At 70.6% G+C, this 57,671-nt stretch carries 41 protein-coding genes and 1 other RNA gene (1 of these 42 running past the window's edge); 12 read left to right on the top strand and 30 right to left on the bottom strand.

The genetic code is table 11. The features are described from left to right. Both EV139_RS03165 and EV139_RS03170 read left to right on the top strand, forming a co-directional pair. On the top strand, window positions 1–1,665 hold a 1,665-nt coding region (locus EV139_RS03165), incomplete at its 5' end, for a PASTA domain-containing protein (protein ID WP_130452902.1). Between the two features lie 5 nt (window positions 1,666–1,670). Next, the gene (locus tag EV139_RS03170) at window positions 1,671–2,591 is read left to right on the top strand and encodes a metallophosphoesterase (RefSeq protein ID WP_130452903.1); all 921 of its coding nucleotides are present in this window, start codon (window positions 1,671–1,673) and stop codon (window positions 2,589–2,591) included. 65 nt (window positions 2,592–2,656) lie between these two features. Here EV139_RS03170 and EV139_RS03175 read toward each other — a convergent pair whose 3' ends face one another. The 7 genes from EV139_RS03175 to EV139_RS03205 form a co-directional block, all read right to left on the bottom strand. Next, window positions 2,657–3,721 (bottom strand): aspartate-semialdehyde dehydrogenase, encoded by a 1,065-nt coding sequence (locus tag EV139_RS03175; protein WP_130452904.1) that lies wholly within the window; start codon window positions 3,719–3,721, stop codon window positions 2,657–2,659. 40 nt (window positions 3,722–3,761) lie between these two features. Then, on the bottom strand, window positions 3,762–5,039 hold the full coding sequence (locus EV139_RS03180) for an aspartate kinase (RefSeq protein ID WP_130452905.1): 1,278 nt from the start codon (window positions 5,037–5,039) through the stop codon (window positions 3,762–3,764). A gap of 162 nt (window positions 5,040–5,201) precedes the next feature. After that, the gene (gene recR / locus EV139_RS03185; protein WP_130452906.1) at window positions 5,202–5,798 is read right to left on the bottom strand and encodes a recombination mediator RecR; all 597 of its coding nucleotides are present in this window, start codon (window positions 5,796–5,798) and stop codon (window positions 5,202–5,204) included. Window positions 5,799–5,871: 73 nt separating this feature from the next. Next, a complete protein-coding gene (locus EV139_RS03190) occupies window positions 5,872–8,871 on the bottom strand; it encodes a DNA polymerase III subunit gamma and tau (protein WP_420029114.1) in 3,000 nt (999 codons plus the stop codon). Window positions 8,872–9,063: 192 nt separating this feature from the next. After that, window positions 9,064–10,248, bottom strand: coding sequence for an acetate/propionate family kinase (locus EV139_RS03195; protein WP_130452907.1), 1,185 nt, complete (start codon window positions 10,246–10,248; stop codon window positions 9,064–9,066). Beyond that, window positions 10,245–12,368, bottom strand: a complete 2,124-nt coding sequence (gene pta / locus EV139_RS03200) for a phosphate acetyltransferase (RefSeq protein ID WP_130452908.1) — start codon at window positions 12,366–12,368, stop codon at window positions 10,245–10,247. Before pta ends, EV139_RS03195 begins: the two co-directional genes overlap by 4 nt. Window positions 12,369–12,467: 99 nt before the next feature. Further along, window positions 12,468–13,328: a MarR family winged helix-turn-helix transcriptional regulator gene (locus EV139_RS03205; RefSeq protein WP_130452909.1), complete on the bottom strand. Its 861-nt coding sequence runs from the start codon at window positions 13,326–13,328 to the stop codon at window positions 12,468–12,470. Window positions 13,329–13,441: 113 nt separating this feature from the next. On the opposite strand from EV139_RS03205, the gene EV139_RS16065 reads away from it, so the two are divergent. Further along, on the top strand, window positions 13,442–14,101 hold the full coding sequence (locus EV139_RS16065) for a MarR family winged helix-turn-helix transcriptional regulator (RefSeq protein WP_237464520.1): 660 nt from the start codon (window positions 13,442–13,444) through the stop codon (window positions 14,099–14,101). A gap of 29 nt (window positions 14,102–14,130) precedes the next feature. Here the strand turns inward: EV139_RS16065 and ffs are convergent. The 5 genes from ffs to EV139_RS03235 all read right to left on the bottom strand — a co-directional run bounded on the left by ffs (window position 14,131) and on the right by EV139_RS03235 (window position 22,545). Then, an RNA gene (gene ffs, locus EV139_RS03215) (signal recognition particle sRNA small type) lies at window positions 14,131–14,227 on the bottom strand. A 13-nt stretch (window positions 14,228–14,240) separates the two neighbouring features. Further along, window positions 14,241–16,832 (bottom strand): S8 family serine peptidase, encoded by a 2,592-nt coding sequence (locus EV139_RS15800; RefSeq protein ID WP_157992974.1) that lies wholly within the window; start codon window positions 16,830–16,832, stop codon window positions 14,241–14,243. Between the two features lie 153 nt (window positions 16,833–16,985). Next, window positions 16,986–19,073, bottom strand: a complete 2,088-nt coding sequence (locus EV139_RS03225; protein ID WP_130452910.1) for an ABC transporter ATP-binding protein — start codon at window positions 19,071–19,073, stop codon at window positions 16,986–16,988. Then, window positions 19,073–20,809, bottom strand: a complete 1,737-nt coding sequence (locus EV139_RS03230) for an ABC transporter ATP-binding protein (RefSeq protein ID WP_130452911.1) — start codon at window positions 20,807–20,809, stop codon at window positions 19,073–19,075. Before EV139_RS03230 ends, EV139_RS03225 begins: the two co-directional genes overlap by 1 nt. Before the next feature lie 185 nt (window positions 20,810–20,994). After that, window positions 20,995–22,545, bottom strand: a complete 1,551-nt coding sequence (locus tag EV139_RS03235) for a chitinase (protein ID WP_130452912.1) — start codon at window positions 22,543–22,545, stop codon at window positions 20,995–20,997. A 155-nt stretch (window positions 22,546–22,700) separates the two neighbouring features. On the opposite strand from EV139_RS03235, the gene EV139_RS03240 reads away from it, so the two are divergent. Together EV139_RS03240 and EV139_RS03245 are read left to right on the top strand one after the other, a co-directional pair. Beyond that, entirely contained in the window at window positions 22,701–25,109 is a 2,409-nt protein-coding gene (locus EV139_RS03240; RefSeq protein WP_337248744.1) for a glycosyltransferase family 2 protein, read from the top strand. A 181-nt stretch (window positions 25,110–25,290) separates the two neighbouring features. Further along, window positions 25,291–26,400: a baeRF11 domain-containing protein gene (locus tag EV139_RS03245; RefSeq protein WP_130452914.1), complete on the top strand. Its 1,110-nt coding sequence runs from the start codon at window positions 25,291–25,293 to the stop codon at window positions 26,398–26,400. Between the two features lie 220 nt (window positions 26,401–26,620). Here EV139_RS03245 and rplL read toward each other — a convergent pair whose 3' ends face one another. Together rplL and rplJ are read right to left on the bottom strand one after the other, a co-directional pair. After that, window positions 26,621–26,998, bottom strand: coding sequence for a 50S ribosomal protein L7/L12 (gene rplL / locus EV139_RS03250; protein ID WP_130452915.1), 378 nt, complete (start codon window positions 26,996–26,998; stop codon window positions 26,621–26,623). A gap of 80 nt (window positions 26,999–27,078) precedes the next feature. Then, the gene (rplJ, locus tag EV139_RS03255) at window positions 27,079–27,588 is read right to left on the bottom strand and encodes a 50S ribosomal protein L10 (protein ID WP_130452916.1); all 510 of its coding nucleotides are present in this window, start codon (window positions 27,586–27,588) and stop codon (window positions 27,079–27,081) included. Between the two features lie 334 nt (window positions 27,589–27,922). Here rplJ and EV139_RS03260 point away from each other — a divergent pair, with 334 nt between their 5' ends. Then, window positions 27,923–28,561, top strand: coding sequence for a GyrI-like domain-containing protein (locus tag EV139_RS03260; RefSeq protein ID WP_130452917.1), 639 nt, complete (start codon window positions 27,923–27,925; stop codon window positions 28,559–28,561). Window positions 28,562–28,651: 90 nt separating this feature from the next. On the opposite strand, the gene EV139_RS03265 is transcribed toward EV139_RS03260, so the two are convergent. Both EV139_RS03265 and EV139_RS03270 read right to left on the bottom strand, forming a co-directional pair. Continuing rightward, on the bottom strand, window positions 28,652–31,111 hold the full coding sequence (locus tag EV139_RS03265; protein ID WP_130452918.1) for an HAD-IC family P-type ATPase: 2,460 nt from the start codon (window positions 31,109–31,111) through the stop codon (window positions 28,652–28,654). A gap of 109 nt (window positions 31,112–31,220) precedes the next feature. Then, window positions 31,221–31,955: a response regulator transcription factor gene (locus tag EV139_RS03270; RefSeq protein ID WP_130452919.1), complete on the bottom strand. Its 735-nt coding sequence runs from the start codon at window positions 31,953–31,955 to the stop codon at window positions 31,221–31,223. A 395-nt stretch (window positions 31,956–32,350) separates the two neighbouring features. On the opposite strand from EV139_RS03270, the gene EV139_RS03275 reads away from it, so the two are divergent. Then, window positions 32,351–32,905 carry a YqaJ viral recombinase family protein gene (locus EV139_RS03275; RefSeq protein ID WP_130453464.1) on the top strand — a complete coding sequence of 185 codons (555 nt, stop codon included), beginning with the start codon at window positions 32,351–32,353 and terminating at the stop codon, window positions 32,903–32,905. Between the two features lie 866 nt (window positions 32,906–33,771). Here EV139_RS03275 and EV139_RS03280 read toward each other — a convergent pair. The 7 genes from EV139_RS03280 to EV139_RS03310 form a co-directional block, all read right to left on the bottom strand. Further along, the gene (locus EV139_RS03280; protein ID WP_237464524.1) at window positions 33,772–34,356 is read right to left on the bottom strand and encodes a PH domain-containing protein; all 585 of its coding nucleotides are present in this window, start codon (window positions 34,354–34,356) and stop codon (window positions 33,772–33,774) included. A 4-nt stretch (window positions 34,357–34,360) separates the two neighbouring features. Next, entirely contained in the window at window positions 34,361–35,971 is a 1,611-nt protein-coding gene (locus EV139_RS03285; protein WP_130452920.1) for an SPFH domain-containing protein, read from the bottom strand. 16 nt (window positions 35,972–35,987) lie between these two features. After that, entirely contained in the window at window positions 35,988–36,599 is a 612-nt protein-coding gene (locus tag EV139_RS03290; protein ID WP_241988955.1) for a hypothetical protein, read from the bottom strand. Between the two features lie 144 nt (window positions 36,600–36,743). Next, window positions 36,744–39,515, bottom strand: coding sequence for an ABC transporter ATP-binding protein/permease (locus EV139_RS03295; RefSeq protein ID WP_237464536.1), 2,772 nt, complete (start codon window positions 39,513–39,515; stop codon window positions 36,744–36,746). Further along, the gene (locus EV139_RS03300; RefSeq protein WP_241988956.1) at window positions 39,512–40,525 is read right to left on the bottom strand and encodes an ABC transporter permease; all 1,014 of its coding nucleotides are present in this window, start codon (window positions 40,523–40,525) and stop codon (window positions 39,512–39,514) included. The genes EV139_RS03295 and EV139_RS03300 overlap by 4 nt, the downstream gene beginning before the upstream one ends. Before the next feature lie 46 nt (window positions 40,526–40,571). Beyond that, window positions 40,572–42,149, bottom strand: a complete 1,578-nt coding sequence (locus EV139_RS03305; protein ID WP_130452921.1) for an ABC transporter substrate-binding protein — start codon at window positions 42,147–42,149, stop codon at window positions 40,572–40,574. Window positions 42,150–42,243: 94 nt separating this feature from the next. Beyond that, the gene (locus EV139_RS03310) at window positions 42,244–43,749 is read right to left on the bottom strand and encodes an amidohydrolase family protein (protein WP_130452922.1); all 1,506 of its coding nucleotides are present in this window, start codon (window positions 43,747–43,749) and stop codon (window positions 42,244–42,246) included. Window positions 43,750–43,859: 110 nt separating this feature from the next. Here EV139_RS03310 and EV139_RS03315 point away from each other — a divergent pair, with 110 nt between their 5' ends. Together EV139_RS03315 and EV139_RS03320 are read left to right on the top strand one after the other, a co-directional pair. Then, complete coding sequence (locus tag EV139_RS03315; RefSeq protein ID WP_157992975.1) at window positions 43,860–44,225, top strand: DUF2568 domain-containing protein; 366 nt, start codon at window positions 43,860–43,862, stop codon at window positions 44,223–44,225. A gap of 640 nt (window positions 44,226–44,865) precedes the next feature. Next, window positions 44,866–45,942 (top strand): LLM class flavin-dependent oxidoreductase, encoded by a 1,077-nt coding sequence (locus EV139_RS03320; protein WP_130452924.1) that lies wholly within the window; start codon window positions 44,866–44,868, stop codon window positions 45,940–45,942. Between the two features lie 146 nt (window positions 45,943–46,088). Here the strand turns inward: EV139_RS03320 and EV139_RS03325 are convergent, their stop codons facing one another. After that, window positions 46,089–47,045 carry a LacI family DNA-binding transcriptional regulator gene (locus EV139_RS03325; RefSeq protein ID WP_130452925.1) on the bottom strand — a complete coding sequence of 319 codons (957 nt, stop codon included), beginning with the start codon at window positions 47,043–47,045 and terminating at the stop codon, window positions 46,089–46,091. A 252-nt stretch (window positions 47,046–47,297) separates the two neighbouring features. Here EV139_RS03325 and EV139_RS03330 point away from each other — a divergent pair, with 252 nt between their 5' ends. Further along, window positions 47,298–48,566: an MFS transporter gene (locus tag EV139_RS03330; RefSeq protein WP_241988957.1), complete on the top strand. Its 1,269-nt coding sequence runs from the start codon at window positions 47,298–47,300 to the stop codon at window positions 48,564–48,566. Between the two features lie 33 nt (window positions 48,567–48,599). Beyond that, complete coding sequence (locus EV139_RS03335) at window positions 48,600–50,216, top strand: amidohydrolase (protein WP_130452926.1); 1,617 nt, start codon at window positions 48,600–48,602, stop codon at window positions 50,214–50,216. A 198-nt stretch (window positions 50,217–50,414) separates the two neighbouring features. Here the strand turns inward: EV139_RS03335 and EV139_RS03340 are convergent, their stop codons facing one another. From EV139_RS03340 to EV139_RS03365, 6 genes are read right to left on the bottom strand one after another with little or no spacing between them, the layout of a single operon-like run. Continuing rightward, window positions 50,415–51,479, bottom strand: a complete 1,065-nt coding sequence (locus EV139_RS03340; protein ID WP_130452927.1) for a C45 family autoproteolytic acyltransferase/hydrolase — start codon at window positions 51,477–51,479, stop codon at window positions 50,415–50,417. A 57-nt stretch (window positions 51,480–51,536) separates the two neighbouring features. Beyond that, a complete protein-coding gene (locus tag EV139_RS03345) occupies window positions 51,537–52,367 on the bottom strand; it encodes an ABC transporter ATP-binding protein (protein ID WP_130452928.1) in 831 nt (276 codons plus the stop codon). Beyond that, window positions 52,364–53,215: an ABC transporter ATP-binding protein gene (locus EV139_RS03350; RefSeq protein WP_130452929.1), complete on the bottom strand. Its 852-nt coding sequence runs from the start codon at window positions 53,213–53,215 to the stop codon at window positions 52,364–52,366. Before EV139_RS03350 ends, EV139_RS03345 begins: the two co-directional genes overlap by 4 nt. Beyond that, window positions 53,215–54,150 carry an ABC transporter permease gene (locus EV139_RS03355; RefSeq protein ID WP_130452930.1) on the bottom strand — a complete coding sequence of 312 codons (936 nt, stop codon included), beginning with the start codon at window positions 54,148–54,150 and terminating at the stop codon, window positions 53,215–53,217. The genes EV139_RS03350 and EV139_RS03355 overlap by 1 nt, the downstream gene beginning before the upstream one ends. Beyond that, a complete protein-coding gene (locus EV139_RS03360) occupies window positions 54,147–55,097 on the bottom strand; it encodes an ABC transporter permease (RefSeq protein ID WP_130452931.1) in 951 nt (316 codons plus the stop codon). The genes EV139_RS03355 and EV139_RS03360 overlap by 4 nt, the downstream gene beginning before the upstream one ends. Before the next feature lie 41 nt (window positions 55,098–55,138). Continuing rightward, window positions 55,139–56,827, bottom strand: coding sequence for an ABC transporter substrate-binding protein (locus EV139_RS03365; protein ID WP_237464538.1), 1,689 nt, complete (start codon window positions 56,825–56,827; stop codon window positions 55,139–55,141). A gap of 178 nt (window positions 56,828–57,005) precedes the next feature. Between EV139_RS03365 and EV139_RS03370 the strand changes: the two genes are divergently transcribed. Beyond that, window positions 57,006–57,671 carry the 5' portion of a LacI family DNA-binding transcriptional regulator gene (locus EV139_RS03370; RefSeq protein WP_241988958.1) on the top strand. Its footprint extends 348 nt past the window's final position, so the window shows 666 of its 1,014 coding nt (coding positions 1–666); its start codon is at window positions 57,006–57,008; the stop codon falls past the right edge of the window.

Here is a 57,671-nt window from a genome sequence, read left to right on the forward strand (position 1 = left end):
GGCCACTTCTGCGACTACGTGCAGCGCTACATCAAGCAGGATCCAAACTTCGGCGAGACCGCCGCCGAGCGCGAGTTCAACTTCAGCCGCGGCGGGTACCAGATCTACACCACCATCGACCTCGACATGCAGGCCGCCGGCAACGAGGCAACCCGCAACAACGTCCCGGCAGCGATGGACGGCATCGACGTGGGCTCCGCGTCGAGCAGCGTCGAGGTGGGCACCGGCCGCGTACTCACCATGGTGCAGAACAAGCCGTTCAGCAATGTGCCCGAGGTGCTTGAGTCTGATCCCGGGTACTCCGCGATCAACTACAACACCGACTACGATCTCGGTGGGTCCGGCGGGTTCCAGGTCGGCTCCACATTCAAGGCAGTGACCCTCGCCGAGTGGATCCGCACCGGGCACTCCGTGCGCGACATCGTCGACGTGAACAGCCGCACGGTGCAGGAGAGCTCAATTAAGGCCTCGTGCATGCCCGACGGCGTCTACGGCTTCGGCTCGTTCCCGTTCACGAACGACAACGAGGGCACCCGCGGCAACCAGACCGTGCTCACCGCCATGGCGAAGTCGATCAACGGCGGCCTCGTGTCGATGCAGCAGAAGATGGACCTCTGCGAGACGTTCGACACCGCGAAGAAGCTCGGTATCCACCGCGCCGCAAACCAGACCAACGAGGAACTGCCCACGTACGGCACCCAGGAGCTGTCGATGGTGCCCTCGAACGTGTACGGCGGCATCGACGAGATCGCCCCGATCACCATGGCCGCCGCGTACGCCGCGTTCGCGGGCGACGGCACCGTGTGCACGCCCGTGCCGATCGACAGCATCACCGGGCCTGATGGCAAGGAAGTACCGTTCACCAAGAGCAAGTGCACGGAGGCGCTCGCCCCAGAGGTGGCCGCGGGCGTCGCGTACGCCCTGCAGTACGCCGTGACCAACGGGCTCGCGGACCACGCGGCCTCCGCCTACGGCACACCGCACCTCGCGAAGACCGGCACCACCGACGACGTCGTGGACAACTGGACGGTGGGCGCGAGCACCCGTGTCGCGACCGCGACCTGGGTGGGCAACGCCGGCCCCGTGCAGCTCTGGGACGGCTCCTGGGGCCGCGTCTCCACCCAGGGGTTCGGCGGGCTCATGTACGCCGACCAGTCGATCTGGCCCGCGATCATGAACACGGCCGACGCCAAGTACGGCGGCGACGCGTTCCCCGAGCCCTCGGCCGCGTCCGTGCAGCAGACCATGGTGGCCGTGCCGGACGTCAAGGGCAAGGCGTTCGACGAGGCCGTCTCGATGCTCACGCAGCTCGGCTTCAACGTGAGCGACGGCGGCGAGATCGATTCGTCCGTGGCGAAGGGGCTCGTGGCGGCCTCCGACCCGGCCGCCGGATCGTCGATCGGCCAGGGCTCCGGCGTCACCGTGTACCGCAGCAACGGCGAGGCCTCGCCGATCCCCGACGGCCTGGTCGGCGCCACGGGCAACGCCGCAAAGTCCACCCTGAACGGGGCCGGCTTCTCGAACGTCGACTTCACGTGTGAGGCCGGCGGCAAGGCTGACGGCAAGAAGCACCGCGTGGTCGCGTCGAACCCGGAGTCCGGCGCGGAGGCTCGCGTGACGGGCACCGTGACGCTCACGCTCGACTGCGGAAAGAACCGGGACTAGTCCCCGTGTCACGCAGCCCGCACCCCGCCGCGGTCGCTCTCGGAGCGGCCGCGGCGGGCGTTGCCGTCTGGTCGACGCTGATCGAGCGCCGGCTGTTCACGGTGCGCAGGCACACGCTGCCACTGCTCGCTGACGGGGCCGCACCGATCCGGATCCTGCAGCTCTCAGACCTGCACCTCGCGCCGTGGCAGGCGAACAAGATCGACTGGGTGCGCGCCCTCGCCGAGCTGCGCCCGGACCTCGTGGTCCTCACGGGCGACCTCATGGGCCACGTTGGCGCACGGCACGCGCTGCTGCACGCGCTGCGCCCGCTCGTGGAGCAGACGCCCACCGTGTTCGTGCACGGCTCGAACGACTACTACGGGCCGCGCCGCAAGAACCCGATCAAGTACCTGCGTGAGCCGAGCCGACTGAGCACGCGGCCCCCCGACATCGACAACGCAGCGCTCACCGAGGGACTCCTCGGCCTCGGCGGGATCGACCTCAACAACACCGCGCTCCGGATGGAGCTCCGCGGCACCACCGTGGAGCTTTTCGGGGTGAACGACCCGCACATTCGGTTCAACGACGTGGACGCGATGCGCGCCGCGCGCACCGCGCTCGGCGACGCCCCGGACGATTCGCTGCGGCTCGGTGTGCTGCACGCGCCCTATCAGGAGGTGCTCGGCGCACTGCTTGCCGACGAGGCCGACCTCATCCTCGCGGGGCACACGCACGGCGGCCAGGTGCGCGTTCCCGGGGTTGGGGCGCTCACCGCAAACTGCGACCTGCCAAACGCGCAGGCACGCGGGCTCAGCGTGTGGCACGACGCCCACCGCGCAGCGTTCCTGAACGTGAGCGCCGGGCTCGGAAACTCAATCTACGCGCCCGTGCGCTTCGCGTGCCGGCCGGAGGCCTCGCTCATCACGCTCGAGGCCGCCCGCTAACGCGCGCAACGAAACGGGGGCGGGGATCCGATTGGATCCCCGCCCCCGTCGCGTTCTGCGGGACGCTAGACCGCCGCGAGCTGCTTCGCTGCGACGAGCTCGGCGATCTGCACCGCGTTGAGCGCTGCGCCCTTGCGGAGGTTGTCGCTCGAAACGAACAGCACGAGACCGCGGCCCTCGGGGGCCGACTGGTCCTCGCGGATACGCCCCACGAGTGTGGGGTCCTGGCCAGCGGCCTCAAGCGGGGTGGGCACGTCGCTGAGCTCCACACCGGGAGCGGTGGCGAGCACCTCGCGCGCGCGGTCCGCGGAGATGGGGCGGGCGAACTCGGCGTTGATCGACAGCGAGTGGCCGGTGAAGACCGGCACGCGGACGCAGGTGCCGGCGACGCGCAGCTCGGGCAGACCGAGGATCTTGCGGCTCTCGTTGCGGAGCTTCTTCTCCTCGTCGGTCTCGCCCTGGCCGTCGTCGACGATCGACCCGGCGAGCGGCAGCACGTCGAACGCGATCGTCTTCGTGTATACGGCGGGCGCCGGGAAGTCGATCGCCGCGCCGTCGTGCACGAGGCGCTCGAGCTTGCCCGACTCCACAGCGGCGGTGGCCTGACCGGCGAGCTCCGTGGCGCCCACGAGGCCCGATCCCGACACCGCCTGGAACGTGGTGACCACGAGGCGCTCAAGGCCGGCTTCGGCGTGCAGCGCCTTCATCGCGGGCATCGCCGCCATGGTGGTGCAGTTGGGGTTGGCGATGATGCCCTTCTGGGCGGTGTCGATCGCCTCGGGGTTTACCTCGCTGACCACGAGCGGCACCTCGGGGTCGAGGCGCCAGGCGCTCGAGTTGTCGATCACGATCGCGCCAGCGGCGGCGAACTCGGGCGAGAACTGCTTCGACGCAGTTCCCCCGGCCGAGAACAGCGCAATGTCGATCCCGCTCTTGTCCGCGGTTGCAACATCCTCGACGACGATCTGTTCGCCCCGGAACTCGAGCGTGGTGCCGGCGGAACGCGCGCTCGAGAAGAACCGCACCTTCCGAATCGGGAACTCGCGCTCCACGAGCAGGCGACGCATCACTGCGCCGACCTGACCGGTCGCACCCACAACGGCGAGACTCACCCCGTGCTGTTCTGACATATCTGGTCCTGTTCTACTGAGAGTCTGAAAAGAATGCGGTCTAGCGGCCGGTGCCGGCGTAGACGGTCGCGTCGGTTTCGGCGTCGAGCCCGAACGCGGTGTGGAGCACGCGCACTGCCTTGTCCATGACGTCGGCGCGCGTGACCACCGAGATCCGGATCTCGGAGGTGGAGATCATCTCGATGTTGATGCCGGCTTCGAACAGCGTGCGGAACAGCTTCGCCGAGACACCGGAGTTGGTGCGCATTCCGGCGCCCACCACCGCGAGCTTCGCGATCTGATCGTCGTACTGCAGCGCCTCGAACTCAAGCACATCGCGCTCGGCCTCGAGGGCGTCGATCACGCGCTTGCCGTCGCCGAGCGGCAGCGTGAACGAGATGTCGGTGCGGTTGGTGTCCGCTGCCGACACGTTCTGCACGATCATGTCGATGTTTGCCTTGGTCTTCGCGACGATGTCGAAGATCTGCGCGGCCTTGCCTGGGACGTCTGGCACGCCGCCGACGGTGATCTTCGCCTCGCTCTTCTCAGCAGCGATGCCAGTGATGATCGGATCTTCCACCTGATCTCCCTTCGGATGCCCCTGCGCGGGGTCGTAAACAATGGTGCCCTCTTCGCCGGAGAACGAGGAGCGGACGTGCAGCACGACCCCGTGGCGGCGCGCGTACTCAACAGCGCGCAGGTGCAGCACCTTCGCGCCGGCGGCCGCAAGCTCAAGCATTTCCTCGGCGGTAATCGCTTCGATCTTGCGCGCGCGGGGGACCACGCGGGGATCGGTCGTAAAGATTCCGTCGACGTCGGTGTAGATCTCGCAGACGTCGGCGTTGAGCGCGGCCGCCAGTGCAACCGCGGTGGTGTCTGAGCCGCCGCGTCCGAGCGTGGTGATGTCGCGCGAGTCACGGTTGAAGCCCTGGAACCCGGCGACGATGGCAACAGCGCCCTGGTCGAGTGCCTCACGGACTCGCCCCGGGGTGACATCGACGATCTTCGCGGAGCCGTGCTCCGCGGTCGTGATCATGCCGGCCTGGCTCCCGGTGAACGAGAGCGCTTCAAGCCCCATACCCTTGATGGTCATGGCGAGCAGGGCCATTGAGATCCGCTCGCCAGCGGTGAGCAGCATGTCGAGCTCACGGGGGGCGGGGATCGGGGTGCACTCGGCCGCGAGGTCAAGCAGCTCGTCGGTGGTGTCGCCCATGGCGCTCACCGCAACAACGACCTCGTTGCCGGCGCGACGGGTTTCGACGATCCGCTTGGCGACGCGCTTGATGCTCTCCGCATCAGAAACCGATGATCCCCCGAACTTTTGCACGATCAACGCCACGCGGGTCCTCCTCAAATGCGAACGGGAATCACCAGTCTACCGCGTTGTATATGTCGCACTCGCTCTGAGCGTCATACGCCGTAGGGAGCGATTCGGCGGTGGCGGCCGGTGCCGCGCTGTGGGCCCCGGCGTCGGTCGCGGCGGGACCGCGCCCCGGGAGGACTATTCCACCCGGCGCCGGCCCTCGAACGCGCGCCCGAGCGTGACCTCGTCGGCGAACTCGAGGTCGCCGCCCACCGGGAGCCCGGATGCGAGCCGCGACACCGGCACCTCGATGCTGGTGAGCAGCCGCGACAGGTAGGCAGCGGTCGCCTCGCCCTCAAGGTTCGGGTCGGTCGCGATGATGACCTCGCGGATCTCGGACTCCCCCAGGCGCCGCATGAGGGCGGGGATCGCGAGATCGTCCGGGCCGATGCCGTCGATCGGGCTGATCGCGCCGCCGAGCACGTGGTAGACGCCGCGGAACTGGCGGGTGCGCTCGATGGCCACCACGTCCTTCGGCTCCTCGACCACGCAGATGAGGCTGCGGTCACGGCGCGGGTCGCGGCAGATCGAGCACTCTTCCTGCTCGGTGATGTTGCCACACACCGCGCAGAACCGCACCTTCTCGCGCACCTCGCTCAGCAGCTCGGCGAGCCGGCTCACGTCGAAGTGCTGCGTCTGCAGGATGTGAAACGCGATGCGCTGCGCCGATTTCGGGCCGATGCCGGGCAGGCGCCCGAACTCGTCGATCAGGTCTTGAACGATGCCGTCGTACACGGGGCGTGCCTCCAGGGGTGTGATGCGTGGGTCGCCGCTGTCCGCGTGCGCGGGTCGGTCTCAGTGTACGCCGTTAGCGCGGCGGGAGCGGGCGCTCCTCAACGAAGCGGGCGCCGAGCACCTCGCGCACCACGGCCTCGCCGTAGCGGGTGAACGTGGGCGCCGAGCGCTTGGCCTCGGGCTCCCCCGCGGCGTCCGACGCGGAGCCGCCGGTGGGCCCGGATCCGGGTGCCGCGGGTGCGGTCTGCGCTCCCGCAGCCGGGCTCGCGGACTCGCGGCTCGCGGGCTCGGGCGCGGGCGGCTGGGGTGCGGCGGCCTGCGTCGCGGCGTTCTGTGCCTGCGCGCGCGCCCGGCCCTCCGACGCGGCGATCGCAGCGGCGGCACGCGCCTCGGCCGCCGGGTCGAGCGCGGGAGACAGCTCGGGATCCGCGGGCGCGCTGTACGGGTCGACGTCACCGTAGTGGTCGTCGTCTGCGCCGCCGCTCGGAGCCGCGTCGGCCTCGCTGTACGGGTCACCGTGCGCGAACGGATCGGCGGGGTCGGCGGGCTCGGGCGCCTGAGTCGGGGCCTGAGCCTGAGCCGGGGCCGGGGCCGGGGCCATGGGTGCGGCGGGCGCCGCTGACTCGGCTGACTCCGGTGCGACCGGCACCGCGGGCGCGGGGGGCGCGGGTGACGCCGGTTCGGGCGCAGCGGGTGCGCCCGCGTCGGGGACCGGTTCGGGCGCAGCGACGGGCGGTGCGGCCTGCGCAACCACGCGGGCGACGGCCTCGCCGGCGGGTGCCGGATCGGCCCAGGCCGGGGCCGTGAGCGCCGGGCCCAGCCCGTTCAGGCGCGCGGTCGCGCGAGCGACCGGGTCGTCTGCAGCCGCTCGATGGGGCTCCTCTGCGTCGGCGTCGGGCCGCGGCTCGCGCGGCGCCCCCTGCCCGGCCGGGGCCGCGCCGGCGGGGAGCCGGGTGGGCTTGTACTTCACGCTGATCCCGACCGCGGAGAGGATCGTCTCCCGCAGCGGGCCCGCGCCCGTGGTCTTGAACGCGGCGAGGTCCGACTCGGAGGCGAGGCCTACCGTGAGCACGTCGCCGTCGAGCCCGAGCGGGGACACCGGGCTCACGGCGTTCCAGGCGTCCCGGTCGCTCTCGAGGAGCTCCTCAAGTAGATCCGGCCACAGCTCAAGCAGGTCGTCGAAGCCCGCGGCCTGAGCCTCGCCCTCGCTATCGTCGGTGTCTGGCACTCCTGCTGCCTCCGGCTGCGCGGGAGCACCCTGTTCGGCGGCGGGCGCAGCAGCCGCCGCGGCGGTGGCGGGCGCAGGCTCGGCCGGCCCTGCCGGGGCCGTGTCCGCTGCGGCCGGCGGGGTGGGTGCCGGCGTGGGCGATTCGCCAATGCTCGCGATCTGGGCCGGGCTGAGCACGTCCGAGATCGGTCGTCCGAAGGTGGCGGCGCCCGCGTTCGGGTGCGGGTCGCCCGCAGCGGGCGCGGCCGCCGCGGCGCCGGCCGCAGCCGGAGCGGACTCGCCGGCCGGAGCCTGGGCGGGCTCGGCAACCGCGGCCGGAGCAGGCTCAGCGGCCGGAGCCTGGACCTCGGCTGGCGCGACCGGTGGCGCCTGGACCGCGGGCGCGCTGGACCCGGAGGCCGGGGCGGCGGACGCCGCAGCACCGCCAGCGTCTTCGTCTCGCAGGAACTCGCGAATCGACGCCGCGGTCTGCGCGGCATTCTGCGCACCGGCGTCAGCCTGCTGCGGGGAGTTCGCCGCCGCCGTGCCCGGCGCGAGCGCGGTGGCCTGCGCGGGCGCAGCGGGCGGGGTGGCCGCCGCGGTGCGCGCCGCTGCGACCGCCGAGAGCGGATTCGCTGCGGGAGCTGCGGGAGCCTGCGGCGCACGGGCGGGCGGGGCGCTGCCCTGCGGCGCGGCCGGGCGGGCGGCAGCCTGCGGCGCGGCGGCCGGAGCGACCGCGGCTGGCGGCGCTGTCTGCGCGGCGGCGGGCTGCACCATGACCCTGGCGATCATCAGTTCGAGCTGCAGGCGCGGCGCGGTCGCGCCCGCCATCTGGTCGAGGGCGGCGCTCACCACATCGGCGATCCGGGACAGCTCGCCGCGGCCGAAGCTCTGCGACTGCTCGAACATGCGCGTGAGCTGGTCCTGCGGCACCCCGCGGAACACCGCGGCGGCGCCATCGACGGTCGTGGCGCTCACCACGATGAGGTCGCGCAGGCGCTCAAGCAGATCCTCCACGAAGCGTCGCGGATCCTGCCCCGTCTGCACCACGCGGTCGGTCGCGGTAAACGCCGCCGCCGGGTCGTGTGCGCCAAACGCCACCACCACGTCGTCGAGCAGCTCCGTGTGCGTGAAGCCGAGCAGCCCGGCCGCGCGTTCAGCGGTCACGAGGGCCTCCTCGGAGCCGGCGATGAGCTGGTCAAGGATCGAGAGCGTGTCGCGTACCGAGCCGCCACCCGAGCGCACCACGAGCGGCAGCACGCCGGGCTCCACCTGCACACCCTCGCTGTCGCAGAGGGTCTGCACGTAATCGATGAGCGTGCCCGGCGCGATGAGGCGGAACGGGTAGTGGTGCGTGCGCGAGCGAATCGTGCCGATCACCTTGTCTGGCTCGGTGGTGGCGAAGACAAACTTGACGTGCGGCGGCGGCTCCTCAACGATCTTGAGCAGCGCGTTGAAGCCGCCCGGCGTCACCATGTGCGCCTCGTCGATGATGAAAATCTTGAAGCGATCGCGTGCCGGGGCGAACACGGCGCGCTCGCGCAGGTCGCGCGCGTCGTCAACACCGCCGTGACTCGCCGCGTCGATCTCGACCACGTCGAGTGAGCCGCCGCCGTCGCGGCTGAGCTCGACGCAGCTGGGGCACACGCCGCACGGGGTGTCCGTGGGGCCCTCCGCGCAGTTGAGGCAGCGCGCGAGAATTCGCGCAGACGTGGTCTTGCCACAGCCGCGCGGTCCGCTGAACAGGTACGCGTGACCGATGCGCCCCGTTCTGAGCGCGGTCATCAGCGGATCGGTCACCTGAGACTGACCGATCATCTCGGCAAAGGCTTCTGGCCGGTAACGGCGATAGAGTGCGGCAACCACGAGGTCCATGCTACCCGGGGCGTCCGACATTCAGCCCGGGAAGGCACCGATCCTGCGCACCTCCGCGCGAGCTCGCGCAGGAAATCCGAAGTCAGGCGGGCAGAATCGCGGGATTCGCCCTGCGCGAGTTCGGATCTCCTGCGCGAGCTCGCGCGCGGGTCGTGCGGGACGGGCCCGCCGAACCCCACGCCCCTAGGCCGCGACGAGCTCCCAGGTCTGCCGCGCGATTTCAGCTTCCTCGTCGGTGGGCACCACGAGCACCTCGACGCGCGACGAGTCGGCGCTGATGCGGCGCGCGGCACCGGCCGGCGCCTCGTTGCGCTCCGGATCGAGCTGCACGCCGAACCACTCGAGGCCGGCGCACACCTCGGCGCGCAGCGCGGCGTTGTTCTCGCCCACCCCGGCGGTGAACACGATCGCGTCGCCGCCGCCGAGGGTGACCAGGTACGCCCCGAGGTAGTGCCTGATCCGGTGCACGGCGATGTCGATCGCGAGCCGCGCGGCCGGGTCGCCCGCGTCGGCCGCGGCGCGCACGTCGCGGAAATCGTTGGTGCGCGCCACACCGAGCAGCCCGGAGCGCTGGTTGAGGAGTTCGTCAAGCTGCTCGGGGCTGTAGCCAGCGCGCAGCAGGTGGAGCATGGCGCCGGGGTCGATGTCGCCGCTGCGAGTGCCCATCACGAGCCCCTCCAGCGGCGTGAGCCCCATCGAGGTGTCAACCGAGCGCCCGCCGTCGACCGCGCACGCCGACGCCCCGTTGCCGAGGTGGAGCACGACCTGCCGCAGCGATTCGAGCGGCCGGCCGAGGAACTCCGCGGCGCGGCGCGACACGACCTGGTGCGAGACGCCGTGGAAGCCGTAGCGCCGGATGCCGTACTCCGCGGCCACCTCGGTATCGATCGCGTAGGTGTATGCACTCGGCGGCATGGATTGGTGGAACGCCGTGTCGAAGACCGCGACGTGCGGCACGGTCGCGAACAGCGCCCGGGCCGCGATGATCGCCTGGTAGTGCCCGGGGTTGTGGAGCGGGGCGAGCTCGCTGAGCTGGTTGATCCGCTCCGTCACGTAGTCGTCGAGCAGCGTGGGCGCGATGAACTCGCCACCGCCCTGCACCACGCGGTGGCCGAGCGCCGCAATGTCGAGTGAGTCGACGGGCGTGCCGTGGCGCTCGAACTCGGCGACCATCGCGGCAAAGCCCGCGGTGTGATCCGGAACCGCGAGTTCGCGCTCGCTGCGCTCGATGCCCTGGTGCACGATGCGCCCCACGGGGTCGCCGATGCGCTCAACGAGCCCGGAGGCGAGACGCGCGCCCGTGCCCGCGGCGATGAGCTGGTATTTGATTGACGAGGATCCGGCGTTCACTACGAGGACATTGCTCACCGATTCGCCTCACTCCGCGCGAGTCCCGCCTGCACTGCGGTGATCGCCACGGTGTTGAGGATGTCTTCGATGGTCGCGCCGCGCGACAGATCGTTGACCGGCTTCGCGAGCCCCTGGAGCACGGGCCCCACGGCGATCGCGCCGGCGGAGCGCTGCACGGCCTTGTACGTGTTGTTGCCAGTATTCAGATCCGGGAATATGAAGACGGTCGCGTGACCGGCAACCTGTGAGCCTGGCAGCTTCGCGGCGCCGGTGGCCGGATCGCTCGCGGCGTCGTACTGGATGGGCCCCTCGATGAGCAGATCCGGCCGAGCTTCCCGAGCGATACGGGTTGCCTCGCGCACCTTGTCAACGTCGGCGCCGGTCCCCGACTCCCCCGTCGAGTACGAGAGCATCGCGACACGCGGTTCCACGCCGAACTGCGCGGCCGTCTCTGCCGAGCTCACGGCGATGTCGGCGAGCTGGCCCGCGTTTGGGTCGGGGTTCACTGCGCAGTCCCCGTACACCAGCACGCGGTCGGAGAGCGCCATGAAGAACACGCTCGACACGACCGAGACCCCCTGCCGCGTCTTGATGATCTCGAGGCTGGGCCGGATCGTGTGCGCGGTCGTGTGCGTGGCCCCCGACACCATTCCGTCGGCGAGGCCGAAGTGCACCATCATCGTGCCGAAATAGCTCACGTCGGTGACCACGTCGCGCGCCTGCTCGATCGTGACCCCCTTGTGCCCACGGAGCCGCGCGTACTCGACGGCGAAGCGCTCGCGCAGCGGCGATGCCGTGGGATCGATGGTTTCCGCGGCGTCGATCCCGAGCCCGAGCTCGCCCCCGCGCTTGCGGATCGCGTCCGGGTTTCCGAGGATAGTGAGCCGCGCGGTGCCGCGGGAGAGCAGCGTGCTCGCCGCGCGCAGGATGCGATCGTCGTCGCCCTCGGGGAGCACAATGTGCGCACCGGCGGCCGCGGCGCGCTCGAACAGCTCGTAGGCGAACATGACGGGTGTGCGCACGCCGCCGCGGTGCAGCCGCAGACGCTCGCGCAGGGTGACCCCGTCGACGTGCTGCGCGAAGAGCGACAGCGCCGTATCGAGCTTGGCGGGAGACTCCTCGGTGATGAGGCCGCGCGCGCGGGAGATTCGGCGCACCGTGTCGAACGTGCCGAAGCGCGTGCGCACGACGGGCACGGTCGAGTCGATGCCGTCGAGCAGCCTGACCACGTCGACCGGCAGCGGGAACTCTCCGTTGAGCACGATCGCGGCGATCGTGGGGAAGGTGGGGGCCTCGTGCGCCATGGTCACCGCGAGCAGGGTCTCCGAGCGGTCGGCGGCGATGACCACGACCGAGCCCTCGAGCAGGCGCGGCAGCACGTTTTCCATCGACATTCCCGCGACGACCACGTCGCGCACCTCGCGCGCGAGCAGCTCGGAGGAGCCGCGCACCAGCTCGCCGTCGACGGCGGCGATCACCTCGGACACCGGCGGCGCGACGAGCAGCAGCTCCTCCGGGATCGACCACACCGGCACGCCGTCTGGGAGCACGCCGGACACCGCACGCTGGGTCTCGGGCAGCCGGTCCGGGTCGGCGCGGTTGACGAGCGCCGCGAGCACCGTGGCGTGTTCTGAGCGGAGCTCGGCGAGGCCCATCTCCGCGAGCTGCGCGAGCTCACCCGGTGTGCGTGCCGACTGCTGGCCCAGGTGCTCAGCGTCCTCATTAGAGCGGCCCCCGAGCACGAGCAGCACCGGGGTGTCGAGGTTCGCGGCCACGCGCGCGTTAAACGCGAGCTCCGTGGGAGCCGCCACGTCGGTAAAGTCTGAGCCCACCACCACCACCGCGTCACACTCGGCACGGAGGGCCTGGTACGCGGCAACGATCCGCACCATCGCAGCGTCGGGATCCGCGTGCGCGTCGTCGTATGTCACGCCGACGCACGCCTCGTAGGGGACCTCGGCCGTGGCGCGGTGCCGTAGCAGCTCGAGCACGCGATCCCGCTCGCTCGCCGAGCGGATGAGCGGCCGGAACACGCCAACGCGCGGGGCATCGGCGAGGAGCGTGCTGAGGACGCCGAGCGCGACGGCGCTCTTGCCCGTTCGGCCTTCGGCGGAGGTCACGTAGATACTTGCAGCCACCTGATCAGTCTAATTCGTTCGACAGACAGCGGGACCCCGGAACGCAGTTTCTGCGATCCGGGGTCCCGGGTGCGTGCGGCGGCCACCGCGGCGCGGCGGTTAGCGGGTCTCGGCGTCACGTGCGGCGCTGATTCCGGCCGCGAATCCGCGCTCGAACGCCGCCTCGCGGCCGCGGCCGCGGCCACGGCCACGCCCGTGGCTGTGGGGCCCGAAACGGTGGGCGTCGTACCCACCGCGGCCGCGGCCGCGGCCGGCGCCACCGTGGTGGTCGGAACCGGAGCCAGCGCCCGGACCGGAGCCGAACGGAGCACCGCGGTGGTACTCACGCTCCCCCTGCCAGCGCTCGTCTCGCTCTGAGCCGCGGTCGAACTCGCGACCCGCGCCGCGCTCGAACCCGGGGTGCGGTGCGCAGGCGCCGGGCCAGCCGCGGGCGCCGAATCCCCCGAACCCCTGCCCGGGGTGCGGTGGCATGTGGGGGTGCATCCGCCGTCCATGTGGCCCGCGGGGGCCGTGCGAGCGCCGCGGCAACCGCGTGTCCTCGGTCCAGCCAAATTCGCGAGCGATCGTTTCGAGCGCGGCGCGCGTGGTGGCGAGGTCGTCCTCGGAAACCGCGCCAGCGACGCGGTCGCGCACGCTCTGCACGCTGACGGTGAGGCGCTCGTTCGCGGCCTCCCCCTCGGGAGTGAGGGCCCAGCCCGTGTCGGTCCGCGCGATCAGGCCGCGCTCCGCGAGGGCTCGCAGGTGCTTGCCGCCGCGCTCGAGCCGGGCGCGCAGGCGCTCCGGAAGCTCGGCGTCGCTGGCGATCGCCGAGAGGATGCGCCACTCGCGGCGCGTGATCCCGACCTTGGCGAACTCCTGCGCGTATGCATCGCGCAGCAGTGCGTCGTTCGCCCGGAGCCAGTAGCCCAGCGAGCGCTCGGTCGGAGGTGTGGTCTGTGTGGTGTCGTGTGTCGACGTCATGAGAAGTCCTTTCTACGGTGGAACCCGTTTCCACCAGATGCATGTCACCATGCATGTATATGTATCATGACATGGGTTTCATTCCATGTCAAGTGTCATGTAAAATTCTCTGCATGGACACTTCCCCCTCGGACCCGGACGCGGCGCAGACCGACGCCATCGTCGACGCGCTCGCCCGTATCCGAGGCAGGCGCGGCGGGCCGCGGGGGGCCGGGTTCCCCTGGGGTCCCGGGTTCCCGGGCGGACCGGGCGGAATGTGGGGGCCGGGCGGTCCGGGTGGGCCGGGTGGGCCGTGGGACCCGCGCGGCGGGGACCGCGACGGGCACGGGCGCGACTGGCCAGGAGCGGGCACCCCGGGACACGGCGAACAGCCAAGCGACGAGCACGGCCACGGCGGCCGAGGCCGCGGCGGGCGCGGCGGGCGCGAGCGCTTCGGCGGCCCGGCACAGCTGCGACTTTTGGGCACACTCGCTCAGTCAGCTGAGCCGCTGACCGTCAGCGAGCTTGCTGAGCGGATCGGCGTGGACCAGCCCCGCGCTTCTCGCCTCGTGCAGCAGTCAATCGAGCGCGGCTTCGCGCTCCGCGAGGCGGATCCGCGCGACGCGCGACGCACGCTCGTGCGCCTCACCGACGCCGGGCTCCACGCGGTGCGCGGCTTCCACGGGCGGCAGCGGGAAGACATGAGCGCCGCGCTCACCGCTCTCGCACCCGAGGAGCGCGCGGAGCTCGCGCGCCTGCTCACCAAGCTCGCTGCCGCCTGGCCCGAACACTAGGGGCGCGGCCGCGCGGCACCGCCCGGGCAAAGAAATACTCCCTACGTACCCGCTAGAGCCCGAGTACCCTTGCTTCGTTTCCGACCTGGGGGAGTTCCTCGAGATAGCGCCACGTAGGGAGCGTTTCTAGTCTAGCGGACTATTGCGGGCCCTCCGCGCCACGCTCACTCACGGCGTCGTCCGTCGCAGCGGCTGCGGCGGCCCGCCGCCGCCGAATCGCGACCGCGGTGACCACCCCGGCACCGACGAGCAGCAGCGCCACGCCGGCCAGCACGAGCGGAAGCGACCCCGAGCCACCCGTCTGCGCGAGCGGCGCCTGCGCCACCTGCGTCACGGGCGGGTCCACCGGCGTCACCGTGGGAGGTGGCGTCACGGGAGCCGCGGCCGTGGTGACCTCGATCGTGGCGGCGGGGCTCTCCCCCACCGGGTTTACCGCGGTCAGGCTGATCGCGTACACCGTGCTCGCGGAGAGCTTGGCAAACCGGTAGGAGGTCGCGCCCGCGTCGAGCTCCACGGCCACCACCCCGGGCGCGTCGTCGGCTGCGCGGGCCGCTGCGGCACTCGCCCCATCCGCGTCAGCGACCGCGGTGGCCAGCGGCACGAGCTGGAGCCGCAGGCCGCTCGCGTCGGCCACCGGGTCCCAGGCGAGCTCAACACTGTCTGAGGTGACCGTGCCGCTGCGCAGCCCCTGCGGGGTGACCGGAAGCGAGGTCAGCCCCTCGAGCAGCGCGGTCGCGTCGACAATGCCGGCACCGAACACGTCGGCGTCCGAGTGCCCCACGGCCAGGTATGGGTTGACCGGGCCGCCCGCCGCGGTGCCGCGGGCGGTGTCCTGGATTCGGGTGCTCAGCTCCGCGCCGGTGAGCTGCGGCCGGTACGACAGCGCGAGCGCAGCGACCGCGGCCGTGTTGGGAGCCGCCGCCGAGGTGCCGAAGAAGCGGTACTCGGGCTCGCCCGGCTCGCCGGTGTCGTCCCCGAAGAACGTGGTCTGCGTGCCATCAACCGCCGCGATGTTCGGGGTAGCCGGGGTCACGGGCGCCGCGAGCGGACCCGCGGGAGCGGGCGCCTCGCGCGACACCGGCTCGAAGAGCAGCGTGGCCGGGCCGAGCGAGCTGTACGAGCGCACCTCCGCGGGGTCCTCCCAGTCGAGCGAGGCGACGCTAAGCCCCGAACCGTCCCCGGCGTGCCCAAAGGTGGTGGGGCCGACACGGTCGGTGACCCCGTCGCCGAGGTGGGCGCGCTCGGCGATCACGTCGCCGCCGCGGATGAAGTTGAGCAGTACGGCGGGATCCGGAGCCGCGGGGTCGTGCCCCGTGCGCACCATGACGGCGCGAATCTCGGAGCCCGTCGGCACCGTGACCTGCCCGGTGCTTCCCGGGAGAACGTCGGCAATCTGCGACGCCTGTCCGATGAGCTGGGGCGTGGGAACGCCGGGCTCGACCGCGTAGAACCGCCACTCGTACGAGGTCGTGACGCCAAACGCTGGCTCCCCGATCGAGCCGATCACGTTGAGCCCCACGCTGGGCACCGTGGCCGAGTCGCGCGTCACGAGCGTGTCGTACGGGGTCTCGGTCGCTGGATCCGTGTCGAAATCGAGGCAGTCGATATCGGTCGCCCCGGCCAGCGGATCGTCGGGCCCGGTGACGAGCCAGTCCGGGCAGACGGCGGCGCGGTACGCGGTGGTGCTCCACGACGACAGTGGGCGGCCGGTGCTGGCACCGACCGTGCCGACCCCGGTCGAGTTGCCCGCCGAGGTGAAGTACGCGACCCCCTGCGCCTTCGCCGCCTCGATCGCTACCGAGATGAAGCCCTGCTGGTACGCGGTCTCCTGCGGCCAAGTGATGTCGTCGACGATGATGTCGGCGCCGGCCGCGACGAGCGCGTCAATGTTGTTCGCCATACCAAAATCGTTGCTTCCGGCGTCCGCAAACATGAGCGTGGCGCCGGGCGCGATGCCGTGCACGAGCTGCGCCATCGCGCGCCCCTCATCGCCCGCGACGTTCGCGTCCGAGACGATGTGCACCGGCGTCTCATAACCGCACGGGTTGCCGGGTCCCGGCAGGGCGCCCGAGGCTACGTCGTCGGCCCAGGACGTGGGGCTCGCGAGGCTCGCGAACGAGTCGGAGATGATGCCGACCGTCACGCCGGCCCCGTCGACACCGAAGCGTTCCCGCGCCTCGTCGGAGCGCAGCGGGCCGTCGGCCTCGATCGGGATCGGGCCGCACGCGTCGGCCTCGGCGACGGCGGCGCGGGGCGCGGCAGCGACGGGCCCGGCTGCCAGCGTGGTGGCGGCCACACCGCCGGCGAACGGGCGCAGCGCGGGGGTGACGCTCACCACGCCGGGCAGCGTCGCAAGCGCCTGCAGTTCGGCCGGCGCCACGCGCACGAGCGCCGCGGGGAACGGGCTCTGCAGCTCGTCGATCTCAGCGATCGCGCCCACCGCGGCGAGCACGGCGTCGTCCGGGGCCGCCGCAAACATCACGGTCGCCGTGATGCGCTCGGCCGCGTCGAAGGTGAGGCTGCCACCCCCGTCCGCCGGCAGCGATGCCTCCTCGGAGAGTTCCGCGGGAGCGGTTGCCCCGGCCTCGGCCGCTTCGACGATCCGGTCCACGAGCGTCGATCCTGGGGTCGCCGCCGGGGCGTCCTCGGCGTGAGCCGCAGGGCCCACCAGCATGAGGAGGAGCGGGATGGCGGCGCAGACCGCGACCCCCGAGAGCGCAGCTCTGCGCATGTCAACACCTTCCGGGTCAGTGAGGCGGGTCGGAGCGACCGCACACTGAGCGATCCTACCGAAATTGCTGGATGAGGTCCATGTTTACCTTCGTCCCGAACACGAAAAGCGCCCCGGTCGGCGGGTGCCGATCGGGGCGCTCTCGGTGCATCGCTAGGGCGCGGGATCCGGATCCGGTATCGCGGCCCGACCCGCCGCACCCGCGACGGGGACGGCCCCGGTCACGGTCGCGATCTCGCCGGTCAGCAGCTCCTCAGCCTGCGCCTCGTCGATCTCCCCGGCGAACTGCGCGCGGTAGAGCGCGGCGTACGCGCCGCCCCGCGCGAGCAGTTCCTCGTGGTTGCCCTGCTCCACGATCTGGCCGCTCTCCATCATGAGAATGGTATCGGCGTCGCGGATCGTCGAGAGCCGGTGCGCGATCACAAACGACGTTCGGTCGGAGCGGAGCGCGCTCATCGCCTGCTGCACGAGCACCTCGGTGCGCGTGTCAACCGACGAGGTCGCCTCGTCGAGGATCAGCAGCGACGGGTTGGCGATGAACGCGCGCGCGATCGTCAGCAGCTGCCGCTCGCCCGCGGACAGCGACGAGCCGTTCTCGGAGATCTCGGTGTCGTAGCCGTCTGGCAGCTGTCGCACAAAGCGATCGACCATCGTGGCCTGCGCCGCGGCGGTCACCTCCTCGTCGGTCGCGTCGAGGCGCCCGTAGCGAATGTTCTCCCGGATCGTGCCGTCGAAGAGCCACGCGTCCTGGAGCACCATGCCCACGTGCCCGCGCAGCTCGGCGCGGGAGAGCTTGGTGATGTCCACGCCGTCGAGCAGGATCCGACCGGAGTCGAGCTCGTAGAAGCGCATCACCAGGTTGACGAGCGTGGTCTTTCCGGCCCCGGTCGGGCCCACGATCGCGACCGTGTGCCCCGGCGTAGCCTCAAGGTTGAGCCCCGCGATCAGCGGCCGCTCCGGGTCATAGCTGAAGCTGACGTCCTCGAACACGACGTGGCCGTCGGTCCGGTCCGGCAGGTCCGCCACCTCGGTGTCAGGATCCTGCTCGTCCGCGTCGAGCAGCTCGAAGGTTCGCTCCGCCGAGGCGACGCCCGACTGCAGCATGTTTGCCATGCCCGCCATCTCGCCGATCGGCTGCGCAAACTCGCGCGAGTACTGAATGAACGCGGTCACGTCGCCCAGGGTCATCTGTCCGGCCGTCACCCGCAGCGCACCTGCCACGGCGATGAGCACGTAGCTGAGGTACTGCACGAACTGCATGGCCGGCATGATGGTCCCCGAGAGCGCCTGCGCCCGGTACGCGGCGCCAAACAGCCCCTCGTTGCGGCGGTCAAACTCCTCGGTCATCTCTGTGTCGCGGTTGAAGATCCGCACGAGCTCGTGACCCGTGAACGATTCTTCAATGTGCCCATTCAGATCGCCCGTGAACTTCCACTGCGCCACAAACAGCTTCTGCGCGCGCACGCCGACTACGCCGGCGATGATCCCGGAGAGCGGGAGCGCGATCAGGGCGATCAGGGCGAGCTGCCACGACACCGCGAACATCATCGCGGTGATACCGATCACCATGAGCAGCGACTGCACCAGCTGCGACAGCGCCTGCTGCAGCGCCTGCTGAATGTTGTCCACGTCGTTCGTGACGCGCGAGAGCACGTCGCCACGCTGCCGGCCATCGAAATAGCTGAGCGGCAGGCGGTTGATCTTCGACTCGATATCGCGGCGCAGCGTGTACACGACGCGCATGACCAGCTTGTTGAGCAGGAATCCCTGCAGCCACATCAGGAACGACGCGACGAGGTAGAGTCCCAGCACGATCAGGATCAGGCGCCCGAGCAGCGGGAAATCGATGCCCTGTCCGGGCACTACGCCCGATCCCGCGAGCATCTCCGCGTACTGGCCCTGGCCGGCGTCGCGCGCCGCCTGGACGATCGATTCGAGCGGCACCCCGGCGGGGAGATCCTTGCCGAGCACGCCGTTGAAGATCACGTCCATCGCCTGACCCAGGATCTTCGGCGCGATGACCGTGAGGACCACCGAGCCGATCACGAACACCACGACAAGCGCGAACAGCCACTTCTCGGGGGCCAGCAGGCCCACAAGTCGCTTCGCGGCCGGCCAGAAGTGCTTCGCCTTCTTCGCAGCCTGGCCGCCCCAGTCGTCAGGGTCCGGCTGATAGTCGTCGGGAAGTTCGAACTCCTCGACGGCCGCCTTCTTGGCGGACTTGCGTTCGGTCCGTGCCATTAGGCTGCCTCCGCCTCTTCGAGCTGTGAACGAACAATTTCCTGGTAGACCGCGTTCGTCTCCAGCAGTTCAGCGTGGGTGCCGCGGCCAACGATCTCGCCGGCTTCGACCACGAGGATCTGGTCGGCCTCGGTGATCGTGGACACGCGCTGCGCAACGATAATCGTGGTCGCGCCGGCCGTCGCCTCCGGAAGTGCCGCGCGCAGCCGCGCATCGGTGGCAACGTCGAGCGCGGAGAACGAGTCGTCGAACAGGTACACGCGCGGCTTCGCAATGAGCGCGCGAGCGATTGAGAGCCGCTGCCGCTGGCCGCCGGACACGCTGGTGCCGCCCTGCGACACCGGTTCCTCCAGCCCGAGCTCCTTGGCCCGCACGAAGTCATCGCCCTGCGCAACGCGCAGCGCCTCCCACAGCTCCTCATCACTCGCGTCGGCACGGCCGAAGCGCAGGTTCGAGGCGATCGTGCCGGAGAACAGGTAGGGGCGCTGCGGTACGAGGCTGATGGTGCTCGCGAGCTGCCCGCGAGTGAGCGCGGCGACCGGCTCACCGTCGATCGTGATCGTGCCCTGCTGGGCGTCGTAGAGCCGCAGCATCAAGTTGAGCAGCACCGTCTTGCCCGCGCCGGTCGAGCCGATGATTGCCGTGGTCTGGCCGGGCTCGGCGACGAAACTGACGTCGCTGATCACTGACTGCTCGGCGCCCGGGAACCCGAAGGACACCCCGGAGAACTCGACGCGCCCCGCGGCGGGGGTCGGGACGCTCTCGGTCTTCGGGAACGTGAGCGTCGACTCGGTGTCGAGCAGCTCGCGGATGCGCTCCGCGCAGACCACCGCGCGCGGAATCATCATGGTCATGAACACGCCCATCATCACGGCGCCCAGGATCTGCAGCAGGTACTGCAGGAACGCGGTGAGCGAGCCCACCTGCACGAGGCCGTCATCGACCCGGTGCCCGCCAAACCACAGCACTGCCGCGGTGGCAACATGCAGCACCATCATGATGATCGGGAACATCAGCACGAAGATGTTGCCCACCTTCACGGAGATCTCGGTGATCCCGCGGTTCGCTTTCTCGTACCGGTTTTCCTCGAAGTTCTCGCGCACGAACGCGCGCACCACGCGGATGCCCATGATCTGCTCACGGAGCACCCCGTTGATCGTGTCAACGCGATCCTGCATCTTGCGGAACAGCGGCAGGAGCAGCCACACGAGGAAGCTGACGATCACTGCAAGCACCGCCACCGAGGCCCACACGAGCCACGACATGCCCGCGTCCTCGCGCAGCGCCATGATGACGCCGCCGATCGCCATAATCGGCGCCGACACCATGAAATTCAGGGTCATCAGCACGAGCATCTGGATCTGCTGCACGTCGTTCGTGCCGCGCGTGATCAGCGTGCCGGCCCCAAACTTGGTGGCCTCGAGCGTGCTCAGCGAATCGACCTTGCGGTAGACCTCGCGACGCAGGTCGCGGCCCATGCCCATTGAGGTGCGCGCCGAGAAGTAGACGGCCACGACCGCGGTGAGCAGCTGGCCGAGGGCGACGATCAGCATGAAGCCGCCCGTGCGCCAGATGAAATCGGTGTCGCCCTGCGTGATCCCCTGGTCGATGATCTGGGCGTTGAGGCTGGGGAGCCAGAGCGCCGCGATCGTGGAGAGAAGTTGCAACACGAACACCGCGAGCACGAACGGCCAGTACCGTTTCGCGTGCCGCAGCGCGAGTGAGATGAGGGCCACGAGGCTCCTTTCGTTGCGCGCCGATCGCGTCAACTTCCCGCGGGGCAGGCGGCAATCGAACGACGGAGCAGAGCGAAAACACTACCACCCCGACGCCCGAAGATCGAGCATTACTCCCGATTCACGCGAGAATTGCGTGAATCCCACTCACTTGCGGAGTTCGGCCTCAGTCCGTCGGTGCGGGCTCAGGCCGTCGGTTCGGCCTCCACCCGCGACAGGACCTCCGCGACCTCTGAATCAGTGAGCAGTCTCCACGGCGAGTTTTGCGGGAGCACGAGCGCCGCGTCGGGGCTCTCCCCCTGCGTCCACCACCGCGCCTCGTAGCCGAGTCCGTCGAACAGCACCCGGTCGCCCTGGCGGTACTCCGTCTCTTTCACCCAGTCAGGGTAGCTGCCGGCCGGGAGCTGCGGGCGCTCGAACGGCTTTTCGCCGGGGAGCACGGGACCGAGCAGGCGCCACGGCTGCGCGCCGCTCTCGAGCGTCTCGTCGGGCTGCTCGTTCTGGGTCCACCACTTCGCCTCGTAGACGTTGCGGCGCCACACGACCTTCGTCTCCGCCGGGTACGCGGCCTCCGGGTTCCATACCGGGTACGGGCTCGTCTCCGGGTCGTCGACCACTGGGCCAGCATCAGGCTCCAGCGGATCGACCTCGGCCACCTGGGAGATCTCCCCCGTGCGGCCGGCGCCGAGCAGCGCGGCGAACCGGGTGTCGCCCTGGTCCACGCCGCTGCAGGAGTCCGAGACCTGCTTGGGATCCGGCCAGTTCGCGTCGCAGCTGCGATCGCGGTTGAGTGACCACATCGACACGCGCACCATGCCGCGGTCGTTCGCGAATTCGGCGAGCGCGCGGGCATCGTCGAGCGAGAACACCTCGCTGCGAACGTCGTTCTGCCCGATCATCGGCGTCGCCGAGACGCGGCTCCACGCGGTGGCGTCCCCGATCGGGGCCCCGCCCTCCTGCGCGACCGCGCGCAGCTGCATCTGCAGGGCGCTCAGGCTGCTGCGGACCCGGTCGATGAGTTTGACGTCGTCGCCGGAGTTGTAGTTCATCGTCATCGCGTTCACGCCGGCGACCACCACCCCGGCGGCCTGGTAGCTGCGGAGCACGTGCAGCCCATCCGCGGTGAGCCCGTCGGGGGCAACCGGCAGCGTCAGCCACACGTCGAGCCCGTCCTCGGTACTCTGCTGCACTTCGGCGATCGCCTCGGCCTGCCGCACCACTGCGTCGTGGTTCGCGAGCAGCTCGCCCTCCAGGTCCATGTCAATGCTGCCGAGTTCGTAGCGGTCGACCACGCTCTGGTAGCCGGCGACCAGCTTCGCCTGGTCCGTGCACTTCAGGGCCAGGTCCGAGTTCGCCTGCCCACCGAAGGAGACCATCGCCGAGCCGCCAAGGTTCCGGAGCCGCGCCAGGCGGCGGTCAAGATCCAGCGTCGCCTCCGCCTCGTCGAGGCCGTACGCGCCACCCCAGGTCGGTGCGCACGCGTCGCCGGGGGCGCCGACCACGAACGCGAGCACCACGTTTTTCGGCCCAGTGCTCCCGGGGCTCTCAAACGCGAAGCTCGGCGTCGCAGTGACGTCGACGTAGCCGTCGCTCCACGGCTGACGCTCGCTCGCCTCCTGCTGGTCCTGCCACGACCCCCACGCGAACACGGCGCCCACCACGAGCGCTGCGACCACCACCAGGAGGGTAGTCAGGCGAAACCACGACAGTCGGCGCCCCGGAAACCACTTGGACATGACCCCCCAATCACACGTCTCCCATGAGATATGCGGAGATCCGCCTCACTCTAGCTATGATAATCGTGTCACACACTAGGGAATCTCCGCAGCGCATTCGTGGGGAAAACGGCGCGCGAAATGCGCGGCGTGCCCACCGGGGATGGGAGAAGCGCGTGACCGACATTTCGCAACAGACCGTTCGACGGCGCCAGTGGGGCGCGGAACGCCGCTCAGAACCGCTCGCGATCGTGCCCACCAGGCCGAGTCCAGCGGCGATCGTGTGGGCGCGACTCGCGATCGTGATCACGGTGCTGTCCTGGTTCCTGTACATGCTCACGACCATCATCAGGATGATCATCGAGGGCCCGCAGGAGTCGTTCACGTTCCACCTCCAAACCTGGATCTACGGGCTCACGGTGACCGCGCTCACGTTCTCCGCGGTGATGTATCTCACCGCCAGGTACGGCGCGCTCGTGCGGTTCCGCGAGCACCGCCGTGTTGAGCGCGCGCTGCTCGACGAGCATTTCGCCCGCTCGGACGACCGCGTCACCGTGCTCATTCCGAGCTACGACGAGGAACCTGACGTGGTGCGGTACACGCTGTGGTCGGCGGCGCTGCAGGAGTTCCCAGACATCCGGATCGTGCTCCTCATCGACGACCGCGCCGCCGGGCTCACCGGGGAGGCGCTCGAGCGGCTCGAACGCACGCGCGGGCTACTCGGCGAGATCTCGGAGCAGCTGCAGCGCCCCCGCCAGGCCGCGCAGGAGGCCCTGGACGCGTTCATGTCCGGCGCGTCCGAGAAGCCGACGCCCGCCGACGCCAAGCGCGCGGCCGACGCCTACGCTGCCGCAGCGCAGTGGCTCGACGACTTCGTTGGCGGCGAGAACGTCACCGACCACATGGCCGAGTTCTTCGCCGAGTACGTGCTCCTCGGCCTCTCGAACGATCTGCGCCTCACCCGGCTCGCGCTCGAGGCCGCCCACGACCAGGGCAGCGCGCCCGACTGGGAGCGGCTGCGGCAGCTGCACCAGCGACTCGTGTGGATCTTCAGCGCCGAGCTCGGCTCGTTCGAGCGCAAACAGTACGCCTCGCTCTCGCAGGAGCCGAACAAGGCGATGAACCTCAACTCGTACATCTCACTCATGGGCGGGAGCTACCGGGTGGTGCGCGACACCGGCGAGCAGATCCTTGAGGAGCTCGGCGCCGACGACGATCCGGCCACCGCCGACCTGGTGATCCCGGACTCGCGCTACCTCCTCACGCTCGACGCCGACTCGCAGCTGCTGCGCGAGTACTGCCTGCGCCTCGTCTACCTCCTGGAGCAGCCGGAGAACGAGCGGGTCGCCGTGACCCAGACCCCGTACTCGTCGTTCCGCGGTGCGAGCACCCGAATCGAGCGCATCGCCGGCGCAACCACCGATCTGCAGCACATTCAGCACCAGGGCCTCAGCTACTTCAACGCCACGTTCTGGGTGGGCGCGAACGCGGTGATCCGCACCGCAGCCCTCGACGATATCGCGGTGACGCAAACCGTCGGCGGCTTCGAGATCACCACGTACGTGCAAGACCGCACCGTGATCGAGGACACCGAGTCGAGCATCGACCTCGGGCTGCACGGCTGGACGCTCGAGAACTACCCGGAGCGCCTCAGCTACAGCGCCACCCCGCCAGATTTCGGCTCCCTCGTGGTGCAGCGCCGCCGCTGGGCGAACGGCGGCCTCCTGATCATGCCGAAGTTCTTCGAGATGATCCGGGCCAAGCGCGGCACCCAGGATCGGGTGCGATTCACCGAGAAGATGCTGCGCAGCAACTACATGTCATCGCTCGCCTGGGCGAGCTTCGGCCTCCTGTTCCTGCTGTTCTTCCCGTTCGACTCGCGGCTCCTGAGCCCCCTCGTGGTGGCCGCGGCGCTCCCCTACTTCATCTCGATGGGCCTCGACCTGCGCGCGAGCGGCCACCGCTTCAGCGACATCTTCAGGATCTACGGGTTCAACCTGATCCTGCTCCCGGTCAACCTCGCTGGAGTGCTGAAGTCGATCCAGCAGGGCGCCACGGGCGCGAAAATTCCGTTCGCGCGCACCCCGAAGGTAACCGGGCGCACCGCGGCGCCCGCGATCTACGTCACCCTGCCGTTCGTGATCGTGGTGTTCTCAGTGTTCACCGCCGTGCGCGACTACTCGGTCGGCAACTGGGGCAACGCCGCGTTCGCCGCGTTCAACGCGTTCATGGCGGCCTGGGCGATCGTCTCCTACATCGGGATCCGCGCCTCGATCACCGACGCGGCGCTCGGCCTGGTGAGCTGGCTGTATGTGCCCGTGAAATCGAAGCGTGAAAAGGCGAAGTCGCTGGTTGATCCGACCGCGACCGTCAACTGGCAGGCGATCCTGTACCACGGCGATCGGCGCCTGAGCCGTGACCTGGCTCGCACGAGCGACCGCCGGCGGCGCCTGAGCCGCGTGCTCGCCGAGGCCCGCGAGGACACCGAGCCCGTGCTCGTCCCTGTCCAGGCCCGCACCGGTCGCGCCCGCCGACGGGCCGCGCGGCACGCACCCGCCGCCGCGCCCACGAGCCCCCCGGACTGATCCCGAAATACCCAGATCTCCACTCAAGAACGCCCCGTTTCGCGCCGGGGCGTTTCTTTTTTGCGCGCAGTCGGGCAAGGTAGGGACAAGGCCCCTCCTGGGACTCCTCCGGAGGGGGTTCAGGTGCGGTTGGGCGGCACGAACCACGTCCCCACCGCGACAACGGAAAGGGGGACCTTCGGTGCACACTGATATCCCGCAACGCTCGGAGATCGAACAGCTCGCAACGCAGTCTCGGCCAAATCTCGTCACGATCGTACTCCGCACAAGCCCGGTGACCACCGAGGCGGAGGCGAGCCGGATCACGTTCGGCACCCTCGTCAGCCAGGCGGTCAACGCACTCACCGAACTCGGGGGCGACCCCGGCGAGATCGAGGCGACCGAGGCGAGCCTGCGCGCGCTGCACGACGACAGCCACCTCTGGCGCTACCTCTCGCGCAGCCTCGTGGTGTTCGCGGCGCCGGACCGCACCGTCAGCTACCGCCTCCCCAACGAGCTCGAGACCGAGTGGTTCGCGGGCGAGCACTTCAGGATCGTGCCGCTGCTGCGCACGCTCACGTTCCCGCACGAGGCGACCGTCCTGGCGCTGAGCCAGAACGCGGTTCGCCTGATTGGCATCGGCCCAGACCACCGCGGCGCCGAGCTGCCCGTGCCCGACCTCCCGTCTGACCTCCTCGACGCGTTCAACGTAGAGGACCCGGGGGTTGAGTCGCACCGCCGCCGCCTGCACGGACCCGAGGGGCAGACGTCTCGACTGCTCGCCTACGCGCGCGCCGTCGACCGCGCGGTCGCCCCCGTGGTGCGCAGCGCGCGCACCCCCATGATCCTCGCGGCCACACAGCCACTCGAGGGACTGTTTCGCTCTGTCGCGACCCCGGGGCAGCTGCTTGCGCAAACGATCGAAGGCAACCCCGACGAGCGCACCGCCGCCGAGCTCGACGAGGCCGCACGAAAAATCCTCGACGCCCACTACGCGGCGGAGCTTGCCGCGGCGGCCGAGCGCTTCGGCAATCGCCGCGCCGGGGGCCGCGCCGTGACCGATCTCAGCGATGTGGCACGCGCCGCGGTCGCCGGAGCGATCTCGGTGCTCTACGTTGACGTCGACGCGCACCCCGCCGGGGCCCTCGACCCGGCCACCGGCGCGCTCGGCACCGAGCCAGTCCCCGGCCGCAGCCTCATCGACCAGCTCGCCGCCCAGGTGCTCGCACACGGCGGGCGCGTGCTCGTGCTGCGCGGCGGGGAGGTTCCTGGCGGCGGGGAGTTGGGCGCCGAACTGCGGTTCACGGTCTAACCGCGGCCGGGGCGACCCGGACCGGGGTGGGCGCCGCCCCGCGCCAGTCCGGGGCGGTGCATGCCGGTAGTCCGCGCCCGTCTGTGGGCGGCGCGTGCCGCTGATCCGCGATTCCCGTGACATCACCGCCCAAGGCGCCACCACCCGTGGCACTACAAAAAGCAGCAGGGGGCCGCTCGAAACCGAGCGACCCCCTGCTTTCGCGTGACGCGAAAAGAACTTACGCGAGCTTGACGCCTGCGCCTGCCTCTTCGAGCTTAGCCTTCGCCTCTTCAGCGGCTTCCTTCTTCGCGCCCTCGAGCACGTTCTTGGGAGCCTCCTCGACGAGAGCCTTCGCCTCGCCCAGGCCCAGGCCGGTGAGCTCGCGCACAACCTTGATGACCTGGATCTTCTTGTCGCCAGCCGACTCGAGGACGACGTCGAACTCGTCCTTCTCCTCGACGGCCTCAGCAGCAGCAGCCGGAGCAGCAGCAACGGCAACCGGAGCAGCAGCGGAAACGTCGAAGGTCTCCTCGAAGGCCTTCACGAACTCGGAGAGCTCGATGAGGGTGAGGCCCTTGAACTGCTCAAGCAGCTCTTCAGTCGAAAGCTTAGCCATGGTGTATCTCCTTGATGTGTGCCTGAGCACGTGCGTGCGTCAGGCGGGGTTGTTGTACGTGTAACGGCGTGAGCCGTTGCTTACGCGTCCTGCTTCTCCTGCAGCGCGCCGAAGCCGCGTGCGGCCTTGGCGGGCAGGGCAGCGAACAGCTGTGCAGCACCGACGATCGAAGCCTGCATTGCACCGGCGGCCTTGGCCAGCAGCACCTCGCGGCTCTCGAGATCGGCGAGCTTGCCTACCTCAGCGGCGGTCAGAGGCTTGCCATCGAAGTAGCCCGCCTTCACCACCAAAAGAGGGTGTGCCTTGGCGAAGTCACGCAGAGCCTTTGCGACCGCGACGGTGTCACCGTGCACGAAGGCGAGAGCCGAAGGACCGGCGAGCTCGTCATCGAATGCGGTGATCCCGGCGCCGTTGGCCGCAATCTTGGTCAGCGTGTTCTTCGCCACAGCGTACGTCGCGTGCTCGCGGATGCTGTTGCGGAGTTCCCGCAGTTCAGCAACCGTAAGACCGCGGTACTCAGTCAGCAGAACGGCGCTCGACTCTTCAAACTTCTGCTGAAGATCGGCGACCGTAGCGTCCTTCGTAGCCATGGCGCTCCCTAGCTTGTTGTACCCGCGCGGCGGATGCCGTGCGAGGGCCGTGCCACTCAGAGCGTTTTTCACAACGAAAAAAGCTCCGGCGCGCACGCACGGAGCTTCGAGAAGATGGGGACGAATCCGCCATTCAAGGAGTTCTGCACCTGCGCTGGTCTCTGCTTGGATCCTTGCGGATCCGTAATCGCAGACGTTCCGGGATTCTTGCGAACCCTACCGGCGGTCTTTGGCCAGATCCAACTGTACCACAGCTCCGGCGATGCGGGTACGCTCGGGCCATGCGGTGCGCGCGAGCGGTGCGCGATGCCGCCTGAACACGGGAGGCACGGGGATGGCTGAGAAAACCGATTTCAAGACCGCGCTCGACAGCTATCGCGCCGCGCGCGGCGAGTTCCGCGACCTCGTCGTGCCGCCGCTGCGCTACCTCATGCTCGACGGGGCCGGGGACCCAAACACGGCCCCCGAGTTCGCCACTGCGCTGGCGGCGCTCTATCCGCTCGCCTACAAGCTCAAGTTCGCGAGCAAGCGCGAGCTCGGCCGCGACTACGTGGTGCCGCCACTCGAGGGGCTCTGGTGGGCTGAGGACATGGCCGCGTTCACCTCGGCGCGCGACAAGTCGCGGTGGCACTGGACCGTGATGCTCATGGTCCCCGACTGGATCGACGATGCGCGGATCGCGGAGGCCCGCGCGGCCGTTGCCGCGAAGGCGCCGCCCGCCAGACTCGACGAGGTGCGCGTTGAGACGCTCACCGAGGGCCGGTGTATCCAGACGCTGCACGTCGGCAGCTTCGACGCCGAGGCCCCGGTCCTCGCCAAGCTACACGACGAGGTAATCCCGGGCGCCGGGCTCCGCATGACGGGCACCCACCACGAGATCTACCTCAGCGATATCCGCAGAACCCCGCCCGAGAAGCTGCGCACCATCCTGCGGCAGCCCGTGGCGCCCGCCGGGCCGGAGGGCGGGGCGTAGCTCGCCGGGTGAGCGAGCAGGTCGGGCCGTCGGGCTCGCGCGGTCCTCTCAGCCCGGACCGCCCGGGTCACTCAGCCGGAACCGCCCGGGTCACTCAGCCGGAACCGCCACTTCGTCGACCCGCCGCGTGAATCGCAGGTGCCACGCGCGCAGCAGCTCCACGAGCACGATGCCGCTGACGACCGTGCCGAGCACAAAGAGCCCGAGATCCGCGGGGAGCCAGGTGACCTGGAAGAAGTCGCGCAGCAGCGGGATCAGCCACACCAGGGCGAGTCCCGCGTACATCGCGAGCACCACGAGCACGCGCAGCGGGCTGACCGGGCGCGCGAGCACCGCGAGCACCCAGAGCGCGATCCCGGCGAGCGTGAGCGTCGACGCCGACTGGAGCTCGACCTGCGTGAACGAGCCGGCGCGCGAGGCCCACAGCTGCACCCCCACGATTGCGAGCATCACGAGCAGACCGGCCGGGATCGAGAACGCGAGGGATCGCTTGAGGAACCCGGAACGGTATCGCGAGGCGTTCGGCATGAGCGCGAGGAAGAACGCTGGAATGCCGATCGTCAGCCCGTCCGTGATCGACAGCTGTCGCGGCAGGAAGGGGAAGCTCCACGCGAGCAGCCCGAACACGACGGCGATCGCAAACGCGTACGTCGTCTTCGTGAGGAAGAGCATCGACACGCGCTCGATGTTCGCGATCACGCGGCGCCCCTCGGCAACCACTCCGGGCATCCGGTCGAACCTGCCGTCGAGCAGCACGAGCCGGGCCACCGCCTTCGTTGCCTGCGCGGCGGTGTCCATCGCGATCCCGAGGTCGGCCTCCTTGATCGCGAGCGCGTCGTTCACGCCGTCGCCCGTCATGGCGACAACGTGGCCGCGGCGCTGCAGGGCGTGCACCATCGCGAGCTTCTGGCGCGGGGTCACACGACCGAAGACGCGCTCGCGGTCGAGGATCTCACCCAGTTCGTCGAGGTCCTCGGGCAGCGTGCGTGCGTCGCGCCCGGTCTCGCACTCGAGCCCGACAGAGCGGGCCACCGCGGCGACGGTGCGGGGGTCGTCCCCGGAGATGACGCGCACGTCGACGCCCTGCTCGGCGAAGTAGCTGAGGGTCTGCGCGGCGTCATCGCGCACCCGCTCACTAAACGTGAGGAGCGCGACCGGCACGAGCTCGGCCGGGAGCTCGGGGCGCTCGGCGGCGGGCGGGCGGGCGGGGCTGTGCGCGAGCACGAGCGTGCGCGATCCGGCCTCGGCGAGCCGACCGGCCTCCGCGAGGGCGTGCGCTACCCGCTCGTCGGCGGCGTCGCGGAACACGAATTCGGGGGCGCCGAGCACCCAGGTGCCGGGCACCGGTGACTGCGCCGGGGCGGCGTCCGCGTCGAGCCGCACTGGGTCGTCCCCGATCACGAGCGCGCTCCACTTTCGCGCCGAGTCGAACGGAATCGCTTCGGGATCGGCGAGAAGTGCGGCACCAGAGAACGGCTCGGCAAGGCAGCGCGCCGTGCCGTTCGCGTCCGGGGCGGCGCCCATGTGTCCGAGCACGCGCTCCCAGCCGGCCACCTCGCGCAGCGGCAGCGCGCGGTCAAACACCATCTCGCCGGTGGTGAGCGTGCCCGTCTTGTCGAGGCAGAGCGCGTCCACGCGCGCGAGCCCCTCAACGGCCGGCAGCTCCTGAATGAGCACCTTGCGCTGGGCGAGTGCCACGCCGCTCACGGCGAACGCGATGCTCGTGACGAGCACCAGTCCGAGCGGCACCATCGCGATGACGGCCGCGACCGCGCCGACCACCGCCTCGCGCCAGCCACCGCTTTCGATGGCAACTTCCCAGCCGCCCTGGGCCTGCATCTGGCCGTTCGCAACGATCAGGATCATCGGCGCGAGCGCCCAGGTAATCCACTTCAGCAGCCGGTCGATACTGCCGCGCAGCTCCGAGCGCACCATCGAGAACTTGCGCGCCTCAACGGTCAGCTTCGCCGCGTACGAGTCAACTCCCACCCGGATCACCTCGGCGGTGCCGGATCCGCCAACCACGCTCGACCCGGAGAGCACCTCGTCACCCTCGCGCTTGCGGATAGCGTCGGACTCACCGGTCAGCAGCGACTCGTCAATTTCGAGCCCGCTGGGACCCGCGTGATCCGATTCCACGACTCGGGCATCGGCCGTGATCTGGTCCCCGGTGCGCAGCACGAGGAGGTCGCCGATCACCACCCGCTCGGGCGAGATCTCGACCTCGACGCCATCGCGCAGCACCCGCGCGGTGGGCGCGTTGAGCACCGCGAGCCGGTCGAGCGTGCGCTTTGCGTTGAACTCCTGCACCACGCCGATCACGGTGTTGAACAGGGCCGGCAGCCCGAAGAGCGCGTCCTGCCACCTGCCGAGCGCGAGCAGCACCCCAAACCCAGCGAACACAATGCCGTTAAACAGCGTGAACACATTCGCGGCCAGGATCTCCCACAGGGACCGACTCGATCCCGTCGGTGCGGCGTTACCCTGGCCAGATTCGAAGCGTCGTTCGGCCTCGGCGGTGGTCAGACCCCGATCCCCGGTCAATATCATGGGTTCAACACTAGGAGATTCGTGCTCGCGCAATCACGAATGACCCGATTATTGAGTGTATTCGTCGAAAAACTTCCGGAAACCCCGAAGCCTGTGCCGTTCGATCGCGCTACGCGGAGGCGGGTGCAGCCGCCTTCAGCATGTACCCGGCACCGCGCACGGTGTGGAGCATCGGCGAGCGGCCGGCGTCGACCTTCTTGCGAAGGTACGAGATGTAGAGTTCGACCACCGTCGACTTGCCGGAGAAGTCGTACGCCCACACGCGATCCAGGATCTGCGCCTTTGAGAGCACGCGGTTCGGGTTGCGCATCAGGTAACGCAGCAGCTCAAACTCGGTGTTCGTCACCGTGATCGGCTCACCGGCGCGCTCCACCTCGTAGCTGTCCTCGTTCAACGTCAGATCGCCCACCCGGAGCACCGGATCGGGGTTCTGCGAGAGGGTGAGCTGCGAGCGTCGCACCAGGCCGCGCAGGCGCGCAATGAGCTCCTCGAGGCTGAACGGCTTCACCACGTAGTCGTCGCCACCGGCGGTGAGCCCGTTGACGCGATCCTCCACCGAGTCAAGCGCGGTGAGGAAGAGCACCGGGAACATCTGCCCGGCGGCGCGGATGCGAGAGAGCACCTGCATGCCGTCAAAGTCGGGGAGCATGATGTCGAGCACGGCGACATCGGGGCCGAAGCTGCTGATCTTCTCGATCGCCTCCTGCCCGGTGGCCGCGGTCTCAACTTCCCAGCCCTCGTAGCGCAGTGCCATCGCTACGAGCTGGGTGATCGACTCTTCGTCGTCTACAACGAGCGCCCGGATCTTCCCTCCATCGGCTCGCGTGAGGTTCTGTGCATCCATGGTCTTCTCTATTTCTACTCTTCGTGCTGCGTGGGCCGTAGGATCACAAACGCAAAGCGTTCACAGCGGGTGCCCATCCCGGTGATACGTTCTCGCTACCGCGCGACGGGACTCCGGCGAAAACTCTCATGCGAGCATACTGTGGTTGTCTGACCTCAGTCCCAGGAATCACAGAATAGCGGAAGTCGTTCCCCGCGGCGAGCGCTCGGGAAAGCCCCCAGACGGGCGGGCCCGCGGTTCCCAGAGGTGGTGGGCTGCCGGGTTTCGGTAGTGCGCGGGTGGGGCTCTGGCGCGCGGGATGGCGGGCGCGCGGGTGGGCACCCTGAGCCCCGAAGCGCGCAGTCCGTGGGAGACTGGAGGGCGTGACCGATCCGACTCCCGCTTACCTCGCCCGCATGGTCACCGATGGGACCGACCGCAATGCGTGGCTGCGCGCGCGAGCCCAGGGCATCACCGCGACCGACGTCGCGAAGCTCTCGACGCCGAAGTCGATCCAGAACGCCGCCCACGAAAAACTGCACGGCAGCCGCTTTTCGGGCAACGTCTACACCGACCACGGGAAGGCCCGCGAGCCCGAGATCGCCTCGTGGGTGCTCCGCGAGTACGGGATCCTGCCCAGCCAGGCGCTCTTCCACGCGGCAGCGGACATGCGGCACCTCGCCACCCCCGACGGGCTCGCGCAGCGCCAGACGGGCGCGATCGAGCTGGCCGAGATCAAGACGACGAACAAGGAGTGGCGCACGATCCCCCGCCACTACCTGCGCCAGGTGTGGTGGCAGCAGTACGTGCTGGGCGCCGAGCGCACCCTCATGGTGTGGGAGCGGCACGAGAACTTCGTCCCGGTTGGCGACCCGGAGTGCCGGTGGATCGACCGCGACGAGAACGAGATCGCGCACCTCGTGTCGCTCGCGAGCAACCTGATCGACGTGCTCATCGCTCGCACCAGCTAGCTGGCCCCGTGCGTGAGTTGGTGCGGGCGGCGGCGTGCGCTAGCTCGCTATCTTGTGCGGGCGGCTGCGCTGTGCGCTAGCTCGCTGGTGCGGGCGGCTGCGCTGTGCGCTAGCTGGTGCGGGCGTGCGCCGCCGTGCGCTGTGCCGCCATGCGCTGCCGTGCGCAGCCGTGCGCTGCGGCGCCAGCGCCATTCCGCGATCCGAGCCGTGCCCCCTCTTCCCCTTCCACGAGCGTGCGGCTCCGTCTCGAGTGTGCGGCTCCGCACCGACAGTCAAGCCGCACGCTCGTCAACGAAGCCTCCACTCGCGGCGGGCGGGGGGCAGGATGGGGGGGGGGAGCGGCACGGGCGGGAGCGGACGCACGGCACGGCACAGCACAGCGCAGCGCAGCGCAGCGCAGCGCAGCGCGGACGCACAGCGGAGCGCGGCACGGTGCAGGGCGGACGGGACAGGGTGGGGCGGCGGGACGGGATCGGGGCGGCGCGGGCCGGGGCTCCTTGCCCGGGGCAGCGCCCATCACGCTCACCACCACGACCAAGCCCGACCCAACCCAACCCAGCCCAGCCCAGCTCACGAGTGTGCGGCTCCGTCACGAGTGTGCGGCTCCGCACCGACAGTCAAGCCGCACACTCGTCGACGAAGCCTCCACTCGTCGCGGGCTCGGAGGGCTCGAAGAGCGTGCGCGGCGGACGCACGGCGCAGCGGACGCACAGCGCAGCGGGCACACGGCGCCGCGGGGCGCGGCAGGCGCGCGCAGACCTCGGGCCGCGGGCGCCACGAGCGCCGCGCCGCACCAGCGCGCCGCGCCAGCGCGCCCCGGCCCCGGCGCTCAGCGCGGCGCACGCACGCGCAGCCGCTCAGCACCGCTACGCGGGCGGGGCGGCGGGGAACGGCGGGAGGCCCGCGCTCGCCTGGTGCAAGCGACTCTCGTAGGCGAAGTTGCGCTCCACGAGCTCCTGCAGCGCCTCCGCGGTCTCGTCCGTACCCGGCACGTCGTCGAGGACCATCCGCTCGGCCCCGTGCAGCAGGTCGATGCTTCCCGTGCCCCACAGGCGCTGCCCGATACTGCGCCGCTGCCGCACCTCGCGGACGCGGGCGAGCGCGAGCTCCCAGCGGTGCCGCACGAACAGCCCGCGGCGCACGATCACGCGGCGCGAGGTGATCGTGGTGCGCCCGGCGAGCCACCCGAGGATCGGGAGCACCCCGAGCAGGAGCGCCACCAGTCCGGCGCCAGCGGCGGCCGCGAGGTTCATCCAGGCCTCGGGCAGCCGCCCCACCCAGAACCCGGCCGCAGCGGCGACCGCGATCAGGACGAGCGCCGGCAGCACGATCCGGCGGGCGTGCGCACGGAACCGCAGCACGACCACCTCGGGGTGTGCGTGACTGGCGGGGGCCGGTCCGAGCACGGAGTCGACCTCCGCCGTCATCGAGCGCGCGGAGCGGGGAACCATGCCCCTATTCTGCCTGGTTCACCTGCGGCGAGGCCGCAGGTGACGCGCCAGCCGGGGGTGTCGCCCCGGCTGCGGAGCCCGCGGGCGCTGCCGACGCAGCGTCGCTGGCGGTGTCTGCCGCGCCGCGCGCGTCCGACTCATCGGAAGACGCGGGGCCGGCGGTTGCGGCGTCGATCTCCTGCGGGGCAGCGGCGTACGCCGATCCGGCGGCGCTCGCCGCGCGCCCGGCCGCGGCACCCGCCGCATTGCCCGTGACCGCGCCGTTGAGCATCCCAACGAGGTCGATTCCCACGGTCTCGCGCGCCATCTCGAGCAGGCCCTTGATGTTCGCCATCGCGTCGCCCGCCACCTTCGAGGTGCCGTCGGCGGAGACCACGGTCATGTTGTCGATCGCGCCGATCGCCTGCGCGTACTCGCCCGCGATCTGCGGCAGCAGGTGGATGAGCTCCTGAGCGAGCACCGCCTGCGACTGCGTCTCGAGCGCGCGGGCGCGGGCGTCGATCGCGGCGGCCTCCGCCGTACCCCGCGCCTCGATCGCGGCGGCCTCTGCCCGGCCCTCGGCCGCAAGTGCCTCAGACGCGGCGATACGGGCGGCTCGGCTCGCGAGGCCCTCGCGCTCAACCGCCTGTGCGCGACCATCGGCCGCCGACACGGCGGCGATTGCCTCGGCCTTCGCGAGCGCCTCCACGCGGTACGCCTCGGCCTCGGCCACGGCGCGCACGTCGGCGTTCAGCTTCTCCTTGCGCAGCGAGACCTCGCGCTGCGCGGTGATCTGCTGCTGCTCGACAATCGCCTGCTGCTGGATCGCCTGCTCGAGCGGGTCGGCGGCCTGCGCCTGCGCGTTCGCCTTGTCGGTCTCGACCTGGATCTCTGCCTGGCGCAGCTTCAGCTCGCGGTTGCGGTCGAGCAGCACGCGCTCGGCGGCGATCTTCGCCTCCTGCGACGCCTGGTACGCGTTCGTCTCGGCGATGTCTGCGGCCTGGCGCACCTTCGCGGACTCGGGCCGACCGATGTTCGTGATGTAGTCGGCGCCGTCGCGGATCTCCTGGATCTGCAGCGTGTCAACGACGAGACCCTGCTTGGTGAGCGCCTCCTCGGCGGCCTCGAGCACGCTCTGCGCCACCACGGCGCGGTCGCGAATGATCTGCAGCACCGTGAGCCCGCCGATGATCGAGCGGAGCGAGCCCGAGAGCACCTCCTGCGTCGACTCGTCGATCTCGTCCGAGTTCGAGAGGAAGCGCTGCGCGGCCGCGCGGATCATTTCCTGGGTGCCGCCGACCTTCACGACCGCCACCGCCTGCGCCTGGATCGTGATGCCGTCGGTCGTCTGCGCCTCGGTGGTGATCGACAGGCGCCGCGAGCGCAGCGAGATCGTGAACGACTTCTGCACGAACGGGACCACGAACACGCCGCCGCCGGTGACGACCTTCTGCCCGGAGAGGTCGCGCGAGCGCTGCCCTGATGCCTCAACGACCTCCTTGCCCTTGCCGCCGGTGACGATGATCGCCTCGTCTGGCTTCGCGATGCGATAGCGCTTGATGATGACGAGTGCGATCAGCACCAGAGCGATCACGGCGCCAAAAATGCCGATGATGGCCGGGCTTGCGAACAACATGTGTGTCTCCGTTCGGTCAGGCGGGTGAGGTGGGCGGAGCGGCGGGATCTGTGGGGCGCGCCGGATCGTCGTGGCCGGCAAGCGGCTCGGCCGGGACTGGCTCGACGCGCACTGAGGTTGAGGTGATCGTCTGCACGACGCGCACGGCGACGCCGCGCGGGATCGGAGCCTCGGCCGACGCCGCGAGCGACACGCGCTCGCCGTGGCGGGTGATCGCGACCTCGCCGAGGCCACCGGCCGGAATTGCCAGTACTACGGCGCCGACGCTGCCCACAATGTCGTCGCCGCTGAGCGCCGTCGTCGATTCGGCGCCGCGGATCATGCGCGTCAGCCACCAGGCGGCCGTGCCGCCGAGAAGGCCGGCGAGCCCACCGACCACGGCCGCGACCGGCGTCGCCATCCCGGCGCCGACCGCGGCGAACGAGGTGAAGCCAAAGATCGCGGTGAACGCCGCGATGGTGGTGAGGCTCAGCGGGCCGTCGCCGAAGTCGAATGCATCGAAGATGCCGTCGAGGATGAGTGAGAGCAGCAGGAGCACCGCTCCGATGATCCCGATCAGGAGAAACACGCCGCCGGCGAGCACTGAACCGTCGATGAGCCGGTCGAGCCAGTTCATGATGCCGTCCACGGACGCCTCCGTTCATATTCTTCGTTACTGGGAGCGTAGCAAGCCTGAGCCGCCAGGCGTACTCGGTGTGCACAGTGGAACAGCGGCGGGACACCCGGCGTCCCGGAAGTGGCGGCCGCACGGGAGTGGTGCGGCCACCGGTCGTCACGGGAGCCGGGGCACCGCGGCGATGAGTTCTCGGCCGTACGCGGACGCGGGCGCGGCAAAGAAATCGCGCCCGGCCGACTCGACGATCGCGCCGGAGCGCATCACGATCACGCGATCGCACAGCTCGTGGACCACGGCGAGGTCGTGCGAGACGAGCAGGAGAGTGAGCCCGAGCTCACGCTGCAGCTCGCGCAACAGCTCGATGATGCTCGCCTGAACACCAACATCGAGGGCGCTCGTCGGTTCGTCGGCGACGAGCACGCGCGGCTCGACGGCGAGCGCACGCGCGAGGGCGACCCGCTGCCGTTGCCCGCCGGAGAGCTCGTGCGGATACGCTGCGGCGAGCGCCGGGTCGAGGCGAACCCGCTCAAGCAGTTCGCTGATCCGTGCGGCAGCCTCGGTGCGCGGCACCGTGCGGTGCACGCGCAGGAGTTCGCCGAGTGTCTGCCCGACCGTGCGGCGCGGGTTGAGGGACGAGTACGGATCCTGCGGCATGAGCTGGATCGCGCGGAGCTGCGCCGGAGTGCGGCGGCGGCCCAGCTCGACGCCCGCGAAGCTGAGTGTCCCGCCGGCGAGGCCGAGCTGTCCGGCGACGGCGCGCGCCAGGGTGGTCTTGCCGGAACCAGACTCACCAACGATTCCGAGCGCGGCCCCCGCGGGGATAGCGAATGCCGCGTCGCGCACCGCGACGGCGCGGCCGTAAGCGATGCTCGCGTCACGCAGCTCGAGCACAGGGGCGGGCGCGGGGCTGCCGGGCGGGAGGTGCGAATCGGGTGCCTGATCAGACCCGAGCCGCGGATCGGGTGCCGGGGCGGGAGCGGTTGCCTGCCCGGTTGCGAGCAGCGACCCCACTTCGGGCGCAGGATCAGTTTCGGGCGGCCGCCCGGCGGTGGGCGCCGGATCAGTGTCGGTCGCGGCGGGGGGCCGGTCGGCGGCGGCGTCGCCCACGAGGCTCGGGAGCCGCGGCACCGCCGCGAGGAGCCCCCGGGTGTAGTCGCTGCGCGGCGCGCGCACGAGGGCTGCGGTTTCACCGGTCTCGACGACGCGGCCGCGGTGCATCACCACCACGTCGTCGCACAGTCCGGCAACCACGGCGAGGTCGTGGCTCACGAACACGAGGGTGAGCCCGCGAGTGCGCCGCAGCTCGTCGAGCAGCGCGAGCACGCCCCGCTGCACGGTGACGTCGAGCGCCGTGGTCGGCTCGTCGCACAGCAGCACCGCCGGGTCCCCGGCGAGCGCGAGCGCGATCACCACGCGCTGGCGCTGGCCGCCGGAGAGCTGGTGCGGGTACGAGCGGGCGATGCGCTCGATGTCCGGGAGCTGCACCGCGGCGAGCAGCTCGCGCACGCGCCCGGCGGGGTCGCTCCCTGCTGCCCCGCGGACGGCTCCCGCCGCGACCGCCTCCCGCAGCTGCGTGCCCACGCGAGTGAGCGGGTCGAGCGCGGTGAGCGGATCCTGGAACACCATGCCAACCCTGCCGCCGACGGCGAGTTCTCCGGCGGTGATCGTCACGCCGGTTGGTGGCATGCCGAGCAGCGCGCGCAGCGTGAGGCTCTTGCCGGATCCGGACTCGCCCACGATCCCGAGGGCCGCGCCGGGCGCGACATCGAGATCGAGGTCCGCGACGAGCGGTGCGGCAGGCTCCCCCGCGGCACTGCTCCCCGAGGCGACGATCCGCAGCCCGCGCACGCGCACGGCGCCCGCGGGCAGCACCGCCGCGGGCTCAGCGCCCGCAGACCCGATGCTTCCGGGGCTGGCGCTTCCGGGGCTTGCACTTCCGGCGCTGGCACTTCCGGGGCTGACACTTCCAGGCCCGGCGCCCGCGGGATCGGCACCCGCCGGCCCGGACACGACCGCGGACGCTCGCCCGCGCCGACGCGTGCCCGCACGCTGGCTCGCGCTCGCGCCCGTGCGCCGGGCCGCGCCACCGCGCGGAGCGCGCCGCGGACGCACGCCCACCCGCAGCGCGTCGCCGATCCCGTCGCCAAGCAGGGAGAGCGCGATCCCGGTCACCACCACGGCGAGACCCGGGAACGTTGGGAGCCACCAGTGCGTGGTGACGAACTGCTGCGCGTCAGCGATCATCGTGCCCCAGTCCGGGGTGGGCGGTTGGATCCCAAGCCCGAGGTATCCGAGCGTCACAATCGCCACCATGATGAGCACGATCTCGGTGGCGAGCAGCACGATCGCCTGCGGCAGCACGTTCGGCAGCACGTGCCGCAGCAGCACCCGCGTGTGCGAGAGCCCACCGCCGCGCGCGGCCTGCACCCAGCCCGACTCGCGCAGCGCCGCGGTCATGGCGCGCAGCACGCGCGCGTATCCGACCCAGCCGACCAGCGCGAACGCGATCACGATCCCGCCGGGTCCCGCGCCGACGGCGAAGACGATCGCGATCACGAGCACATAGAACGGGAACGCGATCACGGTGTCGGTGACCCGCGACGCCACCCAGTCGGTCGCGCCACCGAAGTACCCCGAGATCATGCCAACGGTGACGCCGATCACGAACGGCGCGAGCGCGGCGATCGCAGCGAGCCCAAGATCGGTGCGCGCGGCGAACAGCATCCGCGAGAGCACGTCGCGCCCGAGCTGGTCGGTGCCGAACCAGTGCTCCGGGGACGGCGGCAGGAGGCCGCCCGTCAGATCCTGCGCTGCCGGATCTGCCGGGGCGAGCGCGGGAGCGAACACCGCCACGGCGACGAGCGCCGCGGTGAGGATCGCGCCGGCCACGAACGCCGGCGAGGCGAGTGCCCGGCGCCACGCATTCATCGCGCAGCCCCGTCCGTCGAGGTCACCGCGGCGACCGCCATGGCGTCCGCCACGCGCAGGCGCGGGTCGAGGGCCGCGGCGAGCACGCCGGCGAGGGTGGTCACAAGCACCACAAGGATCGCGCAGTACAGGGCCACGCCCTGCACCACGGGAAAGTCGCGCGTGCCGATCGATTGGAAGAGCAGGGTACCCACCCCGTTAATGCCAAACACCTTTTCGACCACGAGTGTCCCGCCGATCAGGTAGGCGGTGTTGACGCTCAGCAGGGTCAGCGTCGGCAGGGCGGCGCCGCGGAGCACGTGGCGGAACAGGATCCGGCGCTCCGGGATCCTGGCGGCCCGCAGCGTGGTGACGTAGTCGGCGGCGAGCACCTCGATCAACTGCGCGCGCAGGGAGCGAATCAGCGGGGGCGCCATCCCCAGCGCGACCGCCAGCGCCGGGAGGAACAGGCTGCGCAGCGGCTCCCCCGGCCCCGTCCCCACACCGCCCACGGGGAACCAGCGCAGTTGCACACCAAAGACCACAATGAGCAGGAGGCCCACCCAGAACAGCGGCATCCCCATCCCCACGGCGGGGATCACACGCACCACGTGGTCGATCCAGCCGTCCTGCCGCAGCGCCGCCGCGACGGCGAGCGGCACCGCGATCAGCACCGCGAGCACCACGGCGAGCACCACGATGCCAAGGCTGACCGGGGCCTTCGCCAGAATCAGCTCGCGGGTGGAGACCCCCGTGACCAGCGAGTCACCCGTGTCGAAGCGGGTCACGAGCCCCCACATGAAGTCGGTGAACTGCTGCCAGAGCGGCAGGTCGAGGCCGAGCTTCGCGCGCAGGTCGGCAACCGCCTCGGGGGTGGCGCGCTCGCCGAGGATCATCGCCGCCGGATCGCCAGGCACCATGCGCAGCAGGAAGAACACCGCGACGACGACGCCGAGCATCACCGGCAGCACGCGCGCGAGCACGCGTCCCACCGCGCGCAGCGCCGCGCGCCCCGCTGTCGCTTCCCTCACCGTTGTACCCTAACCTCCCCCGCCCCCGCACACGCGGGCGGCGCACCTACGCGGCCGGAGCCAACCAGGCGTCCTGGAACAGCACGCTGCCGTTTGGCAGCACCGTGAATCCGTGCACCTCGCTCGTCGTCGCCTTGAGGTTCGACGGGAAGAAGAGCGGCACGTAGGGCACGTCGTCCGCGAGGATCTGCTGAATCTCGGCGTAGATCTCCGTGCGCTCCGGCCCCTCCGGGGTGGTGCGGCCCTCGTGCATCAGCTCCGTGACGCGATCGTTCGTGTAGTGCGTCCAGTACGACTTGCTGAACCCCTCGGGATCCGCCTGGAACGTGATGAAGCCGTTCGGGTCGGGCGCGTCTGACTGGCCGCTATTGAGCATAAAGTCGAAGTCGTACGCGAAGAATCGCTCGCGGAACACCGCGATGTCGAGCTGCTCGATCTCGACGTCAATGCCAATCTTGCCGAGCGACTCCTGCAGGATCTGCGCGATCTGGGCGCGCTGGGCGTTGCCGCTCGCGAGCAGCAGGGTGGTCGAGAAACCGTCGGGGTACGCCGACTTCGCGAGCTCCGCCTTCGCCGCCTCGAGGTCGAACTCGAGCGGTTCGACGGTGTCGTTCGCCGAGTCGGTGATCGTGGGCGGGAGCAGGGCGTTCGCCACCTCGGCGGTATCGAAGGTCGTGGCCGCGGTGATCCCCTCCCGGTCGATTGCGTGTGCGATCGCGCGGCGCACGTTCCGGTCGGCGAACTCCTCGCGCTGCGTGTTGAAGAACACCTGCTCGGTGGACCAGCCAGGGGTCTGCGAGAGCTCAGTGTCTGCGGCCGCGGCCACCTCGGCAGCGTTGGCCGCCGGAACCGTGTCGATGGCGTCGATCTGCCCGGCTGCGAGCTGCTGCCGCAGTTGCGTGTCGTCCGCGATCACCCGGTAGACGAGTCCGTCGAGGTAGGGCTTGCCCTCCTGCCAGTAGTGCTCGTTCTTCACGAAGCTGAGATCCCCGTTCGGGTCCCACTCGGAGAGCACGAACGGCCCGGTGCCAACGGGCTGGGCGAAGAATTCCTCCTCGCTCGCCCCGCCGAAGTCGGCGGGGAAGATCCCGTTCGAGAAGCTCGCGAGCTCCGAGATGAACGGCGTGTACGGCTCGGTGAGCGTGATCGTCACCTCGCGGTCGCCGCTCGCAGCAATGTCGGCGATCGGTGCCGTGAGCGGGAGCGGGCCGCCGACCTCGCGGTGCCGGTTCAGCGAGAACACCACGTCGGCCGGAGTCACCTCCGAGCCGTCGGAGAACTGCAGGCCGTCACGCAGCGTGAACACGTACTCGGTCCCGGCGTCGTCGACCGCGAAGTCCGCGAGCCAGGGCACGATCGTGCCGGTCTCGTCGAAGCTGACGAGCGGCTCGAAGATCTTGTCGATCGCGAACGCGTTGTTCGCGGTGATCTGCTGGTTGAGGTCGAGGTCGTTCGCCGAAGCCGCGCGGCCGAAGGTGAGCGTGCCGCCCGCGACCGGCGTGGCAGTCTCGCCGCCGGCGTCTGGCGCGGCCCCGCCTGAGCAGGCGGAGAGCAGGAGTGCGGCCGCGAGTGCCGTCGCGGCGGCGGCGAGGCGGCGGCGCCTCGGTGCGGGTGCAGTGTTCACTTCGGGTCCTTTCGGGCGGTGGTCTGTGGCGAGTGCGATGGGTCTGGGGCGGGGCTGGGACGGCGCGGGCGCCGGGGGCTACGTGCGCTGGGGGCTACGTGCGCTGGGCCGGATCGCGCCGGGCTTGGCCGCCCGGTGTCGAGTCGCGCCGAGCCGAGTCAGTCGGGGGCGCGGCGCTCGGGCGCGGATCGCTCGGGTGCGGATCGCTCGGGCTCGGATCGCTCGGGTGCGGATCCGCCGCGTCCGGAAGCAGTTCGCGGGGGTCGAGCAGCACGCCCGCTCTGAGCACGCGGACCACAGCACCCTGGTCGGAGAGCGCGCCGGGCTCCCGCGGGTCCCGGCGCAGCAGCACGGCGTCGGCCAGCGCGCCGGGCGCGAGGGTTCCCGCGGTCGAGGCGGCGCGGCTGGCTTCGGCTGGGCCGGCTGCAGCGGTGTCGGATCCTGCACCGCCAAATCCTGCACCGCCGGTTTCGGCGCCGCCGGGCTCGGTGCCGCCGGGCTCGGTGCCGCCGGGCTCGGTGCCGCCGGCCGCCCGCGCGAGGAGCGCGGCCCCGTTCCGGGTCGCGGCGAGGAGCGCCTCCGCGGGATCCAGCCCCGCGGCCACGAGCGCGTCGAACTCCAGCGGAGCGCTGCCGTGCTGGTCAGGAGTGCCGGAGTCGGTGCCGAGCGCGATCGGCAGGCCGGCGTCCCGCGCGATCCGCACCGCGTTCGGGTGCGCAGCGACCGCCTCGGCGACGCGCGCGTCGAACGCTGCGGGCAGCTTTCCGGCTGCGATCATGCGCCGCACCAGGTGATAGATCCGGAGTGTTGGCACGAGGGTGAGCCCGGCGGCCGCGGCCCGAGCCGCCTGGTCGGGGGTGAGAAAGATCCCGTGCTCGATGCTCGTGGCGCCCGCGTCGATCGCGTCGTCGATTGCGGCACCGCCCCAGGCGTGCACCATGACCCCGGCCCCGGCGTCGCCGGCGCGGCGCACCGCGTCGCGCACCTCGGCCGCGGTGAAGATTGGGTCGAGCCCTGCCCCGGCCGGGGCGGCCACGCCCGCCGTGCCAACGAGTTTGACCCACTGCGCGCCGGCCCCGAGCACCGTGTCAACGGCCCGGTCAAGGCCGCCGGCGGCCTCGGCGGCGGCGTGGTCGAGCATCCGCACCGAGAGCTGAACGGCAGGGCGGCGGGTCGCGGGCACCGCGGCGAGCGCGGCGGAGGTCAGGCCGCCCGCGTCGCGCACCGAGGTGATCCCGGCAGCGAGGGTGCGGGCGAGGCCCGCGGCGGTCGCCGCGCGGGTGCCGGCGTCCCCCAGCAGCTCGCGGTCGGCGGCATCGAACGCGTGCCAGGAGGCGTGCACGTGCGCGTCGACAATGCCGGGGATCACCCAGAGGCCGGTGCCGTCGAAGTCGGCGGCTCCGGCGGCGCGGGGTCCCGCAGCTTCCGGGCCCGTCCACTCCACGGCCGGTTGGCCCTCAAGGAACCGCCCCGCGGACCACGCGAGTGTGGCCGGCGCGGCAAAGTCTCCGGTCGGGCTCATCACCCGAGCGCCCCGAATCACCCCCGCTGCGGTGAGCCCGCCGTGGGCGCGCGCAGCCGCCGTCGATCCCTGGTCCATGTGATTAGGCTAGACAGTGTAGATCAAATAGACCACTTCTGCTCGGGGTCGCTGAACCATGCCTCCCCAGCGCGGCGGAACTGCACCCCCGCAGCGGGTACCATGGGAGGGTGTCAAGCTCCACCACTCCTCAGCCCACGCGCTCGACCACCCCATTGGTCCTCGTCCGCGGCCTCTTCCAGCTCGTCGCCATCGTGGCGATCACCGTGTGGGGGTTCATCTCCTGGCCGCTCCCGTTCCCCGGGATCCTCACCGGGCTCGGGCTGCTCGCGCTGTCGGTGCTGCTCTGGGCGCTGTTCCTGTCGCCGCGGCCCGTGCTGCACGTGGACCACTTCGCTGAGGCGCTGTTCGAGCTGCTGTTGCTCGCCGCCGCGGTTGGGGCGCTCCTGAGCCTCGGGATCTTCTGGCTCTGGCCGGCGCTGTACGGTGTGGCTGGCGCGGTCATCGGCTACCTCGCCTCGCGCCGCGGCCGCTAGTCCGTAGGGCTCGGCCGGCGCTCGCGGAGCCGCGCGGAGCGCTGCACGGCCGCCGCTTGGACTCCCCTCGGCCCGACCCGGCGGTCGGCCGCCGCCTGTCCTCCAGCCGACCGTCGCGCGGCGGTCAGCCGCCGGACCGGCCCTGTGGCCCACACCTTGGCGCGCACAGATCCGACCCGTTGCACCAGGTCCGCCCCGCTCCGCCGTGCGAGCATCGGGTCGGATGTGACGCAAGGGGTCGGACTTGCGGGGGCCGGGTCGGGCCTGCCCACACGCGCCCCGAACGCTGCGCGCCGCGCCTGCGCCACACACTCCGCTACCGGCGCCGGGCCCGCGCAAGCGCTCGGCCTACGCATCTGACCCGCCCACGCACCCGCCCGGCGCGCATAGATCCGACCCGTTGCACCAGGTCCGCCCCGCTCCGCCAGGCGAGAACCGGGTCGGATGTGGCGCAAGGGGTCGGATCTGCGACACGAGACACGTAAGACGGCGGATGCGGAGCAGACGGGGCGCCGGGCAAACAGGGGCAGGTGCGGGGCAAACGGGGTGCGGGGCAAACGGGGGGGGCGGGTGCGGGGCGGCCAGCGCGGCCCCGGGCGAACCGCGGAATAGCCACCGCGATCGGGCGGTTGCACCATGCATGACCTCCCAGCACTCAGGCGGCGACACCCCCGCCGATCAGCTCATCCTCGGCCTCGACACCTTCGGCGACATCACGATCGCGCCCGACGGCAGCCGCTCCTCCCACGCGCAGGTGCTGCGCGACGTGGTCGCTCAGGCCGAGCTCGCCGACCGCCTCGGCGTCGACGCGATCACCCTCGGAGAGCACCACCGCGACGACTTCGCGCTGAGCTCCCCCGAGATCGCGCTCGCGGCAATCGCCGGCAAGACCGAGCGGATCCTGCTCGGCACGGGCGTGACGGTGCTCTCGAGCGACGATCCGGTGCGCGTGTACGAGCGCTTCGCGACGCTCGACGCGGTCAGCTCCGGCCGTGCCGAGGTGATCCTGGGCCGCGGCTCGTTCACCGAGTCGTTCCCGCTCTTCGGCTACCGGTTGGAAGACTACGAGACCCTGTTCTCGGAGAAGCTTGAGCTGTTCGCCCGGCTGCGCGCCGAGGGACCCGTCACCTGGTCGGGCCGGCACCGCACCGCGCTCGTTGAGCAGGAGGTCTACCCCAAGACGGAGCAGCCACACGGCGTGAACGCCTGGATCGGGGTGGGCGGCAGCCCCCAGTCGGTGCTGCGCAGCGTGCAGATCGGGATCCCCATGATGCTCGCGATCATCGGCGGGGACCCGGCGCGCTTCCTCCCGTTCGCGGAGCTGTACCGCAGCACCCAGGACGAGCTCGGGCGCGAGCAGATGCCGCTCGGCGTGCACTCCCCCGGCCACATCGCCGCGAGCGATGAGGAAGCCCGTGAGCAGTTGTGGCCGCACTTCCGCGCGAATCGCGACCGGATCGGCGCCGAGCGCGGCTGGCCGGCCACCACCCGCGCCGAGTTTGACCGCGAGGCGGACGCCGGATCCCTCTACGTCGGCTCGCCCGAGACGGTCGCACGGCGGATCGCGTCGACCGTCAGCACGCTGGGCGCCACGCGCTTCGACCTGAAGTACGCGAACGGCACCATGCCGCACGCGCTGCTGATGCAGAGCATCGAACTGTACGGCACCGAAGTGATCCCGCGCGTGCGGGAGCTGCTGCGCGACGAGTCGGCCTAGCGGGCGGACCGGCCTCGCAGGCGGGAAGCGGGCCGGCGGGCCAGCCTCGGGGGCGGTGAGCGGGCCGGCGCCCCCGGGAGTGGGCCCGCGGCCCGAGCCCCGGGAACGCCCGGGCCGCGCCCGAGTCAGGCCCGGCCGCGCGCGGCTCAGGCGGGAGTGACGATCGCGGCCTCGTGGCGCAGCTGCTCGCCCAGCCCGTCCCCGTCGATCACGCGGAGCAGCAGCTCTGCGGCGGCCCGGCCGTACGCGCGCGGCCGCAGGTCCACCCCCACCACGCGGGCGGGCCCGGGCTCGGCGGCCATGGTCGCGAGTTCGACGCCCGCTCCCACGCCCTGCGCTTGCAGGGCGAGCGCGTGCGGCACCACGCTCTGCGCCACCCACAGGAGCGCCCCGCGGCCGGCGGCGGCCGTGTCAGTGAGCACGGCCGCGATCTCCGCGTCGCTCGGCGTCACCGGCACCCGGTGCACGAGCGGATCAATGCCGCGCGCCGCGCACCAATCGGTGTAGCCCTCGACCACCTGCTGCGCCCACAGCGGGGCGCGCGCCTCCGAGATCGCGCCGAGCGCCGGCACCCCCGCGCCGCGGGCGGCGAGCGTGTCGAGCACCTCGGCGGTGAGGCGCCGGTGGTCGGCCGCCACCCAGGCTGCGACGCGCTCGTGCCCGTCGCCCCGGTACTCGCCCACGGCGACGATCGGCGCGGCGCCGAGGCCGGCGATGGCGGCGGGGAATGTCTTCGGGGTGGGATCGACGACCAGCAGGCCGTCGACGTGCGGCCGGGTGCCGTTCGCCGCCGCGGCAGTGCGCAGCAGCAGGTCGTGCCCGTGAGCGGCCGCCACGTCGGCGACACCGAACGCGAACTCCATGTAGAACGCGAGCTCGCGCAGGTCGGCGGGCAGGTCGAGGCCGATCGCGCCGTGCATGCCGCCGCGCAGGCGCTGGGCGGCGCGGTTGGACACGTAGCCCATCGCTTCGGCCTGCGCGAGCACGCGCTGCCGCGTCTCATCCGAGACCCGGCCGCGGCCGTGAAGCGCAGATGAGACCGCGGTTTTAGAGATGCCGAGCGCGTGCGCGATGTCAACGATCGTCACGTCGGAGGAGGCCATGCGGATCAGTCTAGGGGCCGCGCCCCGCGCGGCCCCAGTTTGCGCGCTCCCCGCGATCCGGGTAGGTTTTCCGAGTGCGGGAACGTTCCCGCACCGGGTCGCAGTCGCGTGTACGCGGCGGCACCGCACCGGATCGCAGCCGCCCTCACGCGGCGGCACCACATCGCAGCCGCGTTCGCACGGCCGCACCGCACCACACCGCAGCGGCACCGCGCCGCTAGCCGGCCCCACCCGCACGACAAAGGAGTCCCCGTGTCCGCAGCCACATCGAAAGCCCCCAGCGGGCTCGCCACACTCACCGCACGCGTTGTCATGGGATTCGTGGGCACCTGGGTCTTCGCCCTCATGGCGGCAAACCTCGTGCCAGTGCTCATCGCCGCGATGGTGCAGGATCTCGGCGTCGACATCGCCACCGCGGGCGCCCTCGCCACGGGCATGACCGCCGGATCGGCGATCGCCATGTTCGTGACTACCCGCTTCATCGCCAACGCCGACCGCGCGCGCCTCGGCCGCCTCGGCCTCGTCGCGATGATTCTCGGCTACGGCCTCGCCGCCGCGCTCCTAACCACGCCGGCGGTGATGGGCGGGCTGATGCTCGGCGGAATCGGTGCCGGCATCATGATCGCCACGGGCACCGCTGCCGCGTCCTCCACCCAGAACCCCGACAAGACCGTCACCACGGTCATGGTGATCAACCGGCTCGGCGCCACCGCACTGCTGGCGATCGCGCCCCTGTTCCACAACGATCTCCGCTCGGTGCTCATCGTCATCACCGCCCTCGGCGTGCTCGGCCTCATCCTCGCGGGCGGCCTCCCGAACCTCCCCGGCACCGGCGCGAACGCGGCGAGCACCGCGGCCGCGGCACCGAGCACCGGCAGCAGCACCGCCGAGCGCGCGCTCTCCGCGACCACGATCATCCTCGCGATCTCGATGTGTCTGTGGTCGCTCACCGAGGACATGGTCTACTCGATGACCAGCGTGCTCGCCACGCAGGCCGGGATCACCCCCGAGACGTCGAGCGCGCTGCTCGCCGGCAAGGTGGGCGGCGGCCTCATCGGCGCGCTCCTCGCACCGCTCGCGCTGCGCTGGATCGGCCGCAGCTGGTCGCTCGTGATCATCATCGCAGTGAGCACGATCACGAAGTTCATCATGATCACGAGCGGATCCGCCGTCGCGTACGGCACCTCAATCATCGTGTGGGGCGTGATGTACGGCGCGATCCTCGTGCTCGTCACCGGCCTCGCGGCGGTCATGGACGTGACGGGCCGCGTGGGCGTGATCGTCTCCGGCTTCTACCTCGCCGGAGTCGCGTTCGGCCCGCTCATCGGCGGCCAGCTCGTGGGAACCCTCAGCCCGCTGCAGTACGCGCTCGTGGTCACCGCGCCGAGCGTGCTGTTCGGTGCCGCGCTGTTCGTCATCTCGCGCAGCCGCCGCAAGTTCGAGGACGGCAACACCACGGCGGTCGTCGTGGCCGAACCGGCCGCGGCCCACAACGACGCGGCACCGGCCGGGCGCGCATAGCCCGCGAGGGCGCACCGAGAATCAGGAGCACGCATGCACACACCACAGCTCGCCGAGCGCATCGTCGTCGCGGATCGGGTCCACACCTTCGCCGACGCCCCCTCGGGGGCCAGCCCCGCAACGGCGGTCGCGATCGCGGCCGGCCGGGTGATCGCCGTCGGCACCCCGGAATCGCTCACGGACTTCACCGGCCCCGACACGGTCATTGATGCCCACGCCGGCGCGACGATCGTGCCAGGCCTGGTCGACGGCCACACCCACATCGTGTTTGGCCTTGAGCTGACGCGCGGTGTGCAGCTCACCGACCTCTCGCTCGCGGAGGCGCGCGAACGGCTCGCGATCGCCGCGGCCGCCGCCGCGCCCGACGAGTGGGTGTTCGGCTGGGGCGTCGATCCGAATATCTTCAGCGCGACTGGCTTTTCCGGCCGGATCTTCGACGAGGCGACCGGCGGTCGGCCGATGTTCCTCCGGATGCGCGACGCGCACTCGGCGGTGATCAACAGCGCCGCGATCGCCCTGGTCGGCCTCACCGGCGCCGAGACGTTCAAGGACGAGTCGGCGGTGGGCGTCGACGAGAGCGGCGCCCCCACCGGGTACCTCCTTGAGCTCGCCGCGATGACCCTTGTGCTGGATCGCGTGCCCGTCGAGCCGCTCGCCGAGCGCGCCGAGCGCCTCGCCGCGGTGCTCGCCGGAATGGCCGCGAGCGGGATCACCGGCACCCACGTGATGGACTTCCACCCCGGGAGCCAGGAGGTGCTTGAGCTCCTCGAATCGCGGGGCGACCTGCCCGTGCGGCTGCGGTTCTCGCCGATGGTGCCGCCCGGCGCCGACGACGCAGTGCTGGCCGAGTACGCCGCGCTGCAGGGGCTGCACGGCCGGCGCTGGCGCGTTGAGGGCGTGAAATTTATGATCGATGGCACCGTCGACAACGGCTCGGCGTGGCTCGCCGAGCCCGACTGCTACGGGGAGGGAGTCCGCTCGATCTGGACCGATCCCGAGGCGTATCGGCGCGCGCTCCGATTCTTTGCGGAGCGCGGGATCGCGACGGCAACACACGCGATCGGCGACCGCGGGGTGTCGTTCGTGCTCGATGCGATCGAGTCGCTCGGCGACGTGGCCGGGAAGGCCGCGCACCGGATCGAGCACATCGAGACGATCCCGGACGACACCGTGCCGCGCTTCGCCGCGCTCGGCGTCGCCGCGAGCATGCAGCCGATCCACGGTACCCGCCACACGCGCGCAGACCGGAGCGACAACTGGTCGATCCGGCTGGGCGCCGAGCGCGCGGGGCACGGCTGGCGCTGTAAGGACCTGCGCGACTCCGGGGCGGTGCTCGCGCTGGGCAGCGACTGGCCCGTCACCCCCTACGATCCGCGCGAGATGATGGCCGAGACGGTGCTGCGCTTCCCACTGGCCCGCCCCGAACTCGCCCCGGTGCAGCCCGAGCAGGCGCTCACGGTGCGAGAGGCGCTCGAGGGGTACACCGTGCACGCGGCGCGGGCGATCGGTGCGGTGGACGAGGGCACGCTGACGTCCGGGGCCCGCGCGGCCATCACGGTGTTCGCCAGGGATCCGCTCGCGCTCACCGCGCAAGAGCTCGCGGCGGTTGCCGTGCGCGCCACCTACGTCGACGGCGTGCCCGTCAGCTAGCAGGGGCGCCTGCGCAGCGCGCGCGAGCAGCACACGCCAGGGGCGGGGTGCCAGTGGCACCCCGCCCCTTCCTGTGCGTCACGACGCGCAGCCGCGGCCGCCCAGCGCCCAGCGGTTCAGCGGCGGCGCTGAGCAGCCACCCGCACACCGGCGCTCAGCAGCGCAGCAGCGCACCGGCGCCCAGCGCGCCCGCGTCGGCTACGCGGTCAGCGTGCGCCAGGCCCCCGTCGCGGCGTCCGTCGGCATCCCGTCGAGGATGCGGATCGTGTGCGCGTCGGGGTCAGTGACGATCGTCGCGAGCGTCGCCCAGCGCTCGCCGAACTCCTTCGACATGTCTGCCACGCAGGTGAGCGGCGGCTGCCCCTCCCCCGACACGAGCAGCTCGATCATCTCGGCGGTCGCGCTCGGCAGCCCGCCACCGAGACGCTCGCGCACCAGCGCGAGGCGCTCGGACGAGTCGGGCTCGTAGACCTCGCTCTTCTGGCTCGCCAGCGGGGTCTCGTGCTGGAAGTGGTTGGTGCGCTGCACCGATCCGGCAACCTCGGGGATCGGGAAGATCCCCGCCGGGCTGATCTCCACCGACACGGCACCGGTCGCGTCGACCATGGTGAACGCCGATGACGAGGTGATCGGCGCGGCGCGGATCAGCTCGATCGCCTCGGCGATCGTGGCGCACTCGGTGAGCACCACGCTCGACAGCACGTGCATCGGCACGCCCTGCGCGTGGTCCTCGCGGTGTCCCAAGATATTGAAGTGCAGGCCGAGGCCGGCCTCGTTGACGCCGATCTTGCTGACGATGCCCTGCTCGGTGAGCCCCACGTAGCGGTAGCCCGGTCCCGTGACCTCGTGCGTGTGCCAGAACGAGTCGAACTCGATGTGCCAGTCCCAGGTCTGCACCCCGAAGCGGTGCCCATCGATCACGGCGGTCACCGTGGAGCACTCGCTCGATGCCCGCGGGCTCATCGCGATGATCTCGGTGCGCGCGTTCAGCGACACGATCTGGCTCAGCTTCAGCCCCGCACCCTCGGCGATCCCGGAGAGCTCCTCGACGACCGCGGGGCGCCAGGTGGCGAGAGTCTCGAGCACACGCTCCACCCCGGCTTCCTGCTGATCCGCGGTAACGCCGAGCGTGCGGAACAGGCCCTCGTAGTTCGCGTAGGCGTCGGCGAGCGTTGCGCGCAGCGCGGTTCCGCGCGCAACGCCCAGCTCCCGCCGCGTCGCGCCGCTGAGGTCAAGGTGGAGTCGGGTGGTCTTCTCGGTCATCTCTCGTTCTTTCGTGGGTGCGGGGCTCGCGAGCGAACCCGATCGTTCAGACACGGCTTAGCCCTCGGCGCCAAGCAGCGCGTCCCGCAGGCCGCGCTGTGGCTTCCAACCGGGCCGCGGCGCCGAGGCGATGAGCAGCTTCGTGTACGGTTCCTGCGGGTCGTCGAGCACGGTCGAGACCGGGCCGCGCTCGATGATGCGGCCGTGGCGCATCACCACCACATCGTCGGCGATGTCGCGCACCACCGACAGATCGTGGGTGATGAAGAGGTAGGACAGCCCGTGCTCCTCGCGCAGCCGCTTCAGCAGCTCAAGCACCTGCGCCTGCACCGACACGTCGAGCGCCGAGACGGCCTCGTCGAGCACGATGATCTTCGGCTCGGCCGCCAGCGCCCGGGCGATCGCTACGCGCTGCTTCTGGCCCCCGGAGAGCGCCGCCGGCTTCGCGTCGGCGTGCCGCTCGGTGAGGCCGACCTCGGCGAAGAGTTCGAGCACGCGAGCGCGGCGACCGGCGGCGTCGAGGTCCGGGCGGTGCGCGCGGAGCATCTCGTCGATCGTGACGCTCACGGGGAGGGAACGATTCAGCGATCCCTGCGGATCCTGGAACACCATCTGCACCAGCTTCGCGCGCTCCCGCAGCTGCCGCCGCGCGGTGGTCGGCTTCACCTCGGTGCCCGCGATCCGCACGGTCCCGGCGTCGGCCGATTCGAGGCCCACGATCACGCGAGCGAGCGTCGATTTGCCGGAGCCGGACTCGCCGACCACGGCGAGGCAGGTGCCCTCGCGAAGCTCGCAGCGCACGTTGTCGAGCGCGGTCACACTCGACTTGCGCCCCAGGTGAAAGGTGCGGGTGAGGCCCTGCGCCTCAATGATCGGGGTGTCGCTCATGCGTCCGCCTCCTCGTCGCTGCCGGCACCCGGCGCGGCGCTCGGCGCGGTGGCCGGGTGCCCGTCCGGATAGAGCATTGGGCGCGCCGCCATGAGCGCGCGGGTGTACTCGGTCTTCGGTCGGTCGCGGATGTCCTCGGGGGTGCCGATCTCAAGGATCTCCCCGTCCTTCATCACCGCGAGCCGATCGCACACGGCGGCCGCGAGGTCGAGGTCGTGGGTCACGAAGATCATCGAGAGGCCGTGCTCGCGACGCATCTCGTCGAGGATCGCGACCACCTCCGCCTGCGTGGTCACGTCGAGCGCGGTGGTCGGCTCGTCGGCGAGCAGCAGCTTCGGATCGCCCGAGATCGCCCCGGCGATCACCACGCGCTGCAGCATGCCGCCGGAGAGCTGGTGCGGGTACGAGTTCAGCACGCGCTCGGTGTCGGCGATCCCCACCTGCCGGAGGAGGTCGGCGGCGCGCTCGCGGGCGTCTGCCCGGCTCATGTTGCGCGCGTCGCTCATCCCCTCGACGAGGTAGCGGCCCACGGGCAGCACCGGGTTGAGGGTGCCGTGCGGGTTCTGCGCGATCAGCGCGAGGTCGTTCGCCCGGATCCGGCGCAGCTCTTCGCCGCTCGCCGCGAGCATGTCGGTGCCGTCGAGCTCGATTGCACCCTCGACGCGCGCGCCGGAGGGCTCGATCCCGAGGATGCACTTCAGGGTCATCGACTTTCCGGATCCGGATTCGCCAACGAGTCCAATTGCCTCGCCGGCCGCGAGCGTGATCGAGTTCCCGTGCAGGATCTCGGTCTCACGCCCGGTGTCCGGATCGGTGACGGTGAGTACGAGGCCGTCGATCTTCAGCATCAGCGCGTCCTTCCCGCGGCGCGACGGCCGCCCAGCTGCTCACCGACGTACCCGAACGCCGCGACGGTGATGACGATCATGAGGCCCGCGAAGATGCTCTGCTCCCAGAAGCCCTGCTGCAGCGAGGCCTGCCCGTTCGAGACCATGAGGCCCCAGTCGGGGGTGGGGGGCTGCACGCCGAGGCCGAGGAACGAGAGCGCGGCGAGCTCGATCATTGCGTACCCGAAGTTGATGGTCATGCCGGTCAGGATCTGTGTGCGCACGTTCGGGAGGATGTGCCGCACCGTGATGAAGAAGCCGGAGATTCCCTGCAGCTGCGCCGAGGCGACGTAGGGCAGGTTGCGCTCGCGCAGCGCGACCGAGCGGATCACGCGCGCCGAGTACGGGGTGAAGCCGATCGCGAGCGCCACCGAGGCGGTGAGCAGCGACGGTCCGAAGATCGCGATGGCGAGGATCGCGAGGAGCATGTTGGGGAACGCGAACAGAATGTCGAGCACCCGGCTGATGATCGCGTCGACCTTGCCGCCGAACCACACCGCGGTGAGTGCCAGCGTCGTGGCGAGCGCAGCCGTGATCACGATCACGATCGTGGGGCCGATGAGGCTCGTCCGGGCACCCCAGATGATGCGGGACAGAATGTCGCGGCCCGACTGGTCGGTGCCCATGAGGTGCGCGAGGCTCCACGCCTCGTGGCGGGCGGTCACGCTGCCCTCAAACGGGTCGTATGGCGCGATCACCGGGGCGAAGATCGCCATGAGCACGACGAGGATGATCACCGCGAGGCTCACCATCCCCACCGGCCCGAGACGGCGGCGCAGGAGGCGCCACCCCGAGGTGGGCACGTCGTTGCGGTGCTTGCGCAGCAGCTGCACGGAGACCGTGTCCTGCGCGCGGGTGTTGCGGTCTGGACTCCGCGTGAATCGTTGCTCGGTCATCGCGCTGCCACTCCCTTGCTCAGGCGAACCCTGGGGTCGATCACCGCGTACAGCAGGTCGACGATTAGGTTGATGATGCCAAACGCCAGCACCATGATGAGGGCGATCGCCTGGACGACCGCGAAGTCTTTCTTCTGCACGGAGTTCACGAGCAGGGAGCCGATCCCGTCGAGCGTGAACGCGTACTCGATCACGAACGCGCTCGCGAGCAGGCCCGCGATCTGCGTGCCGATCACCGTGGTGACGGGCAGCATCGAGTTGCGGATCGTGTGCCGCCACAGCACCAGCTGCTTGGGCACGCCGCGCGCGATCGCCATGATCACGTGCTCGGAGTCTTGCTCCTCACGCACGGCGGTGCGCGTGATGCGCGCCACCACGGCGATGCCGGGGAACGCGAGCGCGATCGCCGGCAGGGTGAGGTGCCAGAGCCGGTCGAGGAACCCCTCGCCCGATCCGGACACCGGGAACCACCCGAGAGTGGATCCGAACAGGAACATCAGCACGAGCGCCGCGAAGAACGTGGGGACGGCGAACCCGAGGTTCGAACCGAACACGACGAGCTTCTCGAAGACGCCCGACTTGGTCGCCGCGAGCACCCCGAGCCCCACGCCGAAGACGACGATCAGGATCGCGGCGAACGCTGCGAGGGAGAGCGTGGTGGGAAGTCGGGAGGCTACGAGGGTACTCACGTCCTGCTGCGTGAGCAGCGAGCGGCCGAGGTCGCCCTGCAGCACCCCCATAAACCAGTCCCAGTACCGCACGAGGAAGGGATCGTCCAGCCCGTACTGCGCCCGAATCGAGGCGAGTACCTCCGGCGTCACCGTGCGCCCCTGCACGAGGAACTGCTCGGGGCTTCCCGGGGCCAGGTACATCCCCGAGAACACGATGAAGCTGGACACGATGAGCACGCCGACGAGCGCACCAAGCCGTTTCACTACATAGATCATTGACGATCCCTTCCTGCGCGAGCCGCTACCTGCTCGGCTGCTTACTCGGCCGAGCCGAGGTCAGCGGCCCAGGGGTAGTACAGGTAGACGAACGAGGCGGGTGCGCCGGTGATGCTGTTGTCCATGTACATGCGCACGGCGAGGTCGTTGATCGGCACCCACGGCTGCTCGGCCATGATGAGCGCCTCGGCCTCGACCGTGAGCTCGGCGCGCTTCTGCGCGTCGGGCTCGGCGATCGCCGCGTCGAGCGCCGCGTCGACCTTCGCGTCGGAGAACTTCGCGTAGTTCTGGTCGCTGCCCGTCTTCGCCACGCTGATGAGGTGCAGCAGCGGGTCCGGAGCGCTCAGGTAGTTGGTAGTGACGAAGCCGTCGAAGCCCTTGCGCGCCTCGGGGTCCGAGAAGAACGCGCCGAACTGTGCGCTGGGCACGCCCGTGGGCTCGAGCGTGATGCCGAGCTCCTTCGCGCCGTTCGCCATCTCGTTCAGGATGTCAGCGTAGAAGCTGCGCTCGCTCGGGTAGGCGATCTTGATCGGCTGCGTCAGGTCGACATCAGCGGCCTTCAGCTCTTCCTTCGCAGCGTCGATGTCGAAGCTCAGATCGGGCAGCTCGGTGTCGCGCAGCTCGGCCACGCCGTCGATCGCGTCCCAGGCCGACTGCGGCACGACGGAGCGCGACACGGTGCCGGTGCCCTCGTAGACCGTGTCGGCGATCGCCTGGCGGTCGGTGGCGCGGGTCAGTGCGCGGCGCACGGCGGGATCCCCGAAGAGGCCCTCACCCGTGGAGATGATCGCCATGTCCTGCATGCCCTGGCCGGCGAAGAGCGTGCCGGTGCTGCTCGTCAAGAGCTGGCCGAGCGCCGGAAGCGGCACGTCGTACGAGCCCTGGATCTCGCCCGTAGCGAGGCCGTTCGCGATCGCGGTCGGGTCGACCACGAAGCCGATCTCCACCTGCTTGGCGCGCGCCTGCTTGTCGGCGTTCCAGTAGCCGTCGTAGCGATCGAGGGTGATCGACTGCCCCTGCTTCCAGTTGCCCGGGGTGAACTGCAGCGGGCCGGTGCACATCACGCCGGTGTCCGGGTTGCCGTAGTTCTCGCCCGCCGCGACGCGCTGGTCCTCCTGCACGACCACGCCGATGATGGTGCTCAGCGATGAGGGAAGCGTGTAGTCGGGGGTCTTCAGCGTGATCGTGACCTCGTTGTCGCCGGTTGCCTCGACGCTCGCGATGTTCGCGACCACGCCGCCGCCCCAGTAGCTGCCCTCTGCCGGATCGATGTGGCGGTTGATCGAGAAGACCACGTCGTCGACGGTCATCGGGGTGCCGTCCCAGAACGTCACGTCGTCGCGGATCCCGAGCTGCCACACCTTGCCGTCGCTGGTGTTCGACTCGGTCGCGAGGTTGGGCTGCACCGAGAAGTCGGGCTGCATCTGGAACAGCGGCTCGCACAGGTTCGCGACGATCGTGTTCTCGGGGTAGTTGAATGCCTTGATCGGGTCGAGGCTTGCGAGCTCGCCGTAGGTCGAGTTCCAGCTGACCTTCTCCGCGTCGCTCTTCGCGGCGGGCGTGGTCTGCAGCAGCTCGGTGCCGGCCTCAGCGCCGGACTCGGCCCCTGCGTCGCCGCCGCGGCTGCCGGATGCGCAGCCGGCGAGCGCGAGGCCCGTGACGGCAAGGAGGGCGATTGCTGCCCTCGTCTGTGCGAGTTTCACGTTGTTCTCCATTCGAAGTTTCGTCATTGAATCCCCTGGCCCGGTGAGCACCGAGCGAAGACCCTGCGAGCGATAGTAGCACCCAAAACGATTTGTGAAAAACGGTTTGGTCTGTCACGTTTCCGTAACAGAACTGGGCTATACCCCCCGGTTTCGCCCCCCGTTCCCCGCCGCATGCAAGTATCCTGGCGAGGTGCAGGGAAGCGTGAGACCAACCATCAAGGACGTGGCCAAGGCGGCCGGGGTCTCTCCGACGACCGTGTCACACGCGCTCAACGGGAAGGGCGTGGTGCGCCGCGAGACCGTCGAGCGCATCGAGCGCATCGCCGCCGAGGTGGGCTACCGGCCGAGCGCAATTGCCCGCGGCCTCCAGAACTCGCGACTCGGGCTGCTCGCACTCGTGATCCGCCCGCTGCACAGCCTCGACACGTTCCTCCCGGAGGGCGTCGACTACTTCCTCCGCATGGCCGGCGCGGCATCGCTCGCGGCGCTCGACCGCGGCTACAGCCTCATGCTGATCGACGATCCGACCCGGCCAGACGCCCCGCTCAGCGCCACAGCGGCCGACGCGTACATCGTCACCGAGCCGTTCGAGAACGATCCGGTACTCTCGATGCTCTCGGAGCGCAACATCCCGTTCGTCTCGGTCGGCTCAGACCCCGCCCGGCCCGGCCAGTTCTTCGAGCTCGCCACGCGCGACTGGGAGGAGGCGCTCCTCGTGCTCGACCACCTCGCCGCGGCCGGCGGCACCAGGGTCGCGCTCCTCACCGGCACCGACCAGAACGCGTGGAACCGGGAATCGCAGGACGCCTACCTCGACTGGTGCGCGCGCCGCGGTCAGACCCCCGACCTCGCGGCGTTTCCCGAGGTC

The sequence above is a fragment of the Leucobacter luti genome (assembly GCF_004217175.1).
Classification (GTDB): Bacteria; Actinomycetota; Actinomycetes; order Actinomycetales; family Microbacteriaceae; genus Leucobacter; species Leucobacter luti.

Coding starts and splice junctions, on each gene's coding strand:
- EV139_RS03175 (WP_130452904.1), bottom strand. CDS start 3,721: ATGTCAGAACAGCACGGGGTGAGTCTCGCCGTTGTGGGTGCGACCGGT.
- EV139_RS03205 (WP_130452909.1), bottom strand. CDS start 13,328: ATGACGTCGACACACGACACCACACAGACCACACCTCCGACCGAGCGC.
- EV139_RS16065 (WP_237464520.1), top strand. CDS start 13,442: ATGGACACTTCCCCCTCGGACCCGGACGCGGCGCAGACCGACGCCATC.
- EV139_RS15800 (WP_157992974.1), bottom strand. CDS start 16,832: ATGCGCAGAGCTGCGCTCTCGGGGGTCGCGGTCTGCGCCGCCATCCCG.
- EV139_RS03225 (WP_130452910.1), bottom strand. CDS start 19,073: ATGGCACGGACCGAACGCAAGTCCGCCAAGAAGGCGGCCGTCGAGGAG.
- EV139_RS03235 (WP_130452912.1), bottom strand. CDS start 22,545: ATGTCCAAGTGGTTTCCGGGGCGCCGACTGTCGTGGTTTCGCCTGACT.
- rplL (WP_130452915.1), bottom strand. CDS start 26,998: ATGGCTAAGCTTTCGACTGAAGAGCTGCTTGAGCAGTTCAAGGGCCTC.
- rplJ (WP_130452916.1), bottom strand. CDS start 27,588: ATGGCTACGAAGGACGCTACGGTCGCCGATCTTCAGCAGAAGTTTGAA.
- EV139_RS03260 (WP_130452917.1), top strand. CDS start 27,923: ATGGCTGAGAAAACCGATTTCAAGACCGCGCTCGACAGCTATCGCGCC.
- EV139_RS03265 (WP_130452918.1), bottom strand. CDS start 31,111: ATGATATTGACCGGGGATCGGGGTCTGACCACCGCCGAGGCCGAACGA.
- EV139_RS03270 (WP_130452919.1), bottom strand. CDS start 31,955: ATGGATGCACAGAACCTCACGCGAGCCGATGGAGGGAAGATCCGGGCG.
- EV139_RS03275 (WP_130453464.1), top strand. CDS start 32,351: ATGGTCACCGATGGGACCGACCGCAATGCGTGGCTGCGCGCGCGAGCC.
- EV139_RS03280 (WP_237464524.1), bottom strand. CDS start 34,356: ATGGTTCCCCGCTCCGCGCGCTCGATGACGGCGGAGGTCGACTCCGTG.
- EV139_RS03285 (WP_130452920.1), bottom strand. CDS start 35,971: ATGTTGTTCGCAAGCCCGGCCATCATCGGCATTTTTGGCGCCGTGATC.
- EV139_RS03295 (WP_237464536.1), bottom strand. CDS start 39,515: ATGAATGCGTGGCGCCGGGCACTCGCCTCGCCGGCGTTCGTGGCCGGC.
- EV139_RS03310 (WP_130452922.1), bottom strand. CDS start 43,749: ATGGACCAGGGATCGACGGCGGCTGCGCGCGCCCACGGCGGGCTCACC.
- EV139_RS03320 (WP_130452924.1), top strand. CDS start 44,866: ATGACCTCCCAGCACTCAGGCGGCGACACCCCCGCCGATCAGCTCATC.
- EV139_RS03325 (WP_130452925.1), bottom strand. CDS start 47,045: ATGGCCTCCTCCGACGTGACGATCGTTGACATCGCGCACGCGCTCGGC.
- EV139_RS03335 (WP_130452926.1), top strand. CDS start 48,600: ATGCACACACCACAGCTCGCCGAGCGCATCGTCGTCGCGGATCGGGTC.
- EV139_RS03340 (WP_130452927.1), bottom strand. CDS start 51,479: ATGACCGAGAAGACCACCCGACTCCACCTTGACCTCAGCGGCGCGACG.
- EV139_RS03345 (WP_130452928.1), bottom strand. CDS start 52,367: ATGAGCGACACCCCGATCATTGAGGCGCAGGGCCTCACCCGCACCTTT.
- EV139_RS03350 (WP_130452929.1), bottom strand. CDS start 53,215: ATGCTGAAGATCGACGGCCTCGTACTCACCGTCACCGATCCGGACACC.
- EV139_RS03355 (WP_130452930.1), bottom strand. CDS start 54,150: ATGACCGAGCAACGATTCACGCGGAGTCCAGACCGCAACACCCGCGCG.
- EV139_RS03360 (WP_130452931.1), bottom strand. CDS start 55,097: ATGATCTATGTAGTGAAACGGCTTGGTGCGCTCGTCGGCGTGCTCATC.
- EV139_RS03365 (WP_237464538.1), bottom strand. CDS start 56,827: ATGACGAAACTTCGAATGGAGAACAACGTGAAACTCGCACAGACGAGG.